This window comes from Acidisoma sp. C75 (genome assembly GCF_054665095.1).
Genome location: NZ_BAAFHD010000005.1, coordinates 225,889 through 282,501 on the forward strand (window position 1 = coordinate 225,889; position 56,613 = coordinate 282,501).

General features: G+C 66.4%; 49 protein-coding genes and 2 pseudogenes (2 of these 51 cut by a window edge). 24 read left to right on the forward strand and 27 right to left on the reverse strand.

All coding sequences use genetic code 11. The features are described from left to right. The 6 genes in view from ACYQ7X_RS08980 to ACYQ7X_RS09005 are tightly spaced (at most 6 nt apart) and all read left to right on the forward strand, a layout consistent with a single transcriptional unit that may run on beyond the window. Window positions 1-2,044, forward strand: the 3' portion of a protein-coding gene (locus tag ACYQ7X_RS08980) for a molybdopterin cofactor-binding domain-containing protein (RefSeq protein ID WP_459696634.1). 1,601 nt of this gene lie to the left of the window's left edge; only the last 2,044 of its 3,645 coding nucleotides appear in the window; its start codon lies beyond the left edge, outside the window; the stop codon is at window positions 2,042-2,044. Continuing rightward, window positions 2,037-3,494, forward strand: coding sequence for a 6-hydroxynicotinate reductase (locus ACYQ7X_RS08985; RefSeq protein ID WP_459696635.1), 1,458 nt, complete (start codon window positions 2,037-2,039; stop codon window positions 3,492-3,494). Before ACYQ7X_RS08980 ends, ACYQ7X_RS08985 begins: the two co-directional genes overlap by 8 nt. Then, a complete protein-coding gene (locus ACYQ7X_RS08990; protein ID WP_459696636.1) occupies window positions 3,464-4,393 on the forward strand; it encodes a UPF0280 family protein in 930 nt (309 codons plus the stop codon). Before ACYQ7X_RS08985 ends, ACYQ7X_RS08990 begins: the two co-directional genes overlap by 31 nt. Beyond that, a complete protein-coding gene (locus tag ACYQ7X_RS08995; RefSeq protein ID WP_459696637.1) occupies window positions 4,371-4,955 on the forward strand; it encodes an amino acid synthesis family protein in 585 nt (194 codons plus the stop codon). Before ACYQ7X_RS08990 ends, ACYQ7X_RS08995 begins: the two co-directional genes overlap by 23 nt. After that, the gene (locus ACYQ7X_RS09000) at window positions 4,952-5,536 is read left to right on the forward strand and encodes an amino acid synthesis family protein (RefSeq protein WP_459696638.1); all 585 of its coding nucleotides are present in this window, start codon (window positions 4,952-4,954) and stop codon (window positions 5,534-5,536) included. The genes ACYQ7X_RS08995 and ACYQ7X_RS09000 overlap by 4 nt, the downstream gene beginning before the upstream one ends. 6 nt (window positions 5,537-5,542) lie before the next feature. Further along, window positions 5,543-5,989: a MarR family winged helix-turn-helix transcriptional regulator gene (locus ACYQ7X_RS09005; protein WP_459696639.1), complete on the forward strand. Its 447-nt coding sequence runs from the start codon at window positions 5,543-5,545 to the stop codon at window positions 5,987-5,989. Window positions 5,990-6,016: 27 nt separating this feature from the next. Here ACYQ7X_RS09005 and ACYQ7X_RS09010 read toward each other — a convergent pair whose 3' ends face one another. From ACYQ7X_RS09010 to treY, 7 genes are all read right to left on the reverse strand, one after another. Continuing rightward, window positions 6,017-7,183, reverse strand: a complete 1,167-nt coding sequence (locus tag ACYQ7X_RS09010) for a fumarylacetoacetate hydrolase family protein (RefSeq protein WP_459696640.1) — start codon at window positions 7,181-7,183, stop codon at window positions 6,017-6,019. Between the two features lie 150 nt (window positions 7,184-7,333). Further along, a complete protein-coding gene (gene glgA / locus ACYQ7X_RS09015) occupies window positions 7,334-8,797 on the reverse strand; it encodes a glycogen synthase GlgA (protein WP_459696641.1) in 1,464 nt (487 codons plus the stop codon). Then, window positions 8,797-10,062 carry a glucose-1-phosphate adenylyltransferase gene (gene glgC, locus ACYQ7X_RS09020; protein WP_459696642.1) on the reverse strand — a complete coding sequence of 422 codons (1,266 nt, stop codon included), beginning with the start codon at window positions 10,060-10,062 and terminating at the stop codon, window positions 8,797-8,799. The genes glgA (ACYQ7X_RS09015) and glgC overlap by 1 nt, the downstream gene beginning before the upstream one ends. A 95-nt stretch (window positions 10,063-10,157) precedes the next feature. Further along, window positions 10,158-10,373 carry a hypothetical protein gene (locus ACYQ7X_RS09025; protein WP_459696643.1) on the reverse strand — a complete coding sequence of 72 codons (216 nt, stop codon included), beginning with the start codon at window positions 10,371-10,373 and terminating at the stop codon, window positions 10,158-10,160. 3 nt (window positions 10,374-10,376) lie between these two features. Then, window positions 10,377-11,408: a sugar-binding transcriptional regulator gene (locus ACYQ7X_RS09030; protein ID WP_459696644.1), complete on the reverse strand. Its 1,032-nt coding sequence runs from the start codon at window positions 11,406-11,408 to the stop codon at window positions 10,377-10,379. Between the two features lie 353 nt (window positions 11,409-11,761). Beyond that, complete coding sequence (locus tag ACYQ7X_RS09035) at window positions 11,762-13,207, reverse strand: FAD/NAD(P)-binding protein (RefSeq protein WP_459696645.1); 1,446 nt, start codon at window positions 13,205-13,207, stop codon at window positions 11,762-11,764. Between the two features lie 87 nt (window positions 13,208-13,294). Continuing rightward, the gene (gene treY, locus ACYQ7X_RS09040; protein WP_459696646.1) at window positions 13,295-15,853 is read right to left on the reverse strand and encodes a malto-oligosyltrehalose synthase; all 2,559 of its coding nucleotides are present in this window, start codon (window positions 15,851-15,853) and stop codon (window positions 13,295-13,297) included. Window positions 15,854-16,227: 374 nt separating this feature from the next. On the opposite strand from treY, the gene ACYQ7X_RS09045 reads away from it, so the two are divergent. The 4 genes from ACYQ7X_RS09045 to glgX all read left to right on the forward strand — a co-directional run bounded on the left by ACYQ7X_RS09045 (window position 16,228) and on the right by glgX (window position 26,783). After that, window positions 16,228-18,741 (forward strand): glycogen/starch/alpha-glucan phosphorylase, encoded by a 2,514-nt coding sequence (locus ACYQ7X_RS09045; RefSeq protein ID WP_459696647.1) that lies wholly within the window; start codon window positions 16,228-16,230, stop codon window positions 18,739-18,741. A gap of 71 nt (window positions 18,742-18,812) precedes the next feature. Next, window positions 18,813-20,996, forward strand: coding sequence for a 1,4-alpha-glucan branching protein GlgB (glgB, locus tag ACYQ7X_RS09050; RefSeq protein WP_459696648.1), 2,184 nt, complete (start codon window positions 18,813-18,815; stop codon window positions 20,994-20,996). Window positions 20,997-21,054: 58 nt separating this feature from the next. Beyond that, window positions 21,055-22,521: a glycogen synthase GlgA gene (gene glgA / locus ACYQ7X_RS09055; protein ID WP_459696700.1), complete on the forward strand. Its 1,467-nt coding sequence runs from the start codon at window positions 21,055-21,057 to the stop codon at window positions 22,519-22,521. Then, window positions 22,518-26,783 (forward strand): glycogen debranching protein GlgX, encoded by a 4,266-nt coding sequence (gene glgX, locus ACYQ7X_RS09060; RefSeq protein ID WP_459696650.1) that lies wholly within the window; start codon window positions 22,518-22,520, stop codon window positions 26,781-26,783. Before glgA (ACYQ7X_RS09055) ends, glgX begins: the two co-directional genes overlap by 4 nt. 27 nt (window positions 26,784-26,810) lie before the next feature. Here glgX and ACYQ7X_RS09065 read toward each other — a convergent pair whose 3' ends face one another. Continuing rightward, window positions 26,811-27,467 carry a uracil-DNA glycosylase gene (locus tag ACYQ7X_RS09065; RefSeq protein ID WP_459696651.1) on the reverse strand — a complete coding sequence of 219 codons (657 nt, stop codon included), beginning with the start codon at window positions 27,465-27,467 and terminating at the stop codon, window positions 26,811-26,813. A gap of 141 nt (window positions 27,468-27,608) precedes the next feature. On the opposite strand from ACYQ7X_RS09065, the gene folK reads away from it, so the two are divergent. The 4 genes from folK to acpS all read left to right on the forward strand — a co-directional run bounded on the left by folK (window position 27,609) and on the right by acpS (window position 31,442). Beyond that, on the forward strand, window positions 27,609-28,109 hold the full coding sequence (gene folK, locus ACYQ7X_RS09070; RefSeq protein WP_459696652.1) for a 2-amino-4-hydroxy-6-hydroxymethyldihydropteridine diphosphokinase: 501 nt from the start codon (window positions 27,609-27,611) through the stop codon (window positions 28,107-28,109). Between the two features lie 131 nt (window positions 28,110-28,240). Continuing rightward, window positions 28,241-28,639 (forward strand): DNA-directed RNA polymerase subunit omega, encoded by a 399-nt coding sequence (gene rpoZ, locus ACYQ7X_RS09075; RefSeq protein ID WP_459696653.1) that lies wholly within the window; start codon window positions 28,241-28,243, stop codon window positions 28,637-28,639. Between the two features lie 42 nt (window positions 28,640-28,681). Beyond that, complete coding sequence (locus ACYQ7X_RS09080; protein ID WP_459696654.1) at window positions 28,682-30,955, forward strand: RelA/SpoT family protein; 2,274 nt, start codon at window positions 28,682-28,684, stop codon at window positions 30,953-30,955. A gap of 49 nt (window positions 30,956-31,004) precedes the next feature. Beyond that, entirely contained in the window at window positions 31,005-31,442 is a 438-nt protein-coding gene (gene acpS, locus ACYQ7X_RS09085) for a holo-ACP synthase (protein ID WP_459696655.1), read from the forward strand. Here the strand turns inward: acpS and ACYQ7X_RS09090 are convergent. The 4 genes from ACYQ7X_RS09090 to ACYQ7X_RS09105 all read right to left on the reverse strand — a co-directional run bounded on the left by ACYQ7X_RS09090 (window position 31,410) and on the right by ACYQ7X_RS09105 (window position 34,867). After that, on the reverse strand, window positions 31,410-31,895 hold the full coding sequence (locus tag ACYQ7X_RS09090) for a DUF1203 domain-containing protein (protein WP_459696657.1): 486 nt from the start codon (window positions 31,893-31,895) through the stop codon (window positions 31,410-31,412). The two genes, acpS and ACYQ7X_RS09090, sit on opposite strands and share 33 nt — an antisense overlap. Window positions 31,896-32,045: 150 nt before the next feature. Then, the gene (locus ACYQ7X_RS09095; RefSeq protein ID WP_459696658.1) at window positions 32,046-32,369 is read right to left on the reverse strand and encodes a PepSY domain-containing protein; all 324 of its coding nucleotides are present in this window, start codon (window positions 32,367-32,369) and stop codon (window positions 32,046-32,048) included. 171 nt (window positions 32,370-32,540) lie between these two features. After that, window positions 32,541-34,028, reverse strand: coding sequence for an FAD-dependent monooxygenase (locus ACYQ7X_RS09100; protein ID WP_459696659.1), 1,488 nt, complete (start codon window positions 34,026-34,028; stop codon window positions 32,541-32,543). A 143-nt stretch (window positions 34,029-34,171) separates the two neighbouring features. Next, window positions 34,172-34,867 (reverse strand): VIT1/CCC1 transporter family protein, encoded by a 696-nt coding sequence (locus ACYQ7X_RS09105; RefSeq protein WP_459696660.1) that lies wholly within the window; start codon window positions 34,865-34,867, stop codon window positions 34,172-34,174. Between the two features lie 138 nt (window positions 34,868-35,005). Between ACYQ7X_RS09105 and ACYQ7X_RS09110 the strand changes: the two genes are divergently transcribed. From ACYQ7X_RS09110 to ACYQ7X_RS09120, 3 genes are all read left to right on the forward strand, one after another. Beyond that, window positions 35,006-36,703: a thiamine pyrophosphate-binding protein gene (locus ACYQ7X_RS09110; protein ID WP_459696661.1), complete on the forward strand. Its 1,698-nt coding sequence runs from the start codon at window positions 35,006-35,008 to the stop codon at window positions 36,701-36,703. 596 nt (window positions 36,704-37,299) lie between these two features. After that, the gene (locus ACYQ7X_RS09115; protein WP_459696662.1) at window positions 37,300-38,643 is read left to right on the forward strand and encodes an AAA family ATPase; all 1,344 of its coding nucleotides are present in this window, start codon (window positions 37,300-37,302) and stop codon (window positions 38,641-38,643) included. A 116-nt stretch (window positions 38,644-38,759) separates the two neighbouring features. Further along, entirely contained in the window at window positions 38,760-39,287 is a 528-nt protein-coding gene (locus ACYQ7X_RS09120) for a hypothetical protein (RefSeq protein ID WP_459696663.1), read from the forward strand. A gap of 113 nt (window positions 39,288-39,400) precedes the next feature. Here ACYQ7X_RS09120 and ACYQ7X_RS09125 read toward each other — a convergent pair. The 3 genes and pseudogenes from ACYQ7X_RS09125 to ACYQ7X_RS09135 all read right to left on the reverse strand — a co-directional run bounded on the left by ACYQ7X_RS09125 (window position 39,401) and on the right by ACYQ7X_RS09135 (window position 41,732). Continuing rightward, window positions 39,401-40,475: pseudogene (locus ACYQ7X_RS09125) on the reverse strand (IS630 family transposase). A gap of 190 nt (window positions 40,476-40,665) precedes the next feature. After that, window positions 40,666-41,058: a VOC family protein gene (locus tag ACYQ7X_RS09130; protein ID WP_459696664.1), complete on the reverse strand. Its 393-nt coding sequence runs from the start codon at window positions 41,056-41,058 to the stop codon at window positions 40,666-40,668. Window positions 41,059-41,069: 11 nt separating this feature from the next. Beyond that, window positions 41,070-41,732, reverse strand: coding sequence for a GFA family protein (locus ACYQ7X_RS09135; RefSeq protein WP_459696665.1), 663 nt, complete (start codon window positions 41,730-41,732; stop codon window positions 41,070-41,072). Between ACYQ7X_RS09135 and ACYQ7X_RS09140 the strand changes: the two genes are divergently transcribed. The 3 genes from ACYQ7X_RS09140 to ACYQ7X_RS09150 are packed head-to-tail and all read left to right on the forward strand — an operon-like array spanning window position 41,691 to window position 44,604. Then, complete coding sequence (locus tag ACYQ7X_RS09140; RefSeq protein WP_459696666.1) at window positions 41,691-42,797, forward strand: NAD(P) transhydrogenase subunit alpha; 1,107 nt, start codon at window positions 41,691-41,693, stop codon at window positions 42,795-42,797. The two genes, ACYQ7X_RS09135 and ACYQ7X_RS09140, sit on opposite strands and share 42 nt — an antisense overlap. Window positions 42,798-42,827: 30 nt before the next feature. Beyond that, complete coding sequence (locus ACYQ7X_RS09145) at window positions 42,828-43,151, forward strand: NAD(P) transhydrogenase subunit alpha part 2 (protein WP_459696667.1); 324 nt, start codon at window positions 42,828-42,830, stop codon at window positions 43,149-43,151. A 4-nt stretch (window positions 43,152-43,155) separates the two neighbouring features. Beyond that, entirely contained in the window at window positions 43,156-44,604 is a 1,449-nt protein-coding gene (locus tag ACYQ7X_RS09150; protein ID WP_459696668.1) for an NAD(P)(+) transhydrogenase (Re/Si-specific) subunit beta, read from the forward strand. A 12-nt stretch (window positions 44,605-44,616) separates the two neighbouring features. Here ACYQ7X_RS09150 and ACYQ7X_RS09155 read toward each other — a convergent pair whose 3' ends face one another. Further along, a complete protein-coding gene (locus ACYQ7X_RS09155) occupies window positions 44,617-45,315 on the reverse strand; it encodes an SIMPL domain-containing protein (protein ID WP_459696669.1) in 699 nt (232 codons plus the stop codon). A gap of 210 nt (window positions 45,316-45,525) precedes the next feature. Between ACYQ7X_RS09155 and ACYQ7X_RS09160 the strand changes: the two genes are divergently transcribed. Further along, window positions 45,526-46,014: a cupin domain-containing protein gene (locus tag ACYQ7X_RS09160; protein ID WP_459696670.1), complete on the forward strand. Its 489-nt coding sequence runs from the start codon at window positions 45,526-45,528 to the stop codon at window positions 46,012-46,014. A gap of 228 nt (window positions 46,015-46,242) precedes the next feature. Here ACYQ7X_RS09160 and ACYQ7X_RS09165 read toward each other — a convergent pair whose 3' ends face one another. Next, window positions 46,243-47,130, reverse strand: a complete 888-nt coding sequence (locus tag ACYQ7X_RS09165; RefSeq protein WP_459696672.1) for a LysR family transcriptional regulator — start codon at window positions 47,128-47,130, stop codon at window positions 46,243-46,245. A 210-nt stretch (window positions 47,131-47,340) separates the two neighbouring features. On the opposite strand from ACYQ7X_RS09165, the gene bla reads away from it, so the two are divergent. Together bla and ACYQ7X_RS09175 are read left to right on the forward strand one after the other, a co-directional pair. After that, the gene (gene bla, locus ACYQ7X_RS09170) at window positions 47,341-48,165 is read left to right on the forward strand and encodes a class A beta-lactamase (protein WP_459696673.1); all 825 of its coding nucleotides are present in this window, start codon (window positions 47,341-47,343) and stop codon (window positions 48,163-48,165) included. 15 nt (window positions 48,166-48,180) lie between these two features. Next, window positions 48,181-49,338, forward strand: a complete 1,158-nt coding sequence (locus tag ACYQ7X_RS09175; protein ID WP_459696674.1) for an acyltransferase family protein — start codon at window positions 48,181-48,183, stop codon at window positions 49,336-49,338. 134 nt (window positions 49,339-49,472) lie between these two features. On the opposite strand, the gene ACYQ7X_RS09180 is transcribed toward ACYQ7X_RS09175, so the two are convergent. From ACYQ7X_RS09180 to ACYQ7X_RS09215, 8 genes are all read right to left on the reverse strand, one after another. Beyond that, the gene (locus ACYQ7X_RS09180) at window positions 49,473-50,246 is read right to left on the reverse strand and encodes a Stf0 family sulfotransferase (protein WP_459696675.1); all 774 of its coding nucleotides are present in this window, start codon (window positions 50,244-50,246) and stop codon (window positions 49,473-49,475) included. 227 nt (window positions 50,247-50,473) lie between these two features. Beyond that, the gene (locus ACYQ7X_RS09185; RefSeq protein WP_459696676.1) at window positions 50,474-50,896 is read right to left on the reverse strand and encodes a PIN domain-containing protein; all 423 of its coding nucleotides are present in this window, start codon (window positions 50,894-50,896) and stop codon (window positions 50,474-50,476) included. After that, window positions 50,893-51,141, reverse strand: coding sequence for a FitA-like ribbon-helix-helix domain-containing protein (locus ACYQ7X_RS09190; protein ID WP_459696677.1), 249 nt, complete (start codon window positions 51,139-51,141; stop codon window positions 50,893-50,895). Before ACYQ7X_RS09190 ends, ACYQ7X_RS09185 begins: the two co-directional genes overlap by 4 nt. A gap of 341 nt (window positions 51,142-51,482) precedes the next feature. Next, complete coding sequence (locus ACYQ7X_RS09195; RefSeq protein WP_459696679.1) at window positions 51,483-51,938, reverse strand: hypothetical protein; 456 nt, start codon at window positions 51,936-51,938, stop codon at window positions 51,483-51,485. Between the two features lie 11 nt (window positions 51,939-51,949). Next, window positions 51,950-52,309 carry a hypothetical protein gene (locus ACYQ7X_RS09200; RefSeq protein ID WP_459696680.1) on the reverse strand — a complete coding sequence of 120 codons (360 nt, stop codon included), beginning with the start codon at window positions 52,307-52,309 and terminating at the stop codon, window positions 51,950-51,952. 111 nt (window positions 52,310-52,420) lie between these two features. Further along, window positions 52,421-52,876, reverse strand: coding sequence for a cytochrome b/b6 domain-containing protein (locus ACYQ7X_RS09205; protein WP_459696681.1), 456 nt, complete (start codon window positions 52,874-52,876; stop codon window positions 52,421-52,423). A gap of 264 nt (window positions 52,877-53,140) precedes the next feature. Continuing rightward, entirely contained in the window at window positions 53,141-53,833 is a 693-nt protein-coding gene (locus ACYQ7X_RS09210) for a hypothetical protein (protein WP_459696682.1), read from the reverse strand. A 312-nt stretch (window positions 53,834-54,145) separates the two neighbouring features. Then, complete coding sequence (locus tag ACYQ7X_RS09215; protein WP_459696683.1) at window positions 54,146-55,102, reverse strand: LysR family transcriptional regulator; 957 nt, start codon at window positions 55,100-55,102, stop codon at window positions 54,146-54,148. Window positions 55,103-55,296: 194 nt separating this feature from the next. Between ACYQ7X_RS09215 and ACYQ7X_RS09220 the strand changes: the two genes are divergently transcribed. Next, window positions 55,297-56,085 (forward strand): zinc-binding dehydrogenase, encoded by a 789-nt coding sequence (locus ACYQ7X_RS09220; protein ID WP_459696684.1) that lies wholly within the window; start codon window positions 55,297-55,299, stop codon window positions 56,083-56,085. A 69-nt stretch (window positions 56,086-56,154) separates the two neighbouring features. On the opposite strand, the pseudogene ACYQ7X_RS09225 reads toward ACYQ7X_RS09220, so the two are convergent. Together ACYQ7X_RS09225 and ACYQ7X_RS09230 are read right to left on the reverse strand one after the other, a co-directional pair. Next, a pseudogene (locus ACYQ7X_RS09225) lies at window positions 56,155-56,307 on the reverse strand (IS701 family transposase); the annotation flags it as partial. A 260-nt stretch (window positions 56,308-56,567) separates the two neighbouring features. Beyond that, window positions 56,568-56,613, reverse strand: partial view of a TetR/AcrR family transcriptional regulator gene (locus ACYQ7X_RS09230; RefSeq protein ID WP_459696685.1) — the 3' end only. The gene runs 665 nt beyond the window's last position; only the last 46 of its 711 coding nucleotides appear in the window; its start codon lies off the right edge, out of view — the gene reads right to left on this strand; it ends in the stop codon at window positions 56,568-56,570.

The following is a 56,613-nucleotide window of genomic DNA, read 5'->3' on the forward strand; positions in this document are numbered from 1 at the left end:
CCATGAAAGCTGGATCGACGAGGCGGCCGCCGCCGCCGGCGCCGATCCGGTGGAATACCGTCTCCGCTATCTGCAAGACCCGCGGGCGCGCGATCTCATCCGCGCTGTCGCCGAACGGGCCGATTGGGTGCCGCATACCGCGCCGGGCTCGCTCGGCGGCGCGGGGGATATCCGGCGCGGGCGCGGCTTCGCCTATGCCGTTTATGTCCATGGCCCGTTTCCCGGCCTGCCCGCCGCCTGGTCGGCCTGGGTCGCCGATGTCGAGGTCAATACCGCGACCGGCGATGTCGCGCTGACGCGCGTCACCGTCGGGCAGGATTCGGGGCTGATGATCAACCCGGCCGGGGTGCGGCATCAGATCCACGGCAATGTCATCCAATCCATCAGCCGAGTGCTGAAAGAGGAGGTGCGGGCGAACGACACGGCGGTGGAGACGAAGGACTGGGGCGGCTATCCGCTGATCACCTTCCCCGAGATCCCGCCGATCGAGGTGGTGATGATGGACCGGCCGGGCGAGCCGCCGCTCGGTGTGGGCGAATCGGCCTCGGTGCCGAGTGCGGCTGCCATCGCCAATGCGATCTACGATGCGACCGGCGTGCGCTTTCGCGAAGTGCCCTTCACACCCGAGCGGGTACGCCGCGGCCTGATGGAGGCCGGGGTCGTGCCACCCCCGGCGGCGCCGGCTGCTGCCGCCTTGGCCGCGCCGTCCGCCGCCCGCAGGCGCGGCTTCTGGGCCGGGCTCGGCTTCGGCCTTGCCGGCTTGCTCGGCGCCTGCGCGGTGGCGCTGCCGGTCCGCCAGGCCTTCGAGCCGGCCTCACCCCCGGGCGCCGGCCTCTATTCCGAGCAGACGCTGGCGCGCGGCCGGGTGCTGGCGGCGCTTGGCGATTGCGCGGTCTGCCACACCGCGCCGGGCGGGGCGATGCTTGCCGGCGGCCGCCCGCTGGAGACGCCGTTCGGCGTGATCTACAGCACCAACATCACCCCCGACCCCACGACCGGGATTGGCGACTGGTCCTTCGAAGCCTTCCGCCGGGCGATGCGCGAGGGGATTGGGCGCAACGGGCGGCACCTCTACCCGGCCTTTCCCTATACCCATTTCACCAAGGTGACGGACGACGACCTCGAAGCGATCTACGCCTATCTCATGACGCAAAAGCCCGTAGTGGCGCCCGCCCGGGCCAATGATCTCGCCTTTCCCTTGGGCTTCCGCACGCTGATGGTGGGTTGGAACACGCTCTATCTCCGCCCCGGCGCGTATCGGCCGGATCCTGCGCGCTCGGCCGAATGGAACCGCGGCGCCTATCTGGTGGAGGGCTTGGGCCATTGCAGCGCCTGCCACAGCCCGCGCAACGCGATGGGGGCGGAGATCAGGAGCCGCCGCTTCGCCGGCGGCGAGGCGGAGGGCTGGATGGCGCCGCCGCTCGCGCATCTCTCCCAATCCCCCGTGCCTTGGACGGAAGATGCCTTCTACACCTATCTGCGCACCGGTTTCTCTCCGCAGCATGGGCCGGCGGCAGGGCCGATGGCGCCGGTGGTGCATGAGTTGCAATCCGTGCCCGATGCCGATCTGCGGGCGATGGCGCATTACCTCGCCTCCCTCGGCCCGGAGGTGACGCCGGGCGCCGCCGCGGCCGCGGCGGAAGCGGCGGACCAGCGCAATGCCGGCATCCTGCTGCCCTCGGCCGGGCCCGGCGGCCGCATCTTCCAAGGCGCCTGCGCCGCCTGCCATGCGCCGAGCGCCCCGGCGCTCTTCGGGGTAAAGCCCAACCTTGCCTACAACAGCAATATCCAGGCGGAGCGGCCGGACAACCTCATCCGCACCATCCTCGGCGGCATCGCGCATCCGCCCGAGCCCAGCATGGGCGCGATGCCCGCCTTCGGCCCGGTGCTGAGCGACCGCCAGATCGCCGACCTCACTGCCTTCCTGCGCCGCCAATACGCGCCCGATCGCCCCGCCTGGACCGATCTGCCCGCCCGCATCGCCCGGCTGCGCCGCGCGATGGCCCATGAAAGCGCGCTGATGCAGGGGAAACCGCATGGCTGAACCCGCCGCCACCATTCGCTGCGATGCCTGCCCGGTGATGTGCAATATCCGCCTGGGCCAGGCCGGCGCCTGCGATCGCTATGCCAATGAGGCGGGGGTGTTGGTGCGGGTCGATCCGCTCGTCCTGCTCGAAGCCGCGCGGGCCGAAGGCGCCCCGATGGTCGCCTTCCAGGCGGATGAGGATTGGGATGGCCGGCTGGTGCGCGGCGCCGATACCTTCGTGACCGCCATCGGCGCCGGCACCACCTATCCCGATTACAAGCCCGCGCCCTTCATCGTCGCGACCGAGGTGGAGGGGGTGGATATGGTCACCGTCGTCACCGAAGGCGTGTTCAGCTATTGCGGGGTGAAGATCAAGATCGATACCGACCGCCACCTCGGCGAGGAGCGCGCCATCCTGTGCGCCGGGGGGGAGCCGGTCGGCCATGTGACGACCGGGGAATACGGCTCGCAGATGCTCTCGCTCGGCGGCGTCGCCCATCTCACCGGCGGCAGCAAGAAGGAGGGGCGCGTCACCTGCGAGACGCTGCTCGCGCTCTGCAACCGCCAGCCCGTCGAACTGGCCGTCGATGACGGTGCAACCATCATCGTGCAGGCCGGGGAGGCCCCGATCGTCAACGGTGTGCAGGAGAGGCGGATGCGGGTCGGCTGCGGCTCGGCCACCATCGGCATCTTCGCGCCGCAATGGCTCGGCCTCGTCGATGAGGTGGTGGTGGTCGATGACCATATCACCGGCGTGCTGTCCGAACATCAGGGCGGCAAGCTGCTCGGCGTGCCGCCCACGGGCATTCGCCTGCGCGGCCGGCGCTCCACCCCGGGCCGCTATTTCCAGGTGGCCAGGCCCGGCACCGGCTGGGGCGGCACCGATATCACCGATCCTCTCGCCATCCTCGAACCTTTCGATGCCAAGCACGCGCGGCCGGGCCTCCGCCTGCTGATGGTGAGCACGACCGGCGAGCATTACGGCTACTACCTGCTCGACGAGGCGCTGCGCCCGGTGGCGGCGGATCTGCCGGCGGCGCTTGCCCGTTCTGTCGCGCGGATTGCCGAGAATTGCGAGCCGGCGCTGGCGAGCGTGCTCTTCATCGGCGGCGCCGGCGGCTCGCTCCGCGCGGGGGTGACGGATAATCCGGTGCGGCTCACCCAGTCGGTCGCGCGGGGGAGTGCCCGGCTCACCTGCGGTGGCGCGCCGGTCTATCTCTGGCCGGGCGGCGGCATCACCTTCATGGTGGATGTGACAAAGCTGCCCGAGAACGCCTTCGGCTATGTCCCGACGCCGGCGCTGGTGGCGCCGATCGAATTCACCATGCCGCTCGCGCATTACCAGGCGATGGGCGGCTATATGGATCATGTGCGGCGGGCCGAAACGCTGAGCAGGGCGGCGCCGCACCGCTTCGCCCGGCAATTGCCGGAAAACCCATGGCCGCTGGCGCCGGCCCTGCCGCGCTGAGCCCGGGCTCTGCCGCCGCCCCCCGCGCGCGGGCGCGGCTGCTGCCGGCGGCTGCCTCCGGCGCGGCGCGCCTGCATCTGCAGGATGGGCCGATCGACCTCGTTATTCTCAGCGCTGGCGAGGCGCGCGCGGTCGAGCACGCCTATCGCGCGGCGCGGCAGCGTTTCACGACCATCCTCGACGAACTCTGCGCCGAGCTGCCGCCGCTCCGCCAGGATGTCGGCGCAACCTCCGGCCCGCTCCATGGCGTGATCGCGCAACGCATGGTGGCTGCCGTGGCGCCGCTCCGCCGCTGGGGCTTCATCACGCCGATGGCCGCCGTCGCCGGCGCCGTGGCCGAGGAGGTGCTGGCCGCCATGCTGGCCGCGGCGCCCCTCGCGCGGGCGGCCGTCAACAACGGCGGGGATATCGCACTCCATCTCGCGCCGGGCGAGGCGATCCGCATCGGCATGGTGGCGCGGCCCGAGCCTGCGGCGCCCGATCTCTTCGGCCGCTTCCGGCTCGCAGCCGCCGATCCGGCGCGCGGGCTTGCCACCAGCGGCTGGCGGGGGCGGAGCTTTTCGCTCGGCATCGCCGATGCCGTTACTGTGTTGGCGCGGACGGCGGCGGCGGCGGATGCGGCCGCCACCATGATCGCCAATGCCGTCGATCTGCCAGGCCATCCGGCGGTGGCGCGCGCCCCGGCCTGCAGCCTGCAGCCTGATAGCGATCTCGGCAGCCTCTGCGTGACCCGCGCGGTCGGGCCCCTCGCGCCGGGGGAGCGCGCGCTGGCACTCGCCCAAGGTGCGGCGCGGGCGGCGGCGATGCGGTCCGCCGGGCTGATTTTTCGCGCCGCCCTGCATCTGCAAGGCGAGACAGTCACGATAGGAGATAACAATGACGAAGATCCTGTTGCGTAAGCGGGTCGTCACGGTCGAGCACATCTTCCACGAGGGCGGCCCGCCGCCTGCGCAGCCTTTGCTGCGCGCTGCCTGCATCAGCGTGATCGCCAATCCTTTCGCCGGGCGTTATGTGGAGGAGATCGCCGCTTTCATGAAGACGCTGGAACCCTTGGGGCTTGAGATGGCCGAGGCGCTGGTGCAGGCGCTGGGCGGCGATGCGCGCGCGGTCGAGGGCTACGGCAAGGGCGCCATCGTCGGCGCGGCCGGGGAGTTGGAGCATGGCGCGCTTTGGCACGTGCCCGGCGGCTACGCCATGCGCGCGGTGCTGGGGGATGCCCGCGCCATCGTACCCTCCGCCAAGAAGGTCGGCGGGCTCGGTGCCCGGCTCGACGTGCCGGTGACCCATATCAACGCCTCCTATGTGCGCAGCCATTTCGACGCGATGGAGGTGGGGGTGGCGGATGCGCCGCGCGCCGATGAACTGGCGCTCGTCCTGGTGATGACGACAGGGCCGCGCATCCACGCCCGCGTCGGCGGCCTGGCGGCGGCCGATATCCGGGGCGAGGACGGGCTGCGATGATCGAGCCCGGCCTCCGCAAGCTCGTCACCCTTCTCGATGAGGTTCGCGCGGAGATGGGGCAGCCGGTTGACCCGCCAAGGCGGCGGGCGGTGGCGATCGCCGTCATCGCCAATCCCTGCGCCGGCAGCTACGAAGCCGATCTCGCCTCGCTGAGCGAGATCGGGGCGCGGCTCGGCGCGCTGCTCACCGCGCAGGCGCTCGCCGCCCTCGGCCTCCCGCCCGAGCGGGTGGAGAGCTTCGGCAAGGGCGCGATCGTGGGCGAGGCGGGCGAGGTCGAGCATGCGGCCGCCATCCCGCACCCGAAGCTCGGCGCTCCGATGCGCGCGGCGTTGGGTGGCGGCGCGGCGCTCGTGCCTTCGGCGAAGAAGCGCGGCGGCCTCGGCTGCGCGCTCGATCTGCCGCTCGGCCATCGCGATGCGGCGGATCTGCCGAGCCATCTCGATGCGATGGAGGTGCGGGTCGCGGATGCGCCGCGCGCCGGGGAAATTCTGGTGGCGGTCGGGCTGGCCGCGGGCCCGCGCCCGCTCGCCCGCGGCGATCGCCGCTTGGCCGAGGCCGAGCCGCTAGGCAGCAAGGGATAGAGCCGAATGGATGATGGCGCGCGGCTGATCCCGGAGATCATGGAAGGCTACCAGCTGGACGATCAGGTGGGCTTCCTGCTGCGCCAGGTGACGCAGCGCCACACCGGCATCTTCGCGCATCGCATCGGTGATGGGCTGACGCCGATGCAATGGGCGGTGCTCTCCAAACTGCTCGAAATCGGCGAGACCTCGCAATCCGCTCTCGGCCGCGCCGTGTTCATGGATGCGGCGACGATCAAGGGTACGGTGGACCGGCTGGTGGCGCGCGCCCTCGTCTCCCGCACGCCGGATGCGGAGGATCGGCGGAAGCTGCTGGTCAACCTCACGCCCGAAGGCGTGGTGGTCACCCGCCGCAACCTCGCCGCGGCTGCCGCGATCACGCGGGAAACCCTCGCGCCCCTCTCAGGCGACGAAGTGGCGGAGCTGCTGGCCCTGCTCGCCCGCCTTCGTTAGAGCGACTTCAGGGGCGCGCCCGACCCTTCAGGCAAGCAGGCCGCGCGCGGCGAGGTTTCGCATCAGCGCGCCGATGCCGAAGGTCCAGGCCGGCGCCTCCTCGGCATAGGTCACGCTATTGACCAGACATCCGAGGCGGGGAGATGCGATCTCCACCCGGTCGCCGAGCTTGTGGGTGAAGCCCTGGCCCGGCTCGTCCCGATCCTGCACCGGCGCGAAGAGCGTGCCGAGGAAGAGCATGAACCCGTCGGGATAGTGGTGATGCGCGCCGGCGGCATGATGCACCAACTCCTCCGGATCGCGGCTGATCTCGCGCATCGAACTCGTGCCGCGCAGCACATAGCCGTCCGCCGCGCCGCTGACGGTGAGGTTCAGATCCATCTGCCGCACGTCATCCAGCGTGAAATGCGCATCGAAGAGGCGGATGAAGGGGCCGATCGCGGTCGAGGCATTGTTGTCCTTGGCCTTGCCGAGCAGCAGCGCGCTCCGCCCCTCGATGTCGCGCAGGTTCACGTCGTTGCCGAGGGTCGCGCCGCGGATCGCGCCGTGGCTGTTGACGGCGAGGACGACCTCGGGCTCCGGATTGTTCCAGCTCGATTTCCGCAGGATGCCGATCTCCGCGCCGAGGCCGACGGCGGCGAGCACCGGCGCCTTGGTGAAGACCTCGGCATCCGGCCCGATGCCGACTTCGAGATATTGTGACCACAGGCCGGCCGCCATCAGCACCTCCTTGGCCCGCGTGGCCTCGGCCGAGCCGGGCTTGAGCGTGCGGATCTGGCCGCCGATCGCCTCGCTGATCTGGGCGCGGATGGTCTCGGCGGCGCGGAAATCGCCGCGCGCCCGCTCCTCGATCACCCGCTCGATCATCGAGCGCGCGAAGGTGACACCGCAAGCCTTCACCGCCTGAAGATCGCAGGGGGCGAGGAGATGCGGCACGTCCTGCCGCCCGGCGAGGCTCGCCTCGATGACGGTTGCGAGATCGTATTCGCGCGGCGCGGCGATGGCGCCGAGCGTCTCCGCCGGCGCATCCCGTTCCAGAAGGGCCGAGACGGTCGGCCCGGCGGCGGTGATGTCGGCCAGCCGCTCGCCGCGCAGATGCACGATCGCCGGGCCGCCGAGCGCCGGGTCGAACACGCGGCCGATGAGGCTCGCGCGCGCATGGTCCTCGGGCAGGATGGGGGTGGCAGGGGTCATGGCGCTGATCCTCAAAGCTTCCTGGTGGTCATTGTCTTGGGCATATCCTGGTCAGACGGCACTGTCCGATCAGGGGCAGATGCGCGCCGAACGCAGCGCGGGCGTGGCTTGCAGGCGGCTTGCGGCAAGGCGCGCCGCCCCGATCGCGCTCTAATCGCCGGCGCCCTCGGGCACCAGTTCGCGAAACAGCGCCGCGTATTGCCGGGCGGAGCGGTTCCAGCTCACGTCACCGGCCATGGCGCTCCGCTGCATCGCTGCCCAGGCCGCGCGATCCTGCCAGACGGCGCCGACGCGGCGGAGCGCGCGATCGAGGGCCTCCTGGTCCGGCGCGTCCATCTGAAAGCCGGTGGCAACGCCGGCCGCCAGCGCGGCCTCATTGGCGTCGATCACGGTATCGGCGAGCCCGCCGACGCGGGTTACCACCGGCAGGCAGCCGTAGCGCATGGCGCAAAGCTGGGTGAGGCCGCAGGGCTCGAAGCGGGAGGGGATGAGCAGCGCATCGGCGCCGGCATAGATGAGGTGGGCGAGGCTTTCATCGTAGCCGAGCATAACGCTCGTTTCGCCCGGCCGCACCGCCTCGGCGAAAGCGCGTTCGAGGTCGGCGGCGCCGCTGCCGAGGATGATGAGGCCGGCGCCCATCTCCCGCAGCGTCGGCAGGCAGTCGGGCAGCAGGTCGAGCCCCTTCTGCGTCGTCAGCCGGCTGACGACACCGAAGAGCAGACGCGCGGGGTCGAGATCGAAACGCGCGCAGAGCGCGGCCTTGCTCGCCGCCCGTGCCGTGGGGTCTTGCAGGGAATAGCCCTGCGGCAGGGCCGGGTCGGTGCGCGGATCCCAGACAGTCGTGTCGATCCCGTTGAGGATACCGCTCACCGCCGTGCCGCGGGCGCGGAGCAGACCGTCCAGCCCCATGCCGCCTTCCGGCGTGCGGATTTCCCGCGCGTAGCTGGGCGAAACCGTCGTCACCCGGTCAGCGAAGCGGATGCCGCCTTTGAGGAAGCTGATCCTGCCATGATATTCCAGCGCATCGATGGCGTAGGCGGCGGGCGGCAGGCCGAGTTCCGCGAGCAGGCCCGGCTCGAACAGGCCCTGGAAGGCGAGGTTGTGGATCGTCGTCACGCTCGGCGGCAGGGTCCGGCCCGGCTCGCCACCAGTCTCGTAATGCAGATAGGCCGGCAGCAGCCCCGCCTGCCAATCATGCCCATGCACCAGAGCGGGGCGCCAATCCGGCAGCAGCCCGCGGGCGAGGCGGGCGCCGACGCGCGCGAGCGCGGCGAAGCGGGCGGCATTGTCCTGCCAGTCGCGGCCCATGCTGTCGAGATAGGGGTTGCCGGGCCGGGCGTAGAGATGCGGCGCGTCGATCACGAGGAGCGGGGCGCCCGCGGCTTCGCCCGCCAGCAGCCGGGCCGGGCCACCGAAGAGCGGGCCGAGATCCTGGGTGAGGCGCGTGCCCGCCATCCCCGCCAGCACGGCCGGATAGCCGGGCAAGAGGGTGGTGACGGCGATGCCATGCGGCCGCAGCGCCGCGGGCAGCGCGCCCGCCACATCCGCAAGTCCCCCGGTCTTGACGAGCGGGAAGAATTCGGACGCGACGGCGAGAACCTCGAGCGCCGCCATCAGCCGAGCGCGTCGATCATCGGCTGGGTGATGAGGCAGATGCCGGCCTCGGTACGGCGGAAGCGGCGGGCATCCTCCTCGGGGTCTTCCCCGGCCACCAGCCCGTCCGGGATCGTCACCCCGGCATCGATGATGACGTTCGAAAGCCGCGCCCCGCGCCCGATGGTCGCATAAGGCAGCACCACCCCGCCCTGGATGCTCGCGAAGGAATGGGCGCGCACGCCGGTGAAGAGCAGCGAGCGGCGCACCCGCGCGCCCGAGACGATGCAGCCGCCGGAGACGAGGGAGGCGACCGCCTCGCCCCGCCGTTCCCCCACATCATGCACGAATTTCGCCGGCGGGGTCAGTTCGGAATAGGACCAGATCGGCCAGGTCGCGTCATAGAGGTCGAGCGGCGGCAGCACGTCCGTGAGGTCGATATTGGCCTGCCAATAGGCATCGAGCGTGCCGACATCGCGCCAATAGGGTTCCGCACCTTCCTCGGAACGGACACAGGATTGGGTGAAGCGATGGGCGAAGGCGCGGCCATTCTGCACGAGATGCGGAATGATATCCTTGCCGAAATCATGGCTCGAATTTGGGTCTTCCGCGTCGCGCCGCAGCTGCTCGAAGAGGAACCCCGTCCGAAAAACGTAGATCCCCATGCTCGCGAAGCAGCGATCCGGATTGTCCGGCATGGGGGGCGGATCTTTGGGCTTTTCGAGGAAGGAGACGATGCGGTCCTCGCCATCCACCGCGACGACGCCGAAGCCCGACGCTTCCGCTTTCGGAACCTCCAGGCAGGCGACGGTGACATCGGCACCGTTGTCCTCATGCTGTTGCAGCATGAGTTCGTAATCCATCTTGTACACATGATCGCCGGCGAGGATGACGATGTGCTCCGGCCGATAGTCTCGGATGATGTCGATATTCTGGAACACGGCATCCGCGGTGCCGGCATACCATTGCGTTTCGCTCACCCGCTGGCTGGCGGGGAGGATATCGAAGCTTTCGTTTCGTTCCGGCCGCAGGAAGTTCCAGCCGCGCTGCATATGGCGGATGAGGCTGTGCGCCTTGTATTGCGTGGCGACCGCGATGCGGCGGATGCCCGAATTCAGCGCATTGGAGAGCGCGAAATCGATGATGCGGGATTTGCCGCCGAAATAGACGGCGGGCTTGGCGCGCCGATCCGTCATTTCCATAAGTCGGCTGCCGCGTCCGCCGGCCAGAACATAGGCCATGGCGGTACGAGACAGGGGCGATACGGATTTTGCTTTTTCGATCATGCTCTTCCTCCCGGGCGGCCAGCTTAGTCTCGGATTTTCGGGAACAGAAGGGCCTTGCGTGAAGCGCCCGCCGCACGGGGGCAGCGGCCTGCGCTTCAAGGCTTCGTGAAAGGCGCCCGATCCTCCGCCGGCAGCGCCCTGCGGCGCCCGGGTCCGGGGGCCAGCCGGCGGCTGGCGGGGGCCTCGCCTCGCCGATGGGCGACAAGGCCGAGCCCGGCGACGATGAGCGCGAGCACCGTCACGGCAAGCCGGGAGAGGTTTGCCGTGCGGCCGTGCGGCACCGGCGATGGCCCCTCGCGCGGCGCGGCCATCGCCTATCCGCGCCGGCAGCGCTGAGCGAGCAGCCGGGCGGTATCGCCGTCGATGATCAGGCCACGGATCACCCCGCTGCTCAACACCGCTTGCACCGCGTCGATTTTTTCGAGGCCGCCGCTCAGCAGCACGATGTCGCGCCCACGGATATCCTCGATATCGACGGCGATCGTGCGATGGTTGAGGTCATGGTCGATCGGCTTGCCGTCCAGCGAGAAGAGCTTGCCGAGCGTATCGCAGACGCCGCCCGCCTCCCGCGCCGATTGCAGTTCCTCCGCTGTAATCATGTTCTGGGTGCGGAGCGAGGAATCCTCCGTCAGCTCGCCGATGCCGACCAGATAGAGATCGGCCTGATGCGCGCGTTCGAGCGCATCAGCGACGGTCCGCTGGGAGGCGAGCACGTCGCGATCGGCCTTCGAATCGGCGATGAACGGCACGGGGATGAAATGGCCTTCGCCGCCGGTGCGGGCGGCCAGCGCCTGGACCACCTCGAAAGGGTTGGAGGCGGAATTGCGGGTGAGCGAGCCCATGAGCGAGACGAAGCTCGCCTCGGGGTTGCGCACGCCGGAAAGGTGCAGCGCCACCTGCTCGATCGTCCGCCCCCAGGTCACGCCGATGGTGACCGGCCCCTGGGTGAGCTTGCCGCGCAGGAAATTCGCCCCCGCGCTGCCCACCGCGCGGCGCGCGATCATGCCCTGGGCGCGGGCCAGCGCCGGGTTCTCGGCGATATCGTCGAAGCCGATGAAGGGGGTCGCGAGGCAGAAATCGAGATTGTAGCAGTCGGCGATTTCCTGCTCGGTCTGCAATTCGCGCGCGCTGTCGTGCTGGATCGTGATGGTGACGAGGCCGCGTTCCCGCGCCTCGGCGAGCAGGCGATTGACGCGGGTGCGGTGCAGCCCGAGCTTCGCCGCCGTCTCTTCCTGGTTGAGGCCGGCCATATAATAGAGCCAGGCGGTGCGCACGATGAGCGCATCGTCCGATTCATGGGCGAGGTTGACGCTCAGGGGGGCAGCTTTCCGGTTGTCGCTTTTCATTCGATCCACTTCACGATGCAGTAATCGGAGAAATCAAAGAGCAGGGCGTGCGGGGCGCGGAACCTGCGCAACCGGCCACCCGATGCGGGCGCACAGAAGGTCTTTGCACAAAAGTTCTATAGCACGCCAAGCTTGAGGAACGGAAACTTCTCACGCTGGCCGGCCCGCCTGGCTTAAGCCCCGCCGCTCGGCCGAAGGCGGAGCCCCGGGGGGCGCGATTTGATCCTGGCGCAATGATCGCTCCCGTGCCCGTCCGTAAGGCGTCTCTTTCTGCGGCGAGGCCATAACCCAATTCGCGCCCGGATGGAATTCGCGGGGGCGGCAGAACGAGGGCGCTCTCGGTCAAAACCGTTTCAGCCAGCCGCGAGCGGGGTGATTGCCGTGCCGAGCCCCTCATCGGGCCAGGCATCGGGGGTCAATTCCAGTTCCTCGTAGCCGAGCAGGCTCGCATAGTGCAGCTCCGCATCCTCGGTGAAGAACTCCCGCGCCAGCGCCTCTACGAGGTGGCGGACGCCGAATTTCAGCCCGCTGATCGAGGCGCCGGACAGCCCCATGCTCGGCGTTGCGCCGAAGGTGAAGTTGTGGATCCGCGCCAGAGCGGCGGCGGCGGGCGTTCCCGCCTCGCGGCTGGTGAAGGTGAAGTTGGTGGCGAGGTAGGGGTAGCTGGCCAGCACCGCATCCTCTTCCCCCGGCGGCGGGGTGAAGCGGTCTCCCCAGGTCGCGATGGCGGGGGCGAGGCGCCGAAGTTCCGGCCGGCGGGCGGCATCCATGACGAAGCCGGCGCCGATGATGACATAGTCGAAGGCAAGCTCGCCCTGCGGCGTGAGGATGCGGATCTCCTCGCCTGCCATGCGGGCATCGAGCCAGGGCGTGCCAGGATGGGCCGAGAACTGCGGGAAAGCGGCGCAGCGCGCCACCGTATCGGGCGGCGGCGGCTGGTTCATGGTGAAGATATGGCGCATGAAACGCCAGCGCATGAGGTCTGGCAGGGCGGCGAACTGGCCGAGGAAGCCCGCCTGCTCCATCCAGCGATAGGGGTTGACGCGCGGCAAGCGCCGCCGCCGCACGCAAAGCTGCACCCGCGCCGCCCCGGCTTCGAGCGCGGTCGCCGCATTGTCGAAGGCGGAGGCGCCGGCGCCCAGTACCCCCACCCGCTTGCCGGCGAGGGCGGCGAAATCGATCGCCTCCGAAGTATGGCCATAGCGCGCGCGGGGCAGGGCGCGCTCGATGAAATCGGGGATCATCCAGGCGCCGGAACCCGCGATGCCGGTGGCGAGGACGATGCGGCGGGCGAGGAAGCGCGTGCCATCCGCGGCCGTCGCGGCCAGCAGATCGCTCTCGGGCGCGATATCGACGATGCGGGTCTCGTTGCGCACGGGCAGATCGAGCACGGCGCGGTACCAGTCGAGATAATCCTGCCAGACTTCGCGCGGCAGCTTGCCCAGCGCCTGCCAGGCGGCGGCGCCGAAGCGCGCTTCGTACCAGGCGCGCGGCGTCAGGCTCGGAATACCGAGATCGGGGCCGGAGACGTGTTTGGGCGTGCGCAGCGTGATCATGCGGGCGAAGCTCGTCCACACCCCTTCGCCGCCGCGCGCCGCCTGATCGACGACGAGGATATTGCCGATCTTCTCCCGCATCAGGCCGAAGGCGGTGGCAAGCCCGCCCTGGCCCGCACCGATGATCAACACGTCAAGCACCGGCTCCCCGCCATGCTGACGCTTCGGCATCCAGCCTTTGGCCGGGTAGTCCAGGCAGGCGAGGTCTGCCCGCAGCCGGGCTTCAAGCTCCGCTAATGTCATCGGCCAGCATTCCCGTCACCGCATCGCAACCATGCCATGGTGCGGTGCGATGACGGCGGCAGGCAAGGACTTCCTGAGCGAGCTTGCTTAGCGAGCCTGGGCGACCAGGCCGGGAAATGTGCTGCCTGCGCCGCCGGTGGGGCCGAGCGGCGCGAGGATCTGCCAGTGCTTGCCGGCCGGTGCGGAGGGTAGCGGCGGCGCCGGGCGGGCCGCCAAGCTGCGGATCGGCACCATCACGGCCAGGCTCTCTTCCTGATAGCTGCGGGTGAAGCCGAGCCAGCCGGCCGGCAGATCGAGCGGCCGGTAATCTCCCCGCGCGAAGAGGGCAGGGCTTTCCTGGCGGAGCGCCAGCAGCGCGCGGGTCCAGCGCAGGCGGGTTTCCCCGCTCTTGTCCTGTGCGAGGCGGGGCGCCTCCGCCGTCTCCAGCATCGCCGCGCGCGCCGGGTAATCGACCGGGCGGCGATTGTCCGGGTCCACCAGGGTGAAATCCCAAAGCTCGGTGCCCTGGTAGATATCCGGCGTGCCGGGCAGCGTCATCTGCAGGATGGTGGCGGAGAGGGTGGCGCTGCGCGCGCCCGGATCGATCTCGGCGACAAGCTGGCCGAGCGCCTGACGGAAGGTGGCGGCGCGCTCCTCCCGCAGCAAAGCGCGGCCGAAGGCCTGCACGGCGGCCTCATAGGCCTCGTTCGGATGGTCCCAGAAACTATGGCGCTTGGCTTCCCGCATCGCCTTGGTGAGGAATTCCGCGAGCCTCTCCTCACTGATCGGCCAGGCGCCGAGCAGCGTCTGGTAGATCAGCCATTCGTCCAGCGGATCAGGCGCTTCGCCGCCCGGCAGCGTCGTCCGCAGTGCCTTGTTCTGGGCGTGCCACGCCTCGAAGCGAGCGATCCAGCCGGCGGCATCCTCGGCCAGGATGGCGATGCGCGCCCGGGTGGCGGCGCCGCGCTTCGTATCATGCGTCGCAAGCGGAATGAGGTCCGCCGCCCTGGCCGCCGCGCGGTTCTCCTGGATCGCATGGAAGGCGGCCGGGGTGAGCCAGGGGGCGGCGAGATCGCCGCCGACCTCGCCGGTCGCGGCCAGCGCCACGCTCCGATAGAATTCGGTATCTTCGAGCCCCTTGGCCATGGCCGGGCCGCTAAGCTGCTGGAAGCGCCGCAGGAAGGTCTCCTCCGGCGTGCCGGCGCCGGCCTTTTGCAGCCGCGCGAGCAGCCGCCCGGCGAGTTCCGCGGCCCAAGGCTCATCCCGCGCGGTGAGCGCGGCCATGGTCTGCTGCCAGATCGCCGCATCGGCCGCATCGCTCGCTGCATCGGCGCCATAGGCGCGATAGACCGGGCAATGAACGAGCAGGGCGATCACCGCCTCGCGGAGCGTCGCGGGGCCGAATTCCGGCCCTTCCGCCGCGCCTTCCATAATGATGCGGGCAAGCTCGGCGAGCGCCTCCACCTCGCCGGCGAAGCTCCGCCGCAGCATCAGCGCCTTGGCGGCTGCGAGGCGCGCGGCAGGTTCGGGGGCCAGCAGCCGCCGTTCGACGAGGTAACGGTCGAGCGTGCGGAACCCGTCGGGCTCGACGAAGAGGCCCTGGATATCCTGCAGCCGCTCATAGCCTGTGGTGCCGGTGATCGGCCAGTCGCGCAGCGGCTCGCCGCGGGCGAGGATCTTTTCGATGAGGATGATCGCCTCCGGCCCGGCCTCATCGCGCAGGCGCCGGCAATAGGCCGCGGGGTCGGACAGCCCGTCGATATGATCGACGCGCAGCCCCTCGATCAACCCCTCCCGCAGCAGGCCGAGCGGCACCGCATGGACGAGATCGAAGACCGCAGGGTCTTCCACGCGCAGCCCGATCAGCCCGGTGATGTTGAAGAAGCGGCGATAGGTCAGCCGGTCCACCTCCGCCCGCCAATGGGTGAGCCGCCAATGCTGGCGGGCGAGCACGCCCGCCACATCCATCTGGCTGAGTGCGTCTTCGAGCTTGGCGCGATGCCGTGCGTCGAGGCCGCTCAGGCCCTGCCGCGCGCGGGCGACCGTTTCGGCTTCCTCCGAGAGCCGGCCATCGAGCGAGAGCCAGAGGCGCGAGAGGCCGGAGAGCGCGCCCTCATCCTCGGCATCGGCAATCTGCAAGGCGGCGGCGACCGTTTCCGGGCGGAGCGGCCAGGCCTGCTCGTAATAGCGGGCGAGGATGCGGCCCGCCGCCCAATCGACGCCGAGGGTGATCTCGCCCGCCTCCAGGCTGTCGGCGAAGGTCTGGCCGAGGGCCGGTACCGTCACCCGGCCACGCGCCCAATCGATGTCGAAGATCGTGCCGGCCGGCCCGGCCGCGCCGAATTCCAGCGCCTCCATCCAGAGCGGATTGGCCATATCGACCGCGAGATGATTGGGCACGATGTCGAGGATGATGCCGAGGCCCTGCGCATGCGCCGCCGCGCTCAAGGCGCGAAACCCGGCCTCGCCGCCAAGTTCCGGGTTGATCAGCCGCGGATCGGTGCCGTCATAGCCATGGGTGGAGCCGGGGCGCGCGGCGAGGATGGGAGAGAGGTAGAGGTGGCTGATGCCAAGCCGCGCGAGATAGGGCAGCACCGCCTCGGCATCGGCGAAGGTGAAACCGCTGTGCAGCTGAAGCCGATAGGTGGCGCGAAGCGGAAGGGGCATGGGGCGGGTCTCGCGGTCCGAGGGCGGGGAGCGGCACGGCGCCGCAAGGCCCCGGATGACGGAGCGGAGCCCGGGGGCAGCGGTGTTCCCTATTTGGGAGGGATCGGCGCATCGTCCAGCCACCCCGATCGCGGAAGTCGCAAGCCGGGCAAGGCGGCTTGCCGCGCACCCCGCTTCGGGGGGCGTTCGACGGTGCCCCCCGCGCCGCTCCAGCGGGCCGGTTGCCATGCCATGGTCATGCGCCAGCGGGCAGAAATCACTTTCCATCACGCCCGATCCTGCGCAAGCTAGCTCGGTTCCCGGGGTGCCGAAGCCGCCGCCGCCACGGCCTTGTGATCCGCCCCCGCCTGCTTCATCGCCGAGGAGAGAGTTCTGTGACGCCAGAGGTTGAGACGCCGACCCCTCACGCCACGCTGACGGCCTATCGAGACGAAACCCCCGCTGAAATCCGGGCGCGGGAGGTGGGTGACATGCGCGCCGCGATCGAGCAGAAGCTGCACTACCAGGTTGGCAAGGCGCGGGTCGCCGCCAATAACCGCGATTGGTATGTGGCGACCGCGCTCGCCGTGCGGGATCGTGTGGTCGATGGCTGGCACCGGAGCACGGACGCCACCTATTCCTCCGGCGCCAAGCGCGTCTATTACATGTCGCTCGAATTCCTCATCGGGCGGCTTTTACGGGATAATCTCGGCAATCTCGGCTTGGGCGAGATCGTGCGCGGTGCGCTCGACCAACTCGGCGTCGATTTCGACGCGGTGCGCGAGGTGGAGCCCGATGCGGCACTCGGCAATGGCGGCCTCGGCCGGCTCGCTGCCTGCTATCTCGAAAGCATGTCGAGCCTCGCGATCCCCGCCATCGGCTACGGCATCCGCTACGATCACGGCCTTTTCCGCCAGATCGTCAAGAACGGCTACCAGCAGGAATACCCCGAGGACTGGCTTGAACTCGGCAGCCCCTGGCAGTTCGAGCGGCCGGAAATTTCCTACGATATCGGCTTCGGCGGCGAAGTCGCGATGGTTTCGGATTCAGACAGTCTTGCCGAACATGTCTGGCATCCGGCGGAGCGCGTCTCGGCTATCGCTTACGATATCCCGATCGTCGGCTGGCGCGGGCGGCATGTCAACGCGCTTCGGCTGTGGTCGGCCCGCGCGGTCGATCCGATCCGCCTCGATGCCTTCAACCAGGGCGATCATGTCGGCGCGCTGAGCGAGCGCGCGCGGGTCGAGGCGATCTCCCGCGTGCTTTATCCAAGCGACGAGACCCCGGCCGGCCAGGAGCTGCGGCTGCGCCAGGAATATTTCTTCGCCGCCGCCAGCCTGCAGGATCTTATCCGCCGCCATCTGCGCTCCTTCGATACGATCGAGAGCCTGCACGAGAAGGCGGCGATCCAGCTCAACGATACGCATCCCTCGATCGCGGTGATCGAGCTGATGCGCATCCTCGTCGATATCCACAAGGTGCCCTGGACCCAGGCCTGGGACATCACCCGCAAGACCTTCTGCTACACCAACCACACCCTGCTGCCCGAGGCGCTGGAGACCTGGCCCGTTTCGCTGATGGAGCGGCTGCTGCCGCGCCACATGCAGATCATCTACCTGCTCAACCTCATGTTCCTCGATGAGGTGAAGCATAAATTCCCCGAGGATATCGCGATCATGAGCAGCCTGTCGCTGCTCGACGAAACCCATGGCCGGCGCGTGCGCATGGGCAATATCGCCTTCCTCGGCTCGCATAAGGTCAATGGCGTCTCCGCGCTTCATACCGATCTGATGCGCGAGACGGTGTTTCACGACTTCAACCGCATGTATCCGGACCGGATCAACAACAAGACCAACGGCATCACTTTCCGCCGCTGGCTCTATCAGTCGAACCCCGGGCTCACGGCGCTCATCACCGATGCGATCGGGCCCGCCTTCCTTGATGATGAGATGGCGCTTGCCAAGCTCGCGCCTCTCGCGGCGGATGCGGCGTTTCAGGAGAAATTCGCCGCCGTCAAGCAGGCGAACAAGGTGCAGCTGGCGCGGCTGGTGCGCGAGCGGGTGGGCGTGCGGCTGAACCCCCATGCGATGTTCGATGTGCAGATCAAGCGCATTCACGAATATAAGCGCCAGCTGCTCAACATTCTCGAAACCATCGCGCTCTACAACGCGATCCGCGCCCAGCCGATGCGCGATTGGCAGCCGCGGGTGAAGATCTTCGCCGGCAAGGCGGCGCCGAGCTATCACCGCGCCAAGCTCATCATCAAGCTTGCCCATGATGTGGCGCGGGTGATCAATAGCGACCCGACGCTGCGGGAGGCGCTCAAGGTCGTGTTCCTGCCGAACTACAATGTGAGCCTCGCCGAGGTGGTGATCCCGGCGGCTGATCTCTCGGAGCAGATCTCGACCGCTGGGATGGAGGCGTCGGGCACCGGCAACATGAAGTTCGGCCTCAACGGCGCGCTGACCATCGGCACGCTCGACGGCGCCAATGTCGAGATGCTCGAGCATGTCGGAGCCGAGAATATCTTCATCTTCGGCATGACGGCGGAGGAGGTGGCTGCACAGCGCGCGCGGACGATTGATTCCTCCGAAATCATCGCCAAGTCGGAGATGTTGCAGGAAGTTTTGAGTGCGATCGAGAATGGCAATTTCAGCCCGGACGAGCCCGGGCGCTACCGCGGCCTGGTCGAGGCGGTGCGCTACCACGACTACTTCATGGTGGCGGCCGATTTCGACGCCTATTATCAGCGGCAGCGGGATGTTGCGGAATGCTGGCGCCAGCCTTCTGTCTGGCGCCACTCGGCCGTGCTCAATACCGCCGGCATGGGCTTCTTCTCCTCGGACCGCGCCATCCGGGACTATGCGCATGAGCTGTGGGGCGTGCCGACCTGGCCCCATGAGGGATAACACAACGCGGGGGAACCGTGGCCAAATCAGAGCGTGAACGCGGCGGCATCCGTCGGGTGCAGGATTGGCGGGTGAGCAGTGCTGACCTGCAGGCGATTCTCGGTGCCCGCCACGGCGATCCTTTCGGCATCCTCGGGCCGCATGTGACCGATGCGGGTCTCGCGATCCGCGCCTTTGTGCCGCATGCCGAGGAGCTTGCCGCCATCACGCCCGACGGCACCTTGCTCGCCAATCTCGCCTGCAAGCATCCGCACGGCTTCTTCGAAGGGCTGGTGCCGGCGCTCTCGCCGGGGGCGCCCTATAAGCTGCGCGCCCGCAACAGCGGCGGCGTGTGGGAATTTTACGATCCCTATGCCTTTCCGCCGGTGCTCGGCCCGATGGACGATTATCTCTTCGCCGAAGGCACCCATAACCGCGTCTATAGCCGGCTCGGTGCCCATGTGATGGAGCATGAGGGCGTGGCCGGCGTGCATTTCGCGGTTTGGGCCCCCAATGCCCGCCGCGTCGCGGTGGTGGGGGATTTCAACACCTGGGATGGAAGGCGCCACCAGATGCGGCGCCGCCACGGGCCCGGGGTGTGGGAGATCTTCGCTCCCGAGGTCGGCGAGGGCACGGCCTATAAATACGAAATCGTCGGCCCCCAGGGCGAGCTTCTGCCGCTGAAGGCCGATCCGGTCGGCTTTTCTGCCGAATACCGCCCGGCGACCGCCTCCGTCGTCGCGCGGATCGACCGTTTCGCCTGGGATGATGCGGCCCACCTCGCCGCGCGCGCCGCGGGCGATCCGCGCCGCAAGCCGATGGCGATCTACGAGGTGCATCTCGGCTCCTGGCAGCGGGGCGAGAATGGTCGGTTCCTGACCTATGACGAGCTGGCCGAGCGTCTCGTGCCCTATGCGCGGGATATGGGCTTCACCCATCTCGAACTCATGCCGATCACCGAGCATCCGCTCGATGCCTCCTGGGGCTATCAGCCGGTGGGGCTCTTCGCGCCGACCCGCCGCTTCGGCGATCCGGCAGGCTTCGCGCGCTTCGTGGATGCCGCGCATCGCGCCGGGCTCGGCGTGCTGCTCGACTGGGTGCCCGCGCATTTCCCGACCGATGCGCACGGCCTCGCCCGTTTCGACGGCACCCATCTCTACGAGCATGAGGATATGCGGCGCGGCTTCCATCCCGATTGGAACACTGCCATCTTCAATTTCAGCCGGCACGAGGTGTCCGCCACCCTCGTCTCCAACGCCCTTTACTGGTTCGATGTCTTTCACATCGACGGGCTGCGGGTCGATGCTGTCGCCTCCATGCTCTATCTCGACTATTCTCGCAAGGCGGGCGAGTGGGTGCCGAACGAGGACGGCTCGAACGACAATCGCGAGGCGGTGGCCTTCCTGCGCCGGGTCAACGAACTCGCCTATGCGAGCTTTCCGGGCACGACGATGATTGCTGAGGAATCAACCGCCTGGGCCGGCGTCTCGGCGCCGACCTATCTCGGCGGCCTCGGCTTCGGCTTCAAGTGGAATATGGGCTGGATGCACGACACGCTGGATTACATGGCGCATGATCCGGTGCATCGCAAATGGTGCCATGACCGCATGACCTTCGGTCTCATCTATGCCTTCAGCGAGAATTTTGTCCTGCCGCTGTCGCATGATGAGGTGGTGTACGGCAAGAAGTCGCTGCTCGGCCGCATGCCGGGGGATGAGTGGCAGAGGTTTGCCAATCTGCGCGCCTATTACGGCTTCATGTGGGCCCAGCCCGGCAAGAAGCTCATTTTCATGGGAGGCGAGTTCGGCCATGGCGGCGAGTGGCAATTCGATGGCGCGCTCGATTGGCACGAGATAGAGCACCCGCTGCACGCCGGCGTGCAGGCGCTGGTGCGCGATCTCAACCATCTCTATCGCGCGGTGCCGGCGTTGCATCAGCTGGATTGCGAGCCGCAGGGCTTCCGCTGGATCGTCTCCGACGATGCCGAGCAATCGGTGTTCGCCTGGCTGCGCAGCGGCGATGGCGAGGATGGCGCGCCCGTCGCCGTCGTCTCCCATTTCACCCCTGTCCTGCGGGAAGGCTATCGCATCGGCCTGCCTTTCGCGGGGCGCTGGCGAGAGATCCTCAACTCGGATGCGGCGTTCTACGGCGGCGGCAACCAGGGCAATGGCGGCGCGGTCTGGGCGGAGGCGGTGGAAAGCCACGGCTTCCCGGCCTCCGCACTCATCACCGTGCCACCGCTGGCGACGGTCTATTTTCAATACGATCCCGAATAGCCGGCGCGATGCGGTCGGCAGGCGGGGGGGCGGAGGCGGAGTTCGGGTGACAGCGCAAATCTCCGTGCTCTCGGTCGTGTCCGAGATCTATCCCTTCGTCAAGACCGGCGGGCTCGCCGATGTCGCGGGCTCGTTGCCGCTCTTTCTCAAGCCCGAAGGGATCGCCATCACCTCGCTGATGCCGGGCTACCGGCCGGTGATGGCGCAGATCGGGCATTTCACGGAGATCCATTGGATCGCCGATCTCTTCGGCGGCCCCGCCAGGCTGCTGCGCGGCGTCGCCCATGGGCTTGATCTCATCGTCATCGCCGCACCGCATCTCTACGATCGGCCCGGCACGCCCTATCAGTCCCCCGATGGCGAGGATTGGCCGGACAACGCTTTGCGCTTCGCGGCGCTCGCCGCCGTCGGTGCGGCGATCGGCCTCGGGGAGGTCGCCTCCTTCCGGCCGCATATCGTGCAGGCGCATGATTGGCAGGCCGGGCTCACCCCCGCCTTCATGCATTACCGGGCCCAGGCGGGGGGGCGAGCGCGGGCTGCCACCATCCTCACCATCCACAACCTCGCCTTCCAGGGCCAATACGCGCCCGAACTTCGCGAAAAACTCGGCCTGCCGCCGGAGGCGATGGGGGTTGACGGCGTCGAATATTACGGCGGGATCGGCTTCCTCAAGGCCGGCATCCAGTTCGCCGATCGCATCACCACCGTCTCGCCCAAATATGCCGAGGAGATCGCCACCAACCAGGGCGGCATGGGCTTGGGCGGTCTGTTGCGGGATCGCATCGGAGATCTGCGGGGTATCCTCAACGGGATCGACGAGAATGTCTGGAACCCCTCGACCGATCCGCTGATCGCCGCCAAGTTCGACCGGCTGCATATCAAGCCGCGCCGGATCAACAAGGTGAGCCTGCAACAGCGTGCGGGGCTACGCAAGGATGCCGATATCCTGCTCTTCGGCCTTGTCAGCCGCCTCACCTGGCAGAAGGGGATCGACATGGTGCTGGATGCGCTGCCGCTCATCCTCGGCACTGGCGCCCAGGTCGCCTTCATCGGCCAGGGCGAGCGGGCGATGGAGCGCGCGGTGCGCGATGCTGTCACCGCCTATCCCGGGCGGGTCGGCTGCGTCATCGGCTATAGCGAGGAACTCGGCCACCTCATGCAGGCGGGGGCGGATGCGATCCTGCTGCCCTCGCGCTTCGAGCCGTGCGGCCTCACCCAGCTCTATGCCTTGCGCTATGGCGCCATCCCCGTCGTCGCGCGGGTCGGCGGGCTTTCGGATACGGTGATTGATGTGAACGAGATGGCGCGCGCGGAAGGGATCGGCACGGGCGTGCAGTTCCATCCCCCCACGGTCGAGATGCTGGAATCGGCGGTGCTGCGCGTCGCTTCCCTCTGGCGCAAGCCCGCCATCTGGCGGCGCATCCAGCGCAACGGCATGCGCACGGATGTTTCCTGGCGGCGCTCCGCCCGGCTTTATGCCGAGCTTTACGCTGAACTCGCCACCCTCTCGGAGATCGCGGCATGAGCGGGCGCAGCGTTGGCGCGGGGCGGATCGAACCGCTTGGCGTTTCCCTCACCGAAGACGGCATCAATATCGCCGTATTCTCGACCCATGCGACGGCGATCGAGCTTTGCCTCTTCGACGAGGCGGGGGAGCGTGAGGTTGAGCGGATCCTGCTGCCGGCGCGCTCCTACGATATCTTCCACGGCGCCATTGGCGGCATCACCGCGGGCACCCGCTACGGCTTGCGGGCCTATGGGCCCTGGGCGCCGGCGGAGGGGCATCGCTTCAACCCGAGCAAGCTGCTGATCGACCCTTACGCGACCCGACTGGACCGGCCGCTCGTGCTGCATCCCGCGATGTTCGACTGGCCGCCTGGCACCGAGATGGGCGCGCCGCCCAACCGGGAGGACAGTGCTCCCTTCATGCCGAAGGCGATCATCGAGGCGGCGGACCCGAGCCCCGCTTTGCCGCCCCTCTCCTGGCAGCGGCAGGTGATCTACGAAATGCATGTGCGCGGCTTTTCCCGCCAGCGCGGCGACATCGCGGAGCCCCTGCGCGGCACCTATGCCGCCTTGCGGGAAGCGCCCTTGCTCGATCATCTGAGCACCCTCGATATCGGCGCGGTCGAATTCCTGCCCTCCTCCGCCTGGCTTGACGAGCGGCATCTGCCGCCGCTCGGCCTCACCAACTACTGGGGATACAATCCCGTCGCTTATCTCGCGCCCGATCCGCGCCTCGCCCCCGGCGGCTTCGCCGAGATTCGTGCCGCGACCGAGGCGCTGCGCGAACGTGGCATCGCCGCCCTCCTCGATGTGGTCTTCAACCATACCGGCGAGGGGGATGCGATGGGCCCCACCGTTTCCTTCCGCGGGCTCGACCATCGCAGCTATTACCGCTTCCTGCCCGATCAGCCGGGGGTGCTGGTCAATGATACCGGCTGCGGCAATACGCTGGCGGCCGACCATCCCATGGTCCTGCGGCTCATCATGGATGCCTTGCGCACCTGGTTGCGCCGCGCCGGGCTTTCCGGCTTCCGCTTCGATCTGGCGAGCACGATCGCCCGCAATCCGTACGAATTCGCCCATCGCGCGCCTTTCCTGCAGGCGGTGGCGCAAGACCCCGCGCTGCATGGCGCGGCGATGATCGCCGAACCCTGGGATGTGGGGCCGGGCGGCTACCAACTCGGTGGCTTTCCGGCCCCCTGGGGCGAGTGGAACGACCGTTTTCGCGATACCATGCGCCGCTTCTGGCGCGGCGATGCGGGCATGATCGGGGAGGTGGCGACGCGCTTCGCCGGCTCCTCCGACATCTTCGGCCAGGCGGTGCATCAGCCTTCGCGCAGCATCAACTTCATCACCGCGCATGACGGCTTCACCCTCGCCGATCTCGTCTCCTATGCCGGCAAGCATAACGAGGCGAATGGCGAGCAGAACCGCGACGGCACGAGCGACAATCTCTCCTGGAACCACGGCGTCGAGGGGCCGAGCGAGGATCCCGCGCTGCGCGCCGCGCGGCTTTCGGATATCCGCGCCATGCTCGGCACGCTGCTCCTTGCCCATGGCACGCCGATGCTCGCGGCGGGGGACGAGCTGGGGCGCAGCCAGCAGGGCAACAATAATGCCTATGCTCAGGATACGCCGCTGTCCTGGCTGGACTGGGCGGCGGCGGATCGCGGGCTCGCCGCCTTCACCGCCCGGCTGATCCGCGCCCGGCGCGCCTGCCCGGCGCTCACCGCGCTCGCGCATCTCACGGGGGGCCCGCTCGACGAGACGCTGCTGCCCGATGTCGTCTGGCGGCGGCCGGATGGCGGGGAAATGCGGATCGAGGATTGGCAGAACCCCGAGCACCGCACCCTCATCGCCGATCTCTACCGGCCGGTGCCGGGAGAGGCGGGCAGCCGCGCCCTGGTGGTGCTGCATGCCGGCTGGCAGGGCTTCGATCTCACCCTGCCGCCGCCGCGCCCGGGCCATGTCTGGCGGCGCGAGATCGACAGCGCCGCACCGGAGGCTGGGCCCGTCGTATCCCTCCGCATGCTGGGCGTCGAGCCGCGGACCGCGCTGCTGCTGATCGAGGAGGCGGAGCCCGCGGCCCCGGCCATCCTGCCGGAATCGACGCTCGCCCGGGTGCGGGCGGATGAGCGTGGCAGCCTCGCGACCTTGGCGGCCGCCGCTGGCCTCGCCCCCCATTGGTGGGATATCGCGGGGCAGAACCATCGCGTGCCGGAAGCGAGCGAGCGGGCGCTGCTCAGCGCCATGCGCCTGCCGGCGGAGAATGCCGCCGAGATTGCCCGTAGCCTGGACGATCTTTCCCGCCGCACCAGTTTCGCGCCGCTGCCGGCGAGCATCGTGGTGCGGGAAGGGGAGGCCATCACGGTCACGCTCGGGCCGGCGCTTGCTTCCTTGCCACGCGCGGTTGCGCTCGTGCTCCAACGGGCGGACGGCACGGCGGCGCGCTTCGTGGTGCCGCCGGATGGCGCCGGCGCGGAGAGCCTGCGGGCGCCCGACGGGCGGGAGGGCCGCATCCGCCGCATCGCCTTGCCGGCGCAGCCGGCCGGGCGGCATCGGCTGGTCTGCGAGGATGCGGCGGAGAAAGTCTTCGCCCATCTGATCGTTGCGCCCCGGCGCTGCTTCCTGCCGGCGGAGCTGGCGGAGGGTGGCCGGCGCTTCGGCCTCGCCGCCCACCTCTACGCGCTCCGCCGGGCGGAGGATCAGGGCATCGGGGATTTCACCACCCTCGGGGCACTGGGGGTAGAGACCGCCGCCGTCGGCGGTGCCATCCTCGGCCTCAACCCGCTGCACGCGCTTTTCCCGGAAAATCGCAGCCTCATCAGCCCCTATTCACCCTCCGACCGGCGCTTCCTCGACCCGCTCTATATCGACGTGGCGGCCCTCGGCGCGCTGGCTGGCCTGCCGGCGGTGCGCGCCGCCTTGGACGCGGGTGAGGCGGTATTCGCACCGCTGCGGGGGGCGCACGCGGTCGATTACCCGGCCGTCTGGGCGGCCAAGGAGCCGGTGCTGCGCGCGGCCTTCGCCGCCCTCGCTGTGCTCGGGCCCGATCATCCGGCAGCGGCGGCGCTCGCCGCTTTCCGCGCCGCCGGTGGGCGCGCACTCACCCGCTTCGCGACCTTCCAGGCGATCAGCGCGCGCTATCCCGGGCAAGGCTGGCAGGCCTGGCCGGAAGCCTTGCGGGATCCGGCGGGGCCGGCGGTCCAGGGCTTTGCCGCGGAAGAGGCGGCGGCGGTCGATTTCTTCGCCTTCCTGCAATGGCTCGCCGACCGGCAATTAGCGGAGGCCGATCGCGTGAGCCGCGCGGGCGGGCTCACCCATGGCTTCTATCGGGATCTCGCGGTCGGCACCGCGCCGGTCGGCGCTGAGGCCTGGGCCGAGCAAAATCTACTGATGACCGGGGTTTCCGTGGGCGCCCCGCCCGATCCCTTCTCTCTCGAGGGGCAGAATTGGAACCTGCCGCCGGCCAATCCGCTTGCCATGCAGGCCGAGGGGTATCAGGGCTTCGCCGATCTACTGGCGGCCAATATGCGCCATGCCGGCGCGCTGCGGATCGACCATGTGCTCGGCCTCAACCGCCTCTTCCTCATCCCCGAGGGCGGGAAGCCGGCGGAGGGCGCCTATCTCGCCTATCCTCTGGCCGATCTCTTGGGGATGACGGCCCTCGCTTCGCATGCCGCGCGCTGCCTGGTGGTGGGGGAGGATCTCGGCACCGTGCCGGACGGCGTGCGCGAGGCGATGGCCGATCGTGGCCTGCTCTCCTACAAGGTCTTCTGGTTCGAGCGCGAGGGGGAGCGCTTCAAGCCGCCTTCCGCCTATCCCGAGCTTGCCGCGGCCTGCGTCTCGACGCATGACCTGCCGACGCTTGCGGGCTGGTGGCTCGGCACCGATATCGCCGAGCGGGCGGCGATCGGGCTTGCCGACGAAGCCGCGAGCGAGGCGGCGCGCGCCGCGCGGCTGGCGGAAAAGCGGGTGGCGCTGAGCGCGCTGGCCGATGAGGGGCTCATCGCCGCGCCTGCCTCCTACGATCTCGCCGCGCCGATGCCGGAGGATCTGGCCGCTGCCTTCCACGCCTATGTGGAGCGTGCGCCGGCGGTGCTCGACCTCATCCAGGCGGATGATCTCGGCGGCGAGACCGAGGCGATCAATCTGCCAGGCACCGACCGGGAGCGGCCGAACTGGCAGCGGCGGGTGATGATGCCGGCCGATCAACTCTGGCGTGGTCCGCTCGGCCGGGCGCTTCTCCCGCGGCTTCAGGGGCGGGCGCGGCCGGCTTGAGGCGCGGCCGGCTTAGGCGCGGCCGGCTTAGGCGCGGCCGAGCCGGGTGAGGATGGCGTGGATGACATCCTCGAACATCGCATCCGTCAGCCGGCCGGTATTCGTGTTGTAGCGGGAGACATGGTAGCTGTTCGCGAGGATCAGCCCATCGGGCAATTCGTGCAGCGCGCCATGGCGGAACTTCACGTGGCTCTGCGGAATGCCGCAAGCCTTGAGCACCGCGGTATGGGCGAGCACGCCGAGGGCGAGCGCCACTTCCAGCCGCGGCATGCGCTGCAACTCATGCGTGAGGAAGCGGTTGCAGGTGGTGGTTTCCGCCGGCGTCGGCAGATTGGCAGGCGGCACGCAGCGCACGGCGTTGACGATGCGGCAACTGGTGAGCACCAGCCCATCATCGGCGCGCGCATCGTAGCTGCCCTCGGCGAAGCCGAAGGCGAGCAGCGTTTTGTAAAGGAGAATCCCAGCATGGTCCCCCGTGAAGGGCCGGCCGGTGCGGTTGGCCCCGCGCAGCCCGGGGGCCATGCCGATAATGGCGAGGGGCGCATCCACCGGCCCGAAGCTCGGCACTGGCGCGTTGAACCAATCGGGATGCGCGGCCTGATTCTCCGCCCGGAACGCCGCGAGGCGCGGGCAGAGCGGGCAATCGCGCGGCGGGGCGCCCATATCGGTCAACACTTCAGACATTTCGATGCAACTCTTGCGTGTATTTTGCCAAAGGGTCTTGTGGCACAAGCGTTATGACAGGCCAATGCTTGCCGATGGCTTGCGCCCGGCCGGGGGGAGGGGGGCTTGCGCCCAGGTGCGCGCCTGCGGCAGGGAAGGGCGATGATCCTCGTCGCATTTGGCGCCAACCTGCCCGCACCGGATGGCACCCCGCCCAGGGAGACCTGCTGCCGCGCGATCGCGGCGGTTGCCGCTCTGCCCGGCCTCTCCCTGGAGGCGGTCTCACCCTTCTATGCGAGCGCGCCGATCCCCGTCTCCGACCAGCCTCCTTACATCAACGGCGTGATGCGCCTTGCGGGGGAGGCGGAACCCGCCTGGCTGCTCGATCGGCTGCTGGCGATCGAAACGCGCTTCGGGCGTGCCCGCAGCACTGCCAATGCCGCCCGCAGCCTCGATCTCGACCTCATCGCGATCGACGATCTGCGCCGGGCGCCGCCGCTGCCCGACCCCATACTGCCGCATCCCCGCGCCCATGAGCGGGCCTTCGTGCTGCGCCCGCTCGCCGATGTCGCGCCCGGCTGGGTGCATCCCGCCTTGCACCTCACCGCAGCCGAGCTCCTTGCCCGCCTGCCGCCGCAAGCCATTGAACCGCTGGAGGTATGAAGGCGGCCGCCCTTGGCGGCCGGTGCCGGCGGATGCCTGCCATGCCGCGCGCCCGCCCGCTATTCCTTGCAAGCGCGCGCCGCACTCGCTAGGTAGAAATTTCACTCATCTTTCGTGCGGAGATTGAGCGGATGGCACGCGTCACCGTTGAAGATTGCATTGTGCAGGTTCCCAACCGCTTCGAGCTGGTCCTTCTGGCCTCGCAGCGGGCGCGGAACATCTCGCGCGGCGAGGAGCTGACCGTCGATCGCGACAACGACAAGAATCCCGTCGTCGCCCTGCGTGAAATCGCCGATGAGAAGGTCGATCTCGACCGGCTGGAAGGCGATCTCGTGCGCTCCCTCTCCCGCGCGCCGGAGCCCGAGCCCGCGGATGAAGAGGTCATGGACCTTATCCCGACCGACCAGAACATCTTCGGCTTGCAGGATATCTCGGCCGAGGAAGAGAATGCCCATATGGGCCGTGACGATGGCGGGCTCGATATCGAGGCCGCGATCGAAGCGGAGCTTGGCGGCCGCGGCCGGCGCTGAGCCGCCATGGCGGTTGGCCAACCGCTCTGGCCCTGCCCTTGGATGACTGAGCCCTGCCGCGCGCCTGATGGCGTGGCGGCGGGCAATGCCAGCGAGGCGATCGCCGGCCTTCCCTTCGCCGATCGCGAGCGGGCGCTGACCCAGAAGGCGCTCGCCTACGATCCGAAGATAGACCCGGCGCAGATCGACGCCGCCTTCGCCCTCGCCTCCGCCGCCCATGCCGCGCAAAGCCGCGACAATGGCGAGCCCTATATCACCCATCCCCTCGCCGTCGCCGATATCCTGGCGGGCTATCGGCTCGATGCCGGCAGCATCATCACAGGGCTGCTGCACGATACGATTGAGGATACCGGCGTCACCCAGGCGCAGATTGAGCGCCAATTCGGCGGCGATGTCGCCTTGCTTGTCGATGGGGTGACGAAGCTCACCCGGCTCGAACTGCAATCGGATAGGACGAAGCAGGCGGAGAATTTCCGCAAGCTGGTTCTCGCCCTTTCCAAGGATATCCGCGTTCTCCTCGTCAAGCTCGCGGACCGTCTGCACAATATGCGGACGCTGCATTTCGTGACGAGCCAGAGCCGCCGCCAGCGCATCGCCCGCGAAACGCAGGAGATCTACGCTCCGCTCGCCGGGCGCATCGGCATGGATGCGATCAAGAGCGAGCTGAACAATCTCGCCTTCGCTCAGTTGGAGCCCGAGGCCTTCGACAGCATCCAGGCGCGGCTCAACTTCCTGCGCGGCCAGGGCGCCGATATCATCGAGGAGGTGCGGCGCGATCTCATCCGCATCTGCCGCGGTGCCGGCCTCACCCGGATCGACGTGACGGGGCGGGAGAAATCTCCCTTCTCGATCTGGGAGAAGATGCAGAAGCGCAACGTCGCCTACGAGCAGCTTTCCGACATCATGGCCTTCCGCATCCTCGTCAACACGCGAGACGAGTGCTACATCGCGCTCGGCGCCATCCATTCCGCCTATCCGGTGATCGCCGGTCGCTTCAAGGATTATATCTCGACCCCCAAGGCCAACGGCTATCAGAGCATCCATACCGGGGTGACGCTGCGGGAGCGGCGCAACCAAAAGATTGAGGTGCAGATCCGCACCTTCGGCATGCACGAGGTGGCCGAAAACGGTGTCGCCGCTCATTGGCTTTACAAGGACCGCGATCCGCAAGCGGCGGCTGATCTGCAACGCTTCCGCTGGGTGCAGGATCTTCTCGAAATCCTCGAGAACAGCCAGGCGCCGGACGAGTTTCTGGAAAACACCAAGCTCGAACTTTATCACGATCAGGTCTTCTGCTTCACGCCGAAGGGCGAACTGATCCAGCTGCCGCGCGGGGCGACGCCAGTGGATTTCGCCTATGCCGTGCATAGCCAGGTGGGCGATACCTGCGTCGGCGCCAAGATCAACGGCCGGCTGATGCCGCTGCGCTACGAATTGCAGAACGGCGATCAGGTCGAGATCATGACGGCGCGGGGCGGCACGCCTTCCCCGCAATGGGAGCGTTTCGTCGTCACCGGCAAGGCGCGCGCGCGCATCCGCCGCTTCGTGGCCCAGCAGCAGCGCACCATCAACCGGGACCAGGGGCGCGCGGTGCTCGCCAAGGCCTTCCGCCAGGATGGGCTCGACGGGTCTGAGCGCGTGCTGGAGCCGGCCGCCAAGGCGCTCAAATTCGCGACGCTGGACGATCTCTACGTCGCCGTCGCTTCCGGCCATGTCGGCCCCAAGGATGTGGTCCACGCGGCCTACCCCGAGATGCGGGAGACCGCGCGAGCCCCGCGCCTGCTGCCCGGCATGGGCCTGCCGCCCCGCCCGGCAGGCGGGCGGGGTGCGGCCAAAGCCGATAGCGGCCCCGCCGGCGCGCCGATCCGTGGCCTGATCGGCGGCATGGTGGTGAGCTATGCCGGTTGCTGCCACCCGCTGCCGGGTGATCCGATCGTCGGCATCGTGGCGACCGGGCGCGGGGTCACGATCCATACGCGCGATTGCGCGCAGTTGCAGACCTTCGCCTCCACGCCCGAGCGTTTCCTCGACGTCGAATGGGATGAGAGCCTGCCGCTGCCGGCGCGTGGCGGGCAGGTCTATTCCGGCCGCATCAGCCTGATCGCGACCAATGACCGGGATCTGCTGCCCAATATCTCGAATGCCGTCACCAAGCATGACGGTTCGGTGCTCAACCTGCGTGTGCTCAGCCGCCAGCAGGATTTTTGCGAAATCCTCCTCGATGTCGAGGTGCGGGATCTGCGGCATCTCTCGACCGTCATCGCCGGGCTACGCGCGACCTCCGGCATTACCCAGGTCGAAAGAGCAAAAGGCTGAAGGCGCGGCCGGCCGTGATGCCCTCACAGCCCTTGAAAGGCAGCCCTGCATGATCATCGGTCTCGGCTCTGATCTCTGCGATATCCGCCGCATCGAGCAGGCGATCGCCCGCTTCGGTGATCGTTTCCTCGAACGCGTCTTTACCGAGACCGAGCGCGCCAAGGCGATGCGGCGGACGGAGAAGATCCGGGCCGCGACCTTCGCCAAGCGCTTTGCCGCCAAGGAGGCGGCGGCCAAGGCGCTCGGCACCGGTTTCAACCGCGGCGTCTTCATGTCCGATCTTGGCGTCGTCAACCTTGCCTCCGGCCAGCCGACGCTCAAGCTCACCGGCGGTGCCGCCGCCCGCCTCGCATCCCTCACTCCGCCCGGGATGCGCGCGGAGGTGGCGCTGACGATGACGGACGAATACCCTTATGCCTTCGCCCAGGTCATCATCTCGGCCGTGCCGCTGCCCTCAGCCGAGGGGCAGCCGCTCGATCAGCGTTAGCAGGCAGCCTGGCCGGGCGGTGTGGATATTGATGAAGGCGGCGCGCTCATCCTCCAGCGCTCGCGCGAGCGGCGCGTCCACCTCCGCGCCTGGGCAAACCACGCCAAGATCGTAGAGGCACTGGTCGGCCGCGTCATAGGCGCGCACCGAAACCAGCGCGTTCTGGCGAACGATCGGTGCCACCTCGTTTACGGCCTCGGCGCGCGGGCAGGGGGCTTCGTGCACGAAGATGGGGCTTGGCGCCCAATAGATGCCGCGAGGCTTCGGCAGGTCGTAGGAGCCAAGCAGCATGATCTCCCCCGGCACCCCGTAGCGCAGGCAATGCCGGCAGGGAAAACCGCCCGTGGGCGTCGCGGTCATGCGGCGGATCGGGTTGCCGCGATCATCCTCCCCGGTCTGGCGGAATCGCTCCGCGGTCGCGGTAGGGATCGGGATACAGCGGAATGGGGTCATGGCGCGCTCGCTCCTCGGTTGGCGAGGAGAAGGGAAGCAGAGGGCGCGGCGCCTGTCTGGCCGAAGGCGGACTCTGGTCTCGCCGCGCCCTCGGCCCTGCGCGGCGGCAGGCGCCCGGCATCCGCGCCCGCAGCCGCCGGGCGGGTACCGTCAGTCCTGCTCGCTGCCCGCCCGTTCGCCGAGGATGGCGCCGCTCTGCGGGTCGATCATGACGGTCTTGACCCCGGCGGGTCCGTTGGTCTCGACGACGATCTGCATCTTTCCTTGATCGAGGCTGATGCCGGCATCATAGGCCTTGCCGCCCGTATGCTGCTCGGCGATCGTGATCGCCTGGGTCAGCGGGACTTTGAGATCCGACACCGCCGCCGCCTCGGGGTCAACGCCGCCCTGTTGCGCGGCCTCGGCATTGGCCGCGAGACCCGCCACCATCATCAGCCCGGCCAGGGCGGCCGGCACGATCAAACGCTTATCCATTGCTATGCTCCGTTCGAATGAGCGCCCGCCTCGGGGCGGCCGCGGAGGCAAGATGCCCTGGCCGAGATTGGGCGGCGCATGGCGGGAGAATACCGATCGCCAATGCGCGCCAAGCCGCCAAGCCGCGCCCCTCCTCGCTCCGCCCAGCGGCCGCGGCGGCCCGGTTCCGGATCAGGCGCCGTTCTGGATATCGTCGAGATAGGCAGAAGCATCGGGCCAATGGATTTCCTGGCCGAGGAAGCCGATATAGCCATCGGGCCGCAGGATGAGGATCATCCCGGGCTCTGGCGGGGGGCGCACCCCGCTCTCCAGAAGCTCCGGATAGGCGGCCAGCAGGGCTGCCGAGGTCTCCGACGGCGCGGCATAGAGCACGAAGCGCGGTGTGCCGCCGGCCCCCGGGGCGGGCCCGGCGTAAAGCTCGGGCGGCAGCCGGGCGCCCGCTTCCAGCCCATGGGCGCCGCGATAGAGCCCGCGCGAGAGTGGGCTCGTCTCATAGGCGATCTCGATCTCGCTCATCTGCACCGCCATGCGCTGCTGCACGTATTGCAGGCCGAGGGCGAGGCGGATCGCGAGGTTGCGGAAGGCTTGCGCGGCGGGGCTGGTGAGCGTCGCCACCTCCGTCATGCGCCCGGCATGGCGGAGTACCAGGCGGCCAATAGCGCTGCGCTCGGGGCTGTAGCTGTGCAGGAGATCGAGGGCGGCGTGGCCTTTGGTGACGAGCGCGAGCTTCCAGGCGAGGTTGATCGCATCCTGCATGCCGGTGTTCATCCCCTGCCCACCGGCCGGGCTGTGGATATGCGCGGCATCGCCTGCCAGGAACACGCGGCCGCTGCCGTAATCCGCCACCTTGCGCTCATGCACGCGGAAATTGGCGAGCCATTGGGGATCTTCGGCGGCAAAGCCGCCGCCGGCCCGCGCATCGATCAGCGCCTGGACGGCGCCGAGCGTCGGCTCCGGCCGCGTCACCCCAGGCTCGGCCTGGCCCAGATTGGCGACCAGGCGGAAGCGCGGCCCAGGCATCGGGAAGACCACGAGCAGGCCCTGGCGGTGCAGGTAGAGCGTCACCTCATCCGCCGGGGGTGCCTCTGGGCCGTGCAGCATGACATCGGCGAGCACCCAGTCATTCGGCTCGGGCGCGCCTTCGAAGGCGAGGCCGAGGGCGCGGCGTACCGTGCTATGCGCGCCATCGCAGCCGATCAGCCAGCGCGCATGCTGAACCTCCTCTGTCCCGTCGGCAGCGCTGAGGCGGGCGACCACCTGGTCCCCCTGATCCTCGAAGCCCGTCAGCGTCAGGCAGCGTTCGACTTCGCCACCGCAGGCGGCGAGATGGGCGGCGAGCAGCCGCTCAGTATCGCGCTGCGGGATCATCAGGGAGAAATTATAGGCGCTCGGGATACTATCCAGCCGGGCATGGCCGAGGATGGCGCCGCCGCTGCGGATGGATGCGCCATGGCCGCGGATGCCGGCGGCGAGGAAGGCTTCGGTGCAGCCCATGCGGTCCATCAGTTCGAGCGTGCGGCTCCAGATCACCAGCGCCTTGGATGTGGTGGTCGGGCTTGCCGCCTTGTCGATCAATCGCGTCGTCAACCCATAGCGGGCGAGTTCGGCCGCGAGGGTGAGGCCGACCGGCCCAGCTCCGACGATGAGCGCGTCAATCATGGATGCTTCCTTATCGTTGCACAGATCCCTCAATTAGACCTCAGCGCGATTGTGCGGTCTATGGATCGGCTCCCGCTGGGGGCATCTTTTTTGCGATCGAATCGTTGCGAATTGGTTTATTGCGCCTGCCCTCGGCGCCTTGTCTAAACGCCGTGTCCGATCAGCGCGCCGACCCCGGCGGTGATCGCCATGGCGAGCGCCCCCCAGAAGACGACGCGGATGGCGGGCTTGAGGATCGCGGCGCCCCCGGTCCGTGCCCCGGCGACGCCGAGTGCCGCCAGCACCACGAGCGCGACAATGACGATGACCGGCCCGATCGCGCCGCGCGGGCTCAAGACAGCAGCCAGCACCGGCAGCACGCCGCCGGCGGCGAAGGTCGCGGCCGAGGTCAAGGCGGCCTGGATCGGCCGCGCGGTGGAAATCTCCGAGAGGCCAAGCTCGTCCCGCGTATGGGCGCCGAGCGCGTCATGCGCCATGAGTTGCTGCGCAACCTCGGCGGCAAGCGCCGGCTCCACCCCGCGTGCAGCGTAGATCGCCGCCAGTTCGCGCGCTTCGCCCGCAGGGTCCGCCGCCAGCTCCCGCCGCTCGCGCGCGATATCGGCGGTTTCCGTATCGGATTGGGAACTGACCGACACGTATTCCCCCGCTGCCATCGACATCGCCCCGGCCACGAGTCCGGCGAGCCCCGCCGTCAGCACTTCGCCGCGGCCGGTGGCGGCGGCCGCGACCCCCACCATCAGGCTCGCGGTTGAGATGATGCCGTCATTGGCGCCGAGCACGGCGGCGCGCAGCCAGCCGATCCGGGTGATGAGGTGGCTTTCGGCATGGCTGCGGGGCATCGGTCGGTCCTTCTCGGGGCGGTTCGAAACGCCACCACTCTAGCCGCCGCTGCATGACGGCCGGGTGACGAATCGCAGGTGTTTGGACGAAACTCCGCCATCCAGCCTAAAAAGGGCTGGTCAGCAGGAGAAGCGCCGATGACCGCAAGCCCCATCACGCCGCTCGACCAGGCCCGCGCCCGCCGGGGCGCCGCCGTGCTCCTCGAAGTGCTGCGCAGCGAAGGGGTGGACTACATCTTCGGCAATCCCGGCACGACGGAACTGCCGCTGATCGACGCGCTGATGGGCGAACCCGCGATCCAATACATCTGGGCGCTGCAGGAGGCGAGCGCGGTCGCCATGGCCGATGGCTATGCCCAGGCCGCGCGCCGGCCGGGCTTCCTCAACCTCCATACCGCCGGGGGCTTAGGGCATGGCATGGGCAACCTCATCAACGCCCAGGTCGAGCAGACGCCGCTCGTCGTCACCGCAGGCCAGCAGGATAGCCGGCATACCATCACCGATCCGCTGCTCTTCGGCGATCTCATCCAGATCGCGCGCCCCGCCGTCAAATGGGCGCAGGAGGTGGCGCATGCCGACCAGCTGCCCGTGCTCATCCGCCGCGCCTTCCATGATGCGAGCGCCGCCCCCTCCGGCCCGGTCTTCCTCTCGCTGCCGATGGATGTGATGGAGGAGATGAGCAGCGTCGAGATCACCGAGCCTTCGGTGATTGACCGCCGGCCCGTCGCCGGCTCGCTCGACGAACTGGCCCGACGCTTGGCCGCCATCACCCCCGGCCGGCTCCTCATCATCGCGGGCGACGAGGTCTATGCGAGCGATGCTTCGGCCGAGGTCGCCAACCTCGCCGAAACGCTGGGCGCCGAGGTCTATGGCTCCTCCTGGCCCTCCTGCCTGCCTTTCCCGACCGCCCATCCGCTCTGGGCCGGCAACATGCCGAACAAGGGGCGGGAGATTTACGACAAGCTCACCGGGTATGACGCGATCTTCGCCCTCGGCGGCAAATCCCTCATCACCATCCTCTATTCCGCCGGGCCGATCATCCCGAAGGGTTGCGTCGTCTATCAGATGTCCACCGATGTGCGCGATCTCGGCCGCACCTATGCGACCGAGCTTTCGGTGGTGGGCGATGTGCGCGCTTCGCTCCGCGCCATGCAGCCGCTGCTGGAAGCCGCCTGCGCGCCGCGCCGCGCGGCCTATGATGCGCTGGTGGCAGAGGCCGTGCGCAAGCGGGGCGAGCGGCGGGCCGCACTCGCCGCGCGGGCGCGGGCGGAATGGGATGCGCCGCGCATCACCCCCTTCGTGGCAGCGGCCGAGGCGGCGCGCGCGATCGGCCCCGATATCCATATCGTGGATGAGGCGATCGCCACCTCGCTGCATCTGCGTGCCTTTCTCGATAGCCGCTCCGCCAACCAGTATTTCTTCATCCGTGGCGGGGCGCTCGGCTGGGGCATGCCGGCGGCTGTCGGCTGTTCGCTCGGCCTCGGGCGGGAGCCTGTGGTCTCCCTCGTGGGCGATGGTGCCGCCCTCTACAGCCCGCAAGCGATGTGGACGGCCGCGCACGAAAACCTGCCCGTCACCTTCGTCGTCATGAACAATGCCGAATACAATATCCTGAAGAATTTCATGAAGGGGCAGAAGGACTATCTCTCGGCCCAGCGGAACAGCTTCCTCGCCATGGATATCGAGAACCCCTCGATCGACTACATGATGCTCGCCGGCTCCTTCGGCCTCCCTGCCCGCCGCGTGACCCGCGCCGCCGATGTGGCACCCGCGATCGAAGCGGGCATCGCATCAGGGGTCGCGAACCTCGTCGAGGTGGTGATCGGGGTGGAGTAGGGGGTGCGAGTTGCGGCTGAGCGCGGTAGAAGGAATAGGTTCTTTCCTGTGAGCCCTCGCCAAAGAACTTGATATGAGCGAAGGTGGTTACCCGCGGCGTCGGTCGGAAGGTCTGCTTTGTGTCCATTCTAGGCATCCATGCAGCCGGGCACGTTACTCCAGAGCGGACATTAACCTCGTGGGAAGGTTTGAAAGTCTTGGAACAGCTATGCGTCCATGTCGAATATTGATGGGGACATCGCGCTTTCATGAAAGCGGAATCGCCCTGGTCAGGGCGCTTATCGCCTGTTTGCAGTATACGGGCGGTGGTCGCGCGGCCAGGGGAGGCGTTGCAACTCCGAAAGTTGATGTCGTTATGTCGGCGGGCCTCCTCAAGGCCATCGTAAGCCACCGCGCGACCCATGGCCACCGCTTGAGCAGCTTGACCCAGCCCTCCCCAGCGTCCGTGCAAGCCGGAGCTTTCGACCTCAAAGTATTCCAGAAATGGGATTATCTCTGCCGAACTTGCCAAGGCCGCGGACTTTTGCAAATTTATTCGATGAGTGGAGGGCCTTGCATGAACGTAGGGGTCGGTCAAATGACGTGGCAGGTTTTTCTTGATCACCAGAATTGAAATAGATGGCTTCAAAACCTTCCATAAGTTCTCGGCGGACCTGAGGCCGTTCGTGGCTGTTGTTGGTCCGAACGCCGCCGGAAAATCAAACCTTTTTGATGCGCTGAAGTTTCTTTCAAGGCTCGCGCAGGTTGATGTGCGTACAGCCATGCAAGAACTTAGAGGGGAACCGGAAGAGCTCTTCCGTCAAACCCCCTCTGGAATTCAAACCGTAATGAGCTTCGCGATTGAGGTTCTTTTGCCTGCCCGCGGAGTCGATGACTTCGGTGCTGCCTTCGAGACACCTGCGCAGCGTCTACGGTATGAGATCACCATAGAAATGAGGGAGGAGGCTCATGGCATTTTTGTTACCCACGAAGATTGTAGGGTGATTCGCGCCGAAGACGACAAAATGGCTTTTCCGACGCCGACAAAAATTAGCCGGTCGGGCCGAAAAACGCCGTTCTTGGAAACAGAGAAGGACGCCCAAGGAAGGGCACGGATTTTCACCATTAGACAAGATGGCGTCGCAGATAGCGGTACGTCCAAAAGAGGTAACCCGCTGCAACTTCCTGCGGCGGAAGCGTCACGCAGTGCACTTTCGACTATCGCAACCTCCGAATTCCGACATCTGTACGCGTTCAAGAAACTCATTGCCGGTCCACAGTTTCTTGAGATTAATCCTTCAGAAGCGCGCAAAGCCAATGATCGTTTCGAAGCCAAACGGTTGAAGAGCAATGCTTCTAACCTTGCTGCTAGTCTTGCCGAAATTCAGCGTTTATCGACGACCGAGAATAGACCCACGGGAGCCATTGCAGATATCTCTGCGGATCTCGCGATGCTGATCCCTCAAGTAAAAAGTGTTCGGGTCCTCGATGACCCAAAAAGTCGAGAATACGCATTTAGCGTTGAAGTGCGTGATGGGATTTCTTTCAGCTCTCGCGTCATCAGTGACGGGACTATCCGCCTACTCGCGCTTCTTACCGTAATTGATGATCCCAACCGACAAGGAATTCTATGTTTTGAGGAGCCGGAGAATGGTGTGCACGAAGGTAGGATTCCCGATCTGATAAATCTCTTACGCGAAGCCACCAAAGCGCAGGATGAGGACGGTGACTATTTCCAAGTCCTTCTCAATACTCACTCACCCGCAGTTATGCGCGCACTACAGCCGGAGGAAGTTCTGTTTGCGGATATGGTCCGCAGCATGCCCGCCGACGGCGACACTTCCCAAATTCGTACGAGGATGAGGCGAATAGCATCCTACAAGGGATTGTTTGATGATGAGCATCACTTGTACCCAGCGAAAGTGGAGGAACTTCTTCGAAACAGGACGGGTGGGATTTAATGTATCTGTCTTGGTCCGCGTTCTATGAGGGGACAACTGACGCTCAATACTTTAACGTTCTTATCCCTAAAATCCTCGATGAGATTATTCGAGAATGCGGAAAGAGACCCTGCGACGTGGGTGAATTTCCTGCGGTAGAGTTTGGGATCGATAATCGCTCTTTCGATAGAGCCGCTGAAGAGATTTGTGCGCGAAAGAGCGAATTTCATATCATCTTTGTACATGCTGATCTTGGGGGGCGTGGACAAGCTGCAACTGTAGCGCAGCGCAGGGAGGAGCTGATTCAGAAGGCACAGAAACTCTGCGGCTTCGACCCCCGAACTGCGGTCATGTTATCTCCGGAAAAGGAGCTTGAAGCTTGGGCGCTGTGTGACCTTGCCGCTGTAAAGGCAGCTCTTGGAGTCAAAACGATACCCAGCGACCTTATGCCTGCTACACCCGTGGCGGCCGAAAGGCTTCTAGCCCCAAAGGTTAACCTCGATGGAATTGTTAAGAGCGTTGTAAGGAAAAAATCTGCATCTCGGCAGATATTAGTGAGAATTGCCCAGGAGCAGAGTATTGACGAACTTCGACGCGCAAGTTCTTTCAAAGCTTTTGAGGAATGTTTGCGCAACGTTCTAAGGCATTGTGGCTTCATTGATTGACCAAATGACTGCTGCCCGCAGCCGCCGAAATGCTGCCACTTCAATGTCTGATTCCGCAACTGTCTGTCGAACCGCGACCCCCCAAGTCAAGGGTTGATACCAAATCCCAGTGATCATGACCCATGAGCCCAGCTTCGCATTCCGAGGGACATGATGCGCCAAGGCTCATCGACGAGCTTGTTCCAGGCGTAGCAGCAGTGATCGACGATGTCGGCATAGGAGGAGAAGATGCGGTTCGAGAGCCAGTTGTCCCTCATGAACTGCCAGACATTTTCTTGCGGATTGAGTTCCGGGCTTTTGGCGGGCAGCGGGATGATGGAGATGTTCGGCGGCACGGTCAGCTTCGGCGTCATGTGCCATCCGGCCTGATCCACCAACAGCACCGCGTGGGCGCCCGGCGCCACCGCCTGCGCGATTTCGGCGAGGTGGAGGTTCATCGTCGCCGTGTTGCACCAGGGCAGGACGAGGCCAGCCGCCTTGCCTTCCTTCGGGCAGATGGCGCCGAAGATATAGGTCGATCGCGTGCGTTGGTCATGAGGCGCGGAAGGGCGCGTGCCGCGCCGGGCCGGGGGCGCCCAGCCCATCGGCGGGTGACCTTATTCTTCTGTCCTATACGCGCTTCATCGGCCCACCAGATTTCGATCGGAGTGCCGCGCGGGAGAGACGCGGCGACCTTGTCCATCTCGGCAGCGAACCCCCTTTTTTGAAGGCCTCGGCCTCCTCTGGTTTCTGGGCGTGGTGACGGGGCCGTGCCGACAGTTTTCGGTATCCCAGGGACCGTAATTCACGGCTCAGCGTCTGCTTCGAGACGCTCACCCGGAACTCCTCGAACAGCCATTGGCAGAGATCGACGATCCGCCAGCGCACAACACCATGGATGGCAGGCGTCGGGCCGCTCTCGATGATGGCAACCAAAGCCTTGCGATGGTCGGCGTTGAGCAGCGGTGCTTTCCCCAGTGCCTTCCGGTCGATCAGTCCCTCCGGCCCATGCTTGTTGAATTTCTCGACCCAGTCGCGGACGATCTGTACCGTCACGCCGCCGATCCTCGCGGCCTCGGATCTGGTCGCCCCGTCGTAGATCGCGGCCAGGGCCAGCAGCCGTCGTGCCTGGGGGCCATCCTTGGACAGGCGAGCGGCGGCCCGCGCCTTCTTCGCGTCAAAATCAACCCGCAGAGGCAGGGGCGGCATGGCGACCTCCTTCGTTCGCCATGTTGAATCAGCTCAGCTTCCCTTTGAAAAGCCCCCGAGAGTCACGCTCTCCGGGTTTTGGTATAACGTCTGCTTTTCGGGGTTTTCACCCAAAAGCGGCATGGCTGCTCTCGCCCCCAAGCGTGAATCAGTCCCGCTTTGCCCAATGCCGCCCTCGGCCCCGAACCCGTCAATGGGCGGCATATTGAACGAGATCCCATCGGTTTCCGAAAACATCCTCGAACACGGCGACCGTGCCATAGGGCTCCTGGCGCGGTTCTTCCACGAATCGTAAGCCTCTTGCCTTGTAGATCGCGTAATCCCGGGCGAAGTCATCGGTCTCCAGGAACAGAAACACCCGGCCTCCGCTTTGGTCACCGATCGCGGAGCGCTGTCGGTCGTCCACCGCCCGGGCGAGGAGCAGGGCGCCTCCGCCGCCCGAGGGCTGGACGACGACCCATCGTTTCTCTCCCGTCAGCGGACGGTCCTCGCGCAGCACAAAGCCAAGCTTGCCGACGTAGAAGTCGATTGCTTCATCATACTCCCTGACAAGAACGGTCGTCAGCCGCAGGCGCTGGGGCAAGGGGAATGGTCCTATGGTGTCGTGTGCGGGCTTGGCGAGCCAGGCGGCCCCTCGGGATATTGCGGCAGGCCATCATCGAAGGTGAGCCATCGCTGCTTGGCAGATACCCAGATATGGTCCGAAGGGGCCAAGCCATCTGCGTCGTCCAGGCTTCCCATTGAAAGCCCGATGGTGTTGGCGCTCCGCCGTTCTGAAAACAGCGTGGTGCCGCATTCCCCGCAAAACCCACGGCGAACACCGGTGCCCGCATCGAACCATCTCACCGGTCCTGTTATCCGCACTCTGTCGAGCGGCACCATCACCCTGGCATAGAAAGCAGAACCGGTCGCCTTCTGGCAGCGGCGGCAATGGCACACGCGACTATTGAGCGGCCTGCCGAAACTCTCATACCGGCATGCCCCGCAGAGGCAGCCTCCATGGAGCGCACTGCTCTCACTCATCCCAATTCCCCTGCCTCGCCTCTGCGGAAAGAACCGCGTGACGAAGACAATCATAGCCTGCCGCGCAAAAGCAAGGAACGCGGTCCTAAATAATCCGACTAATTCTCGTGCTTGCGCGCAAGAGAATTGCCCCGCATCCTCACGATCAAGAGGCGCAGGATAGTGCCGAGGTCCAAGAGGAGAGGGTGGCTCATGGGGCTGAACGTCGCGGTCTGTCGGGAAACACGCCAGCATGAGCGGCGCGTCGCCCTCGTGCCCTCCATCCTCCCCAAATACCAGAAAATGGGCGTGAGCCTCCGGCTCGAACGGGGGGCTGGCAGCGCCGCGAGCTTCGAGGATAGCGCCTATGAGGGGGTGAGCCTGCACGAGACGGCGGCCGAGACGCTCTCGGGCGCCGATATCGTGCTCGCCGTGCAGCCGCCCTCGGTCGAGACGGTGCAGCATATTCCGAGCGGCGCCGTCCTCATCTCCTTCGTCCATCCCCAAAAGGAGCCGGGGCTGCAGGAGGCGCTGGAGGCGCGGGGCATCACCTGCTTCGCCATGGAGCGTATCCCCCGCATCAGCCGCGCCCAGTCGATGGACGCGCTTTCGAGCCAGGCGGCGCTTGCCGGCTATTACGGCCCGCTGCTGGGGGCGACGAAGATGCCGCGCATCCTGCCGATGATGACGACGGCGGTGGGCTCGCTCCGCCCGGCGCGCGCCCTCGTTATGGGCTTGGGCGTGGCCGGCCTGCAGGCGCTGGCGACCGCCCGGCGCCTGGGCGCCATCACCGAAGGGTATGACGTGCGGCCAGAGACGCGGGAACAGGCGATGTCCTTGGGCGCCAAATTCGTCGATACCGGCGTCGATGCCAGGGGCGAGGGCGGGTACGCGCGCGCGCTGACCGATGAGGAGAAGGCGCGCGTCGCCGAAGTCGTCACCCGCCACATCGCGCAAGCCGATATGATCGTGACGACGGCGGCCCTCCCCGGCCGCGACGCGCCGAAACTCATCAGCGATGCGCAGATCGCGCAGATGAAGCCGGGCTCCGTCATCGTCGATCTCGCAGCCGAAGGCGGCGGGAATTGCGAAGGCACGGTGCCGGGTGAGGAGGTGCGGCGGCATAACACGCTGATTGTCGCCCCCCTCAACGTCCCTTCAATGCTCGCGCAACATGCGAGCGAGCTCTACGCCAAGAACCTGCTGGCGCTGATGGACCTCATCGTCCGCGAAGGCGCGCTGGCGCTCGATTGGGAGGATGAGGTGATCGCCAAGACCGCGCTGACCCGCGGCACCATCCGCACCTCCGAAGCCGCCTGACCCTGCCACGCGAGACGGGAACAGAAGCCCATGCCCATTACCATTTCGATGACCTGGCTGATCGCGCTGTACATCTTCATGCTGGCGGCTTTCACCGGCTACGAAATCATCCGCCGCGTGCCGTCGATCCTGCATACGCCGCTGATGTCGGGCTCCAACTTCGTGCACGGCATCGTTGTCATCGGCGCGCTGCATGTGCTCTTCACGGCGGATGGCTTTCTGCCGCGGCTCATCGGTTTCTTAGGCGTGCTGCTGGGCGCCGGGAATGCGGCCGGCGGCTATGTGGTGACGGAGCGGATGCTCGGCATGTTCAAGCCGAGCGCCAAGCCCGAACCCGTCAAGGCGAGGAGCTGACACGATGATGACCACCTCCGCCGAAGTCTGGATGAATATCGTGGGCCTCGCCGAATTTGCCGCGGCGCTGATGTTCATCCTCGGCCTCAAGCGCATGTCTTCGCCCGTTTCGGCGCGGTCCGGCATTACGCTCGCCGGTGTCGGCATGCTCATCGCCGTCATCGCCTGCTTCGGGGCGATCGCCGAGATCCCGCCGGAGCTGCGCGGCCGGCTCGGCTTCAACCTCACGCTCGCCATCATCGCGCTCGTCATCGGCACCGGCTGGGCCTGGTGGAGCGGCAAGCGCGTGCCGATCACCGCCATGCCGCAGATGGTCGCCCTTTATAACGGCATGGGCGGCGGCGCGGCTGCGGCGATCGCGGCCGTCGTGCTCCTCGAAGGCACGGCGCCGACGCGGCTGATCCTGGCATCGACCGTGCTTGGCGCGCTGATCGGCGCGGTCTCGCTCACCGGCTCGCTCATCGCCTGGGCGAAGCTCGATGGCCGCATCGCCGGCAACTGGCGCTTCCCCGGGCAACCGCTTTTCAATGGCGGGATTTTCCTGCTGACCGTCCTCTTCGGCCTCGTCGTCATCCTCTGGCCGAGCACGATCGCTTCCGCCGTGCTCGGTATCTTCTTCTTCGCGGGCGCCCTGGCCTTTGGCGTGTTGATGACACTGCCGATCGGCGGCGCGGATATGCCGGTCGTCATCTCGCTCTTCAACGCCTTCACGGGGCTCGCCGTCGGGCTCGAAGGCTATGCCATGCAGTTCCCGGCGCTGATGATCGCCGGGATGGTGGTGGGCTCGGCCGGCACGCTGCTGACGATCCTGATGGCAAAGGGCATGAACCGCTCGCTCACCAATGTGCTCTTCAGCAATTTCGGCGAGGGCAGCAGCATGGATGCGAGCAGCATCACCGGCAGCATGAAGCCGGCGGAAGCGGGCGACGCCGCGATCGCCATGCGCTATGCGAGCACGGTGATCATCGTGCCGGGCTATGGCCTGGCCGTCGCGCAGGCGCAGCAAAAGCTCTACGAATTCGTGCGCCTGCTCCAGGCGGCGGATGTGGACGTGAAATTCGCGATCCACCCGGTGGCCGGGCGCATGCCGGGGCATATGAACGTGCTGCTGGCCGAGGCCGGCGTGCCGTACGACGTGATCTTCGACATGGAGGATATCAACGAGGAATTCGCAACCGCCGATGTGGCGCTCGTCATCGGCGCGAATGACGTGGTGAACCCGGCGGCCCGGGTGGACAAGGGATCGCCGATCTACGGCATGCCGATCCTCAATGTCGATCAGGCGCGGCAATGCTTCGTCATCAAGCGCGGGCAGGGGAAGGGTTATTCCGGCGTGGAGAACCTGCTCTTCTACGCCGACAATACCAACCTCGTGTATGGCGATGCGCAGGCCGTGCTCGTCAAGATGATCCAGGCGCTGAAGGAGCTGGGGGAGCAGGCGAAGGCGGCCTGACGCCGCCTTCCGTTATTCCAGCCGCGCCACGCCCGAGACGGTGGCCGAGACGCTCTCGGGCTCGGCCTGGGCGTTGGGGGCTGGGGCCGCGGCTCCCACCGCCATCATGCGCATCATCGGCCGGGGCGCGGGGGCGGCGCCATCATCGAGCGAGACCGCGCGGAAGCCCTGCAAGCCGAGGCCGAGCGCTTTGGCCGCCGCCTGCGCACGGGCCTTGAGCTTCGCGATCGCGCGGTCCATCGCCTGTGCATAGGTTTTCTCGGCGAGGCCAGGAGAGATCTGCCAGGAGAGCGTGCCGATGGCGAGGCCCTCGGCCTGCAACTGCCCGACGAGCTTGAGCAGCGCGGCGCCGTCATGCCCGTGCAGGCTCAGCCCCTGGCTCGCATGCCAGATATCCTTCGGATTGGTCTCGTGCCACACGGAATAGCCTGTGGTGCTGGTGGTGATGCCGGCAAGCGGCTTCGCCTCGGCCAGGGCCTTGGCGATCATCCCGTTCACGGCAGCCTGGGCGGCGCTGGCGGAAGCGGCGTCCGCCTGCGCGGAGAGTGCCGCCACCAGCTCATCGGGCATGACGGAGACCGAGGCGGTGACGGTGAGTTTCAGCGTGGTATCGGCGCGCGCCGCGGCGGGGGCGAGGAAGCCGCCGGCGGCAAGCCCCGCGGCCAGCAGGACCGCGCGCGGGGCGGTCAGGATCGGTTTTGCAAAGGCCATCGTTCTCTCCCTGTCGAGCCTTACTCTACCAGCCCCGAGATGGCGGCGCGGTGAAAAATGGGCGGCCGGCAACCGGGGTCGTGCTGCGATCATTTTTAACAGTAACGGTATGAACTTGTTAGTCTTGCCAACTGGCTCGCCCGCCGCCGGTTGCCAGGCTTTTGCCGGGGCCATAGCCTGCGAGGCTCCAGCAAAGGGTGAGCCGACCCCATGAGCCGAAAACTCGATTTCGCCGCCATCACTGGCTTGCGCGGCAGCGACTACCCGCCACCCTTCGAAGCGCCCTGCCGGGAGACCGAAAGGAAGCGCCTGGGCGATGCCGCGGGCTTAAGCCAGTTCGGCGTCAATCTCCTGCGCCTGCCGCCGGGCGCCTGGTCCAGCCAGCGGCACTGGCAGATTGCGAGCGACGAGTTTGTTTATGTCCTCAGCGGCGAGGTGGTGCTCGTGACCGATGCAGGGGAGGAAACGCTCCGCGCGGGCGATGCCGCGGGCTTCAAGGCGGGTGAGCCGGACGGGCATCATTTGCAGAACCGCGGCCCGGGCGAGGCGCTGATCCTCGAGATCGGCACGCGGCTTGCCGGCGATGGCTGCTATTACTCCGATATCGACATGATGATCATCGACGATAGCGGAATTGGCCACACAAGGCGGGACGGCACGCCCTATGCGCAGCCCCCGGCCGATGGCGAGGCGGAATAACGGGCGATGGCGGGGTAGGGGTGGTTAAAAGAGGGCAGTGGTAGAGTGAAGCGGCCCAGATCCGCTGAGCGGCCATGTCGCCTATTTGTAATTGGTGAGCAGTGCTCCTCAAGCAGACATTGGGCTACCGATCCGCTTCGGCCGATATGGGGGGAAAGCGGATATTCCGCTTTAATGCCTAAAATGCGAGAAGCAGCCCGCGACAGAACGCTGCTGGATTCGTATATCTTAAGGAGGTGGAAACGCTTCAAGATGTCTAATCAAGAGTCGAAGCCTGCGATCTAGTGTCTTGTCTTCTCGAACCACATAGCCGACGATGCGGGATAGCGGCGGTTTCAAACTACAGGCTGTGGTTCCGGCGACGGGGGTGGAGAGTGCAAGTTTTGGCACGATTGCGACACCGAGACCTGCACCAACGAGAACTTTGACGGCTTCGAAGCTGCCCAGTTCCATGATCGGCTCCGGTGACGCTCCACCTGCATCAAACCAACCATCCGTGATAGTTCTGGTATCGCCCGCAGCACGATAAGCGATAAACGGAAATTGCGCGAGCTGCTGCGGTGTGATGCCCTTTGGAAATAATCCGTCGCTCTGTGGCAGTAGCGCCAATAGGGGCTCCGAAAATAACGGCTCATAGCTCAAGGCCGCCGTTCGACTCACCGGCAAAGTCATTAAGCCGATGTCGAGTTCACCGGATTGTACGAGAGGCAGGAGATCGGCGGTATCTCCAATGGTGACCTTGAGCGTCAGGCGCGGCATCGCTTGCTTTACGGCCGCCAGGATCGTCGGCAGTAAATGAATGCAACCCGTCGCTCCCGATCCAATTCGGATCTGCCCAATCTCGCCGCTTTTGGTCTCTGCCGTGGTGGCTACGGCATCCTCAGTTGCCGCAACAGCCCTTTGCGCCGGTTCAACGAGAGCTTGCCCTGCAACTGTCAGTATCGACCGCCCATTAGCGCGTTCGAACAGGCGCGCGCAAAGAACACGTTCCAGCTCCCGCAACTGTTGGCTGACCGCAGGCTGTGTCAGTCCAAGCGATTTCGCGGCAACGGAAACGCTGCCTGTTTCGGCGACGTGAAGGAAGGCTCGGAACTGACGGATGGTTGGAAGACGCATAAGGGAAATTTATTTTAATACGGCTCATAGAAAATATTTGCTTCCCTCCTGGAACGCAAGATCGTTAGATGCCGTGGCCACGACGAATAGTAAACTATTGGATGGGTTGGCGATTTCGTCGCTTGCTTTGATCAACGATTGCGACTGCCGGGAGCCAAACATCCTGTGAAGACTTTGATAACGCGACGGACAGCGATGGCGGGATTGTCCATGGCTGCGGCTTTCTCGGCTATCGGCTCGGCCTCTGCGCAAGTGCCATCTGCTCTGACCGTGATCGAGAAGACGCATGGTGGGCGTCTGGGCGTCTTCGCACTGGATACCGGATCGGGCCGGACACTCGCCCATCGCGCGGATGAGCGGTTTTTGATGTGCAGCACCTTTAAGGGCCTCCTGGCAGGCCTGGTCCTGGCACGGGTCGATGGCGGGCATGAATCCCTCTCCCGCATGGTGCCCTATACCGAGAGCGATCTGATTTTCACCTCGCCGGTCACGAAAGCCCATGTCGGCCAGGGGGCTTTGTCAGTGCGGGATCTGACGCAGGCGATGCTTGAATATAGCGACAATACCGCCGCCATTCTTCTCATGCGCAGCGCGGGGGGACCGTCTGGCCTGACGGCCTTTCTGCGAGGTCTGGGTGACACGGTAACCCAGTCAGACCGATACGAGCCTCTTTCTAATCACTATGACGGTATTCTGGATACAACCTCGCCCCGTGCCATCGTCGGCACTGCTCATAAGTTGCTGCTGGGCAGTGTGTTGACGCCTGCGTCTCAAGCCAGGCTTGAGGATGGCATGAAGGCCTGCAAACCGGGCGTGCGGCGCATCCGGGCGTCCCTGCCAAGTGATTGGGTGATTGGCGATCGGCCCGGCGAGAATATCTCTGATGAGTCAAATGACTATGCCATCGTTCGGCCACCTGGTCGCGCACCGCTGATCATCGCCGTCTATTGCAATGCCCCGAAGACGACGACCGCTGATCGCGAGGCCGCTATTCGTGCAGCCGGCACTATTTTCGTAGAGTGGGCGCAAGCCTAGCAGGGTGTTGGTGGCATGCGGTTCGGCTTAGCGCATTCGGCCCCACGCAATGCTGGGATCGACCTCCTTCGAGGCATTGCCATTCTCATGGTCATGCTGCTCCATTTCAGCCTCACATATAAGCTCTGGAACAACGGCCCTCTTGTAACGCTCCTGGGGCATCATTGGAGCCACGCAATTCTCGCACCTGGCAACTTCGCCGTAACCATGTTCTTCGTCGTCTCTGGCTTTCTGATCACGACGAACGCCGCCGAGCGATCCGGCGGTCTCGGCAAGCTTGACCCTCGCTCCTTCTATATCCGACGCTTCGCGCGGCTGACGCCTTGCCTTCTCCTGGCACTGACGATCATCATAATTCTTGGTCTGTGCTCCATCGGCTCTTTTGCGACCAAAGCGCCCAGCTCGGACGGTGAACTCATGCTTGGCGTGCTATCGGTGCTGCTCTTCTTCCATAACATCTTGATGCAGCATCTGGGTTATTTTGACTACGCCTTGAATGTCTACTGGTCGCTCTCGGTAGAGGAGGTTTTCTACCTCGCCTTTCCAATCCTTTGCCTTATCCTCAGGCGCGACACGATAATCGCCATTCCGTGCCTCATATTCATTGTCGTCGCACCCTTCTATCGCGCAGCTCACGCGGATAATGAGATCTTCTATCTCTATGCCAATCTCGCCTGCTTCGACGCCATCTCGATCGGTTGTTTAACATCCATGCTTGCGCGGCGGTGGCGTCCCTCGCTCATCACCGCTCTTTTCATGGAGGTCTGTGGCTGGGTAGTGCTTATCCTGGTCTGGCTACAAGGCTTCCAAGGGACGCATGTAATATCTAGCTTCACCCTTATTGCCTTGTCGACATCCTCCATCATTCTGGGCAGCCTTGCGCGACCAGCAGGGATGATGGTTTCTTCCGTCGTCGGGCGAACCCTGCGCTGGCTTGGCCGCCATAGTTACGAGCTGTATCTGTTCCACATTATCGTGCTCGGTGTTATGCGGGACCTCGTACCCGGTAAATCTCTGCAAACGGCTTGGCAGATGCCATGGCTGCTTCTGTTTCTGCTGATATCAGCAATCGTCTCAGGCGCGGTCGCCCGCTTTGTGGGTGATCCCGCGAACGCAATTCTCCGGCGGCGCTTCCTACCCGCCACTTCGACGATTTCACTGATGGCACGGTGAGTGCGTGCACCTCTGGCTACGATAAGCAACAATAGAGATCGACTTAGTGGAAGAATAGCTATGTCCGCTTGCCGGCAACCTCTCGGGCGTCGATTACGGCTGACTTGGGTCGAAAGGGGATACTCGCTCAAAGATCATTTTAAGGGATATGCTACGCGGCCAGCGTCAGAATTATAGCGCCGGATCCATTCATCGTTGATGACGTCGGAAAGCTTGGCTAGCCTGGGTTTGATATTGGAAATTCCTTCGAGGCTGATTCCGATAGCACGGCAGATGCCTTGCAGCGTATCGTTCGGGCATTCAGAAAGCTGCCCATACGAAACGCAGTATGGCTTTATCTGCTGGCTTGCAAACCATTGCGACCAAGCTTGATCCCCTCTCGTCAGTTCGAGGACTTCTCGATGAAGGCGATTGAAGTCGTAAGATGGGTCTTGTGCTTTACCAAAGCGCTCGTAGTCAGTGCCATCGTCGTTAAGGTGCCAAAGGCCACTCTGCTCTGCCCTGACCAGGGACACCGCTTGAGCTACTTTGTCTGAGCGCGACAAATGAATGTAGAGCGGTTCCCCGAACGCCTGCCTAAACCGCTCTGCATCCGTATTGCGTCCTGGATAAATCTGATCAAGCGTTTTAGAGAGAAGGGACAAATACTCGTACTGAAGTCTGATCCCAAAGACACCCGTTCCCGCTCGTCCTGCTTTGATGGCCGCGGCAAGGTATGCACGATCAAAGGAACCCGATGAGTTACGCTCTTCTTTAGCTATACCCCATTCCTCTGCCCATTCTGCCATAAATTGAGGCTTGTGATAGAACGAATCTGGATTACCCGTCTTTCCAGTTGAAGCCAAAAGTCTGCAAAGAAGCGTGCTCCCACTTCGCGGCGTCGTGCAGATTATATAGGCTTTTACCATTAGCCGCAGCCTCCTCTGGATCGGGTACCAAGAGCCAACAGTTGCCATCCTTTCATTAACCTGACCAGCCGGGCTAGGTCCGCTTTCTCGGTTATCGCCTCAAGCGTCCTACGTCGTGTTCGGGTCGATACCCGAGATTGGCACCTCCGGCAGCAATGTCCGCTCGTCCGTGGCGTCCATCCGAAACCCGAGGGTGGACTCCTGCCGAAGGTGGGGCTCAGGAGAACTCATTCGCTGCCCCACGGATTAAGCACTGTGATCCCGCATTCCGCGAAGTCCGAGACATTTCGTGTTGCGATGGCGGCGCCCCGCGACGCCGCGATCGCGGCGATCTGGGCGTCGACCTGCGAGATCGGCCGGCCCGCCTGGCGCCGGGCGGCAGCGATCGACGCATAGGTCCCGGCCGCGGCGCTGTCGAAGGGGAGAATCCGGCCGACGAAATCCTCGGCGAGCATGGCTTCCAACTGCGCCAGCAGCCGCCCCCGGCGCAGGCCCTTTGGTAGGAGGGCCAGGCCGTACCGCAGCTCCGCCTCGGTGATGGCCGAGATGAACATGCTACTGGCGGGCTGAGCGCCGACCCAGGTCTCGACCGCGGGCTCTGGGATAGGGCGCATCAATTCCGATAGGATCTTGGTGTCGAGCAGGATCAACCGCCAAAATCCGGCGGCTCGCGCATCGGTTCGCGCGGCACGTCGGGCAGTTCGACACCGCCGAGGGGCGCGAAGCGCTTACGGATGGCAGCCGCCAGGTTGACCGGCTGCGCAGGCTCCCGGGAGAGCACCGTGCGCAGAATGTCCCGCGCCTCCTCCTCCATCGAGCGGCCATGGACGGCCGCCTGGACGCGCAGGCGTGCTTTGAGGGGTTCATCGAGGTTACGGATCGTGATGCTGGCCATCGGCTCGAGTTTCCATTCAGCAATGCAGTAATGTTAATCAATGATTGCAGGTTTATCCAGTGTCACCATCACGGGGTTTCTCCCAGTGGACCGATGTCTGGGATGCGCCTGCCGGCGGCTCGGCGCGCCTGGAGAAGCACGGCCTCGAGGTGCGCCATTGCCTCTTCCAGCGCGGTGTAATCGAAAGCCTGGCGCTCGATGGGTGACAACGGGGGCAGTCGGGGCGGCGGCGCGGCGATTTCGACGGGCTCCTCCCAAATCTCCTTTCTGGGTCGCCCACGACCACGGTCGCGATCCGCGCGGCGGGGTGGCCGAACGATCTCCCGTATCGGTGCGAGCCTCTACAAGCCGAAAAGTCGGCGCTTCGAGCGGTGCGTGACCTCCACCACGATCCCCGCGGCCACGAGCCGATCGAGGATCTGGATCGCGGTCTTCACCGCGATCTTGAGGATGCCGGCGAGGGTTGTCGCCGAGAGCATCGGGGTCGCGGCCAGCAGATCGACCGCCGCCGCATCATGAGAATCGCGGCGACGACCGGCGACCCCATTGCGGGCGGCAAACCACGCGCGCTCCAGGGGGGAGAGCAGATCGAGGGCGTCGCTCGCCTCCCGGTCGAGCGCCTGCAGAAAGGCCGGAAGCCACAGATCCGGCTGCCAGCTCTGCTCGGAGCGGAGCGCGGCAGCGCCGGTGAGAGGAATGGGCAAACGGAGGAGATGGCGCTTCTGCCAGAAGCGGATCAGCGCCGCGCGGGCGGGCGCGCGGCTTTCGCCGGCGTCGATCCTCGCGCGGAAGCCCATCGCCGCGGCGATCAGGGCGGACGGGATGGCGAATGGCGGGTGAGGACCGCCGCGGCACGCTGGACATCGCTGTCCTGATCGAAATCCGGCGCGACGATCCATTGGTGCAGGGTGAGCGCCGTGCGGGCCCGATCGCGGATGTCCTCACGGTCCCTCATGGTGAGGAAGGGGTCCATGCGCAGCCGCAAGCCTTCGAGGCTGGCGGCCAGATGCCAGGGATCAATCAGCGCGCCGTCGACCGCGGCCATGCGGCGGACCGCGTCGAGGCCCGTCCGGAACAGCAAGGCCTGGGCCAGTGGATGGCTGCCGGACGCCTGGTCGAGGCGGGCGATCGCGGCGCTGGCATCGGCCAAAGACTGCGCGACACCCATCGGATCGACGGCCGAGAGGCGCGGGAAACCAGGGAGCGGGAAGCTTTCTGAGGCAGCGAGCCTCATCGACAGGGCAGCACCTCCTTCCCACCCGCGCCAAATGGCATCGTCTCAGAGTCTGCGGCAACCAAAACCTATTGATCGTTCATGATTCGCCGGTCTCATCACTTTTGGCTGCACGACAATGGCTTTGAGCGTCTCCGGGTGCAGGGCGACGAGCGCCAGATGCAGCAGGATGAAGGCGCCGATGCCGAGCATGAGCGCGAGGTGAATGCCGCGTGCCGTCGGATAGCCGCTAAAGAGGCCGGCAAGCCAGCCGAACTGCACCGGCTTCCAGATGGCAAGCCCGCTCGCTGCCTGCTGGATGATGAGCACGAGCACGCCGGCATAGGCCAGGCGCTGCACCGCGTTGTACTGGCCGATGCGATGGCGCAGTTGAAGACGCAGCGCGGCCGCGAGATCCCGCGCCACCGCAGCGGGCGGCGGGGGGCTCATGTCCCGCCGGAAATGGCCGCTCGCGACCCCGTAAAGCAGATAGGCGAGCCCATCGGCCAGGAGCAGCCACATAGCGCTGAGATGCCAGGCGAGCGCACCGCCGAGCCATCAGCCCAGCCCGCCCAGTGCGGAAAGTGGAAGGGCAGGCTCGGCGCGGCGTCGTAGATCGCCCATCCGCTCAGGATCATGCAGCCAATGGCATAGGCGCCGATCCAGTGCATCACGCGGATCGGAAGCGGATGAGCGGCCCTTGCCGGTCGCTGTTGGCGCATCATGGCTCTCCCGGTTGCGCAGGAACCTCCCTCGGCAGGCACGGCGCCGAGGGTCGGGCCTCGATCACATCGGCGGCTTCACGCCCTTCGTCCCGATGACGACGGCATTGGCGACGAGGCCAGAGGCGTCTTTCGTCGCTCGAATGAAGACGGCGCTGCCCTTGGTCAGCATCGCCTGGGTGCCGGGGGCAAAGGTCACGATCGGCGCCGTCGGCGGCACCAGCACATCCTGCTTTCCGCCCTTGTAGGTGACGACCAGATGCGTGACACCGCCCTGCGCCTGGGCTGCCGCGACATCGCCGTTCGTCATACTGCTCTTGACGTCCGGCAGCGTGCTCGACACGGCGGCGACATTGCCGTTCGTCATCGCGCTGCTGGTTTGCGCGCCCCCCGCGAGGGTGGTGTCGGGGATCTTGTCCCACCCATAATGCCCCTCCCCGACCCCTCGCATGGCCGGCGGAAAGATCACGACTTCCAGCGCAACCGCCGTGCCGCCGACATCCTTGGTCGCGGTGCCGATAAAGCTGCCTTTCTGCAAATGATCGAGCGAGGATTTCAGAACCTGCAAATAGACGGTCTTGCCCGTCAGCGCGATCGGCAGCGTCTTGCCCGCATCGGTATCGACGGTCACCTCCTGCGCGGTCGTGGCGGTGACGGTGCCGCGCACGCGCTCGGCACTTCCCGCCGCGGCCACGGCCATGGTGGAAGAGAAGGCAAGGCCTGCGACGACGAGGGCGAGGACGGAGGGCCGGTTCATGTCTGTCTCTCTCAGGTTGCTCTGATCCGTAGACACCGAAGCCCGCGCGCCTATTCCCGCGCCTGCGAAGAATTTTCGGCGGGGTGCAGAGAACAACCACGATCGGCCCGGGTCGAGGGTGAAGACGAAGCGGCGGCGCAGCAGGTTGGACGAAACGGCGCGGGTTCGGCTGCAAGGGGAAAGGGGCCGGTGCGCGATCTTCGGCGCCTGACCGGTCTTTATACCTTGCCGCTCGTCTCTCTCCTAGCGTTCGAGGAGGCTTGGCCGATCACTTCGCCGCCACGCCCCCGGAGGCGGAAGCTTGTTGCGTCTTCAACTCCGGCGTGACCATGGCGGAACCGGCGCCAACTCGTTCGAGATCCAATCCGCGAAGGCCCGGGTTTTGGCCGGGAACAAGCGCCCCGGCGGCAGAACCAGGCCGACGCGGCTGCCCTCGTCCACCGACCAGCCGGGCAAGACCTCCACCAGCCTACCTTGGGCGAGTTCCTGTCCCACCAGCCAATCCGCCGCCAGCATGATGCCGGCGCCGGCGACGCAGGCAGCCGCCAGCGCCTCGCTGTCATCCGCGACCAATTGGCCCGTCGCCCGCACCTGCACCCGCGCAGCGCCACGCCGCAGCGGCCAAGCCGGCCAGGAGTGGAGGCCGGTGAAGCCCAAGCAGGCGTGGCCGGCCAGCATCTCGGGCGTTGCCGGCTCGCCTTGCGCCGCCAGATAGGCGGGCGAGGCGCAGAGCAGCCGGCGGACGCGCGCCAGGGAGCGGACGACCAGGCCGCTATCGGCCAGGGTGCCGATCCTGACCGCGGCATGGAAATCCTCGGCGAGAAGATCAACGAAGCGGTCGGAAAGCTTGAGTTCGACCTGGATCGCCGGATACGCGGCGAGGAACCTCGGCAAGAGCGGGGCGATCCACCGCCGCCCGAAGGCCGCAGGCAGGGCGAGGCGCAGCAGGCCCTGCGGCGCCGTCGCGCGATCCGTCGCCTCCTCCTCCGCGGTGGCCAGTTCCGTCAGGATCGATTGGACGCGCCGGAGGTAGGCGGCGCCCGCCTCGGTCAGAGCGACCTGGCGTGTCGTGCGACCGAGCAGACGAATGCCGAGCCGCGCCTCCAAGGCAGTGACCCGCCGCGATATCACCGAAGCGTCGCGCCCGAGCCGCTTGGCGGCCGCGCTGAAACCTCCGGTCTCCGCAACGGCGACGAAGGCCTCGATCTCCTCCAAGCGGAAGCCGCTTTTCGATCCTTGCATCCGATGCACGAGTCCTTTGGGGTTCACCAGGATTATCAGCGTTTCTGCCGTGAATTAACAAGGACACCCCACCCTTGGAAGGACGCACCATGCTGGCTTATGTGAACAATCGCGACGATGCGGACGGCGTGACGCTGCAAGACGTCGCAGAGCCTCATCCGGCGCCAAACGAGGCGCTCGTCGCAGTGGAAACCTTCAGCCTCAATCGCGGCGAACTCGCCTTGCTCGCCTATCGCCCCTCAGGATGGCGACCGGGCCAGGACATTGCCGGAACCGTCCTGCAGCCCGCGCGAGACGGAAGCGGCCCGAAGCAGGGCGCCCGGGTTGCCGGACTTGTCGAAGGCGCCGGCTGGAGCGAACGCGTCGCCGCGCCGGTTTCGCGCCTGGTCGAACTTCCCGAGGCGGTGGATTTCGCCGCCGCCGCCGCCCTCCCCCTCGCAGGTTTGACCGCCCTCCGCCTGCTCAGGCTCGGCGGCGCTCTGCTCGGACGGAAGGTTCTCATCACCGGGGCGTCCGGGGGCGTCGGCCAAATTGCCGTTCAACTGGCCCATCGCGCGGGAGCGATCGTCACCGGCGTCGCGTCCGCCGATACCGCGCCGCGCCTGCTCGCGCTCGGCGCGCGACAGGTGGTCGGCAGCATCGGGGAGTGCGACCGCCGGTTTGACGTGATCCTCGAATCGATCGGCGGCCGGTCGATGGATGCGGCCGCCAAACAGATCGCGCCCGGCGGCCTTATCCTGTCCTTCGGCAACAGCTCCGGGGAGAAGGCCGCCTACGACCTTCTCGATTTTATCGGAGCCGAGAACGCCACCATCCGCACCTTCTTTTCCTATGCCTCAGGCCCTGAGCAGACGATCGCCGCGGATCTGGCAACGCTGATCGACATCACCAGCAGCGGCCAGCTGCACGCACCGGTCGCGACCGTGCGGCCTTGGCGGGAGCTCCCGGCCGCCCTGGAGGCGCTGCGCCGGCGTGCCTTGCACGGCAAGGCAATCCTCTCGCTCACCTGAGCGGGATGGCGGGATGGCGGGATGGCGGGAAGGGCCGGCCGGCCCTTCACCGTAGCCGACATTCCCGTCGCGCGTCGCCATGGGCTGCACGCTCTTGCGATCCCCTGCGCCGATCAGCCCTACCACATAGGCTGGACATATCCGCGCCCGCACCTTGTGCCGCTGAGCATCCAGAAAGGGCGCGAGCCAGCGCTCAAGATCCAACTTCCAGGTCTCGTCCATGGCCGGCCCCCCAAAGGCCGACCACTCATGAATCACGCAAAACGAGCCGTGGGAACACCAAAACGGTGCCTAATCCGAAGCATCTGCCAAAGTAGTGCTAAATCATTCACTGCAGTTGATCCACCCACCCGGACGCTTGGTCGCGCCGTTTGTCTCAATCGCGCGTTGGGCTCGGCTCTCCGCCAGCCAGTGCGCATTATCGTGACGGGGTAGGGGAACTGCCGGCCGCGGCATGTTGCCGCGTCGACATTCCGAACCCCTCAGCGCTGCGCGAGCTTGTCGAGCAGTTCGGTCAGCAACAGCCGC

Excerpts from the sequence above, each read along its gene's own strand:
- ACYQ7X_RS09095 (WP_459696658.1), bottom strand. The coding sequence starts at position 32,369 with ATGGATAAGCGTTTGATCGTGCCGGCCGCCCTGGCCGGGCTGATGATG.
- rpoZ (WP_459696653.1), top strand. The coding sequence starts at position 28,241 with ATGGCACGCGTCACCGTTGAAGATTGCATTGTGCAGGTTCCCAACCGC.
- glgC (WP_459696642.1), bottom strand. The coding sequence starts at position 10,062 with ATGATCGAAAAAGCAAAATCCGTATCGCCCCTGTCTCGTACCGCCATG.
- ACYQ7X_RS08990 (WP_459696636.1), top strand. The coding sequence starts at position 3,464 with ATGGCCGCTGGCGCCGGCCCTGCCGCGCTGAGCCCGGGCTCTGCCGCC.
- acpS (WP_459696655.1), top strand. The coding sequence starts at position 31,005 with ATGATCATCGGTCTCGGCTCTGATCTCTGCGATATCCGCCGCATCGAG.
- ACYQ7X_RS08995 (WP_459696637.1), top strand. The coding sequence starts at position 4,371 with ATGACGAAGATCCTGTTGCGTAAGCGGGTCGTCACGGTCGAGCACATC.
- ACYQ7X_RS09210 (WP_459696682.1), bottom strand. The coding sequence starts at position 53,833 with ATGAACCGGCCCTCCGTCCTCGCCCTCGTCGTCGCAGGCCTTGCCTTC.
- ACYQ7X_RS09150 (WP_459696668.1), top strand. The coding sequence starts at position 43,156 with ATGATGACCACCTCCGCCGAAGTCTGGATGAATATCGTGGGCCTCGCC.
- ACYQ7X_RS09145 (WP_459696667.1), top strand. The coding sequence starts at position 42,828 with ATGCCCATTACCATTTCGATGACCTGGCTGATCGCGCTGTACATCTTC.
- ACYQ7X_RS09140 (WP_459696666.1), top strand. The coding sequence starts at position 41,691 with ATGGGGCTGAACGTCGCGGTCTGTCGGGAAACACGCCAGCATGAGCGG.
- ACYQ7X_RS09090 (WP_459696657.1), bottom strand. The coding sequence starts at position 31,895 with ATGACCCCATTCCGCTGTATCCCGATCCCTACCGCGACCGCGGAGCGA.
- ACYQ7X_RS09010 (WP_459696640.1), bottom strand. The coding sequence starts at position 7,183 with ATGACCCCTGCCACCCCCATCCTGCCCGAGGACCATGCGCGCGCGAGC.
- ACYQ7X_RS09175 (WP_459696674.1), top strand. The coding sequence starts at position 48,181 with ATGCGGTTCGGCTTAGCGCATTCGGCCCCACGCAATGCTGGGATCGAC.
- treY (WP_459696646.1), bottom strand. The coding sequence starts at position 15,853 with ATGCCCCTTCCGCTTCGCGCCACCTATCGGCTTCAGCTGCACAGCGGT.
- ACYQ7X_RS09005 (WP_459696639.1), top strand. The coding sequence starts at position 5,543 with ATGGATGATGGCGCGCGGCTGATCCCGGAGATCATGGAAGGCTACCAG.
- ACYQ7X_RS09065 (WP_459696651.1), bottom strand. The coding sequence starts at position 27,467 with ATGTCTGAAGTGTTGACCGATATGGGCGCCCCGCCGCGCGATTGCCCG.
- ACYQ7X_RS09080 (WP_459696654.1), top strand. The coding sequence starts at position 28,682 with ATGACTGAGCCCTGCCGCGCGCCTGATGGCGTGGCGGCGGGCAATGCC.
- ACYQ7X_RS08985 (WP_459696635.1), top strand. The coding sequence starts at position 2,037 with ATGGCTGAACCCGCCGCCACCATTCGCTGCGATGCCTGCCCGGTGATG.
- ACYQ7X_RS09135 (WP_459696665.1), bottom strand. The coding sequence starts at position 41,732 with ATGCTGGCGTGTTTCCCGACAGACCGCGACGTTCAGCCCCATGAGCCA.
- ACYQ7X_RS09155 (WP_459696669.1), bottom strand. The coding sequence starts at position 45,315 with ATGGCCTTTGCAAAACCGATCCTGACCGCCCCGCGCGCGGTCCTGCTG.
- glgA (WP_459696641.1), bottom strand. The coding sequence starts at position 8,797 with ATGGCGGCGCTCGAGGTTCTCGCCGTCGCGTCCGAATTCTTCCCGCTC.
- glgX (WP_459696650.1), top strand. The coding sequence starts at position 22,518 with ATGAGCGGGCGCAGCGTTGGCGCGGGGCGGATCGAACCGCTTGGCGTT.
- ACYQ7X_RS09200 (WP_459696680.1), bottom strand. The coding sequence starts at position 52,309 with ATGGGTGTCGCGCAGTCTTTGGCCGATGCCAGCGCCGCGATCGCCCGC.
- ACYQ7X_RS09205 (WP_459696681.1), bottom strand. The coding sequence starts at position 52,876 with ATGTGGCTGCTCCTGGCCGATGGGCTCGCCTATCTGCTTTACGGGGTC.
- ACYQ7X_RS09195 (WP_459696679.1), bottom strand. The coding sequence starts at position 51,938 with ATGGGCTTCCGCGCGAGGATCGACGCCGGCGAAAGCCGCGCGCCCGCC.
- ACYQ7X_RS09165 (WP_459696672.1), bottom strand. The coding sequence starts at position 47,130 with ATGCGTCTTCCAACCATCCGTCAGTTCCGAGCCTTCCTTCACGTCGCC.
- ACYQ7X_RS09160 (WP_459696670.1), top strand. The coding sequence starts at position 45,526 with ATGAGCCGAAAACTCGATTTCGCCGCCATCACTGGCTTGCGCGGCAGC.
- bla (WP_459696673.1), top strand. The coding sequence starts at position 47,341 with ATGGCTGCGGCTTTCTCGGCTATCGGCTCGGCCTCTGCGCAAGTGCCA.
- ACYQ7X_RS09030 (WP_459696644.1), bottom strand. The coding sequence starts at position 11,408 with ATGAAAAGCGACAACCGGAAAGCTGCCCCCCTGAGCGTCAACCTCGCC.
- folK (WP_459696652.1), top strand. The coding sequence starts at position 27,609 with ATGATCCTCGTCGCATTTGGCGCCAACCTGCCCGCACCGGATGGCACC.
- ACYQ7X_RS09025 (WP_459696643.1), bottom strand. The coding sequence starts at position 10,373 with ATGGCCGCGCCGCGCGAGGGGCCATCGCCGGTGCCGCACGGCCGCACG.
- ACYQ7X_RS09100 (WP_459696659.1), bottom strand. The coding sequence starts at position 34,028 with ATGATTGACGCGCTCATCGTCGGAGCTGGGCCGGTCGGCCTCACCCTC.
- ACYQ7X_RS09035 (WP_459696645.1), bottom strand. The coding sequence starts at position 13,207 with ATGACATTAGCGGAGCTTGAAGCCCGGCTGCGGGCAGACCTCGCCTGC.
- ACYQ7X_RS09190 (WP_459696677.1), bottom strand. The coding sequence starts at position 51,141 with ATGGCCAGCATCACGATCCGTAACCTCGATGAACCCCTCAAAGCACGC.
- ACYQ7X_RS09180 (WP_459696675.1), bottom strand. The coding sequence starts at position 50,246 with ATGGTAAAAGCCTATATAATCTGCACGACGCCGCGAAGTGGGAGCACG.
- ACYQ7X_RS09105 (WP_459696660.1), bottom strand. The coding sequence starts at position 34,867 with ATGCCCCGCAGCCATGCCGAAAGCCACCTCATCACCCGGATCGGCTGG.
- ACYQ7X_RS09000 (WP_459696638.1), top strand. The coding sequence starts at position 4,952 with ATGATCGAGCCCGGCCTCCGCAAGCTCGTCACCCTTCTCGATGAGGTT.
- ACYQ7X_RS09110 (WP_459696661.1), top strand. The coding sequence starts at position 35,006 with ATGACCGCAAGCCCCATCACGCCGCTCGACCAGGCCCGCGCCCGCCGG.